Annotated in this window: 59 protein-coding genes, 1 tRNA gene and 1 rRNA gene; 32 read left to right on the top strand and 29 right to left on the bottom strand. The window is 69.6% G+C overall.

The features are described from left to right. Window positions 1–76 precede the first annotated feature (76 nt). The 4 genes from C469_RS01355 to C469_RS01340 all read left to right on the top strand — a co-directional run bounded on the left by C469_RS01355 (window position 77) and on the right by C469_RS01340 (window position 2,289). Complete coding sequence (locus C469_RS01355; protein WP_008003139.1) at window positions 77–328, top strand: AbrB/MazE/SpoVT family DNA-binding domain-containing protein; 252 nt, start codon at window positions 77–79, stop codon at window positions 326–328. Then, the gene (locus C469_RS01350; protein ID WP_008003138.1) at window positions 329–763 is read left to right on the top strand and encodes a PIN domain-containing protein; all 435 of its coding nucleotides are present in this window, start codon (window positions 329–331) and stop codon (window positions 761–763) included. A 66-nt stretch (window positions 764–829) separates the two neighbouring features. Further along, a complete protein-coding gene (locus tag C469_RS01345) occupies window positions 830–1,762 on the top strand; it encodes an RsmB/NOP family class I SAM-dependent RNA methyltransferase (RefSeq protein ID WP_008003136.1) in 933 nt (310 codons plus the stop codon). Then, the gene (locus tag C469_RS01340) at window positions 1,759–2,289 is read left to right on the top strand and encodes a DUF7122 family protein (RefSeq protein WP_008003135.1); all 531 of its coding nucleotides are present in this window, start codon (window positions 1,759–1,761) and stop codon (window positions 2,287–2,289) included. The genes C469_RS01345 and C469_RS01340 overlap by 4 nt, the downstream gene beginning before the upstream one ends. Window positions 2,290–2,851: 562 nt before the next feature. Here the strand turns inward: C469_RS01340 and C469_RS01335 are convergent. Next, the gene (locus tag C469_RS01335) at window positions 2,852–4,369 is read right to left on the bottom strand and encodes a DUF790 family protein (RefSeq protein WP_008003132.1); all 1,518 of its coding nucleotides are present in this window, start codon (window positions 4,367–4,369) and stop codon (window positions 2,852–2,854) included. 87 nt (window positions 4,370–4,456) lie between these two features. Between C469_RS01335 and C469_RS01330 the strand changes: the two genes are divergently transcribed. From C469_RS01330 to C469_RS01295, 8 genes are all read left to right on the top strand, one after another. Further along, complete coding sequence (locus C469_RS01330; protein ID WP_008003131.1) at window positions 4,457–6,220, top strand: tRNA uridine(34) 5-carboxymethylaminomethyl modification radical SAM/GNAT enzyme Elp3; 1,764 nt, start codon at window positions 4,457–4,459, stop codon at window positions 6,218–6,220. Window positions 6,221–6,542: 322 nt separating this feature from the next. Then, entirely contained in the window at window positions 6,543–7,904 is a 1,362-nt protein-coding gene (locus C469_RS01325; protein ID WP_008003129.1) for a S8 family peptidase, read from the top strand. 127 nt (window positions 7,905–8,031) lie between these two features. Next, complete coding sequence (locus C469_RS01320; protein WP_008003126.1) at window positions 8,032–8,292, top strand: AbrB/MazE/SpoVT family DNA-binding domain-containing protein; 261 nt, start codon at window positions 8,032–8,034, stop codon at window positions 8,290–8,292. A gap of 7 nt (window positions 8,293–8,299) precedes the next feature. Beyond that, window positions 8,300–8,701 (top strand): hypothetical protein, encoded by a 402-nt coding sequence (locus tag C469_RS01315; protein ID WP_008003125.1) that lies wholly within the window; start codon window positions 8,300–8,302, stop codon window positions 8,699–8,701. A gap of 63 nt (window positions 8,702–8,764) precedes the next feature. Beyond that, window positions 8,765–10,975 (top strand): ribosome rescue protein RqcH, encoded by a 2,211-nt coding sequence (gene rqcH, locus C469_RS01310; protein WP_008003124.1) that lies wholly within the window; start codon window positions 8,765–8,767, stop codon window positions 10,973–10,975. 79 nt (window positions 10,976–11,054) lie between these two features. After that, window positions 11,055–11,438, top strand: coding sequence for a DUF5820 family protein (locus C469_RS01305; RefSeq protein WP_008003122.1), 384 nt, complete (start codon window positions 11,055–11,057; stop codon window positions 11,436–11,438). Between the two features lie 149 nt (window positions 11,439–11,587). After that, a complete protein-coding gene (gene purF, locus C469_RS01300) occupies window positions 11,588–13,087 on the top strand; it encodes an amidophosphoribosyltransferase (protein ID WP_008003120.1) in 1,500 nt (499 codons plus the stop codon). Between the two features lie 111 nt (window positions 13,088–13,198). Then, window positions 13,199–13,885: a halocyanin domain-containing protein gene (locus C469_RS01295; RefSeq protein WP_008003118.1), complete on the top strand. Its 687-nt coding sequence runs from the start codon at window positions 13,199–13,201 to the stop codon at window positions 13,883–13,885. A gap of 15 nt (window positions 13,886–13,900) precedes the next feature. Here C469_RS01295 and C469_RS01290 read toward each other — a convergent pair whose 3' ends face one another. Both C469_RS01290 and C469_RS01285 read right to left on the bottom strand, forming a co-directional pair. After that, a complete protein-coding gene (locus C469_RS01290; protein WP_008003116.1) occupies window positions 13,901–14,443 on the bottom strand; it encodes a metal-dependent hydrolase in 543 nt (180 codons plus the stop codon). Window positions 14,444–14,503: 60 nt separating this feature from the next. Further along, complete coding sequence (locus tag C469_RS01285; protein ID WP_008003115.1) at window positions 14,504–15,064, bottom strand: DUF420 domain-containing protein; 561 nt, start codon at window positions 15,062–15,064, stop codon at window positions 14,504–14,506. A gap of 173 nt (window positions 15,065–15,237) precedes the next feature. Between C469_RS01285 and C469_RS01280 the strand changes: the two genes are divergently transcribed. Together C469_RS01280 and gatE are read left to right on the top strand one after the other, a co-directional pair. Continuing rightward, window positions 15,238–15,322 (top strand) — tRNA-Leu (locus tag C469_RS01280). A 528-nt stretch (window positions 15,323–15,850) separates the two neighbouring features. Then, window positions 15,851–17,734 carry a Glu-tRNA(Gln) amidotransferase subunit GatE gene (gatE, locus tag C469_RS01275; protein WP_008003114.1) on the top strand — a complete coding sequence of 628 codons (1,884 nt, stop codon included), beginning with the start codon at window positions 15,851–15,853 and terminating at the stop codon, window positions 17,732–17,734. A gap of 503 nt (window positions 17,735–18,237) precedes the next feature. On the opposite strand, the gene C469_RS01270 is transcribed toward gatE, so the two are convergent. Continuing rightward, window positions 18,238–18,720 (bottom strand): Lrp/AsnC family transcriptional regulator, encoded by a 483-nt coding sequence (locus tag C469_RS01270; RefSeq protein ID WP_008003113.1) that lies wholly within the window; start codon window positions 18,718–18,720, stop codon window positions 18,238–18,240. A gap of 182 nt (window positions 18,721–18,902) precedes the next feature. Between C469_RS01270 and C469_RS01265 the strand changes: the two genes are divergently transcribed. Then, window positions 18,903–19,844, top strand: a complete 942-nt coding sequence (locus tag C469_RS01265; protein ID WP_008003112.1) for a DMT family transporter — start codon at window positions 18,903–18,905, stop codon at window positions 19,842–19,844. A 49-nt stretch (window positions 19,845–19,893) separates the two neighbouring features. Here the strand turns inward: C469_RS01265 and C469_RS01260 are convergent, their stop codons facing one another. Beyond that, on the bottom strand, window positions 19,894–20,457 hold the full coding sequence (locus C469_RS01260) for a hypothetical protein (protein ID WP_008003111.1): 564 nt from the start codon (window positions 20,455–20,457) through the stop codon (window positions 19,894–19,896). A 187-nt stretch (window positions 20,458–20,644) separates the two neighbouring features. Beyond that, a complete protein-coding gene (locus C469_RS01255) occupies window positions 20,645–20,995 on the bottom strand; it encodes a 2Fe-2S iron-sulfur cluster-binding protein (protein WP_008003110.1) in 351 nt (116 codons plus the stop codon). Between the two features lie 179 nt (window positions 20,996–21,174). Here C469_RS01255 and C469_RS01250 point away from each other — a divergent pair, with 179 nt between their 5' ends. Continuing rightward, the gene (locus C469_RS01250; protein ID WP_008003109.1) at window positions 21,175–22,170 is read left to right on the top strand and encodes a biotin--[acetyl-CoA-carboxylase] ligase; all 996 of its coding nucleotides are present in this window, start codon (window positions 21,175–21,177) and stop codon (window positions 22,168–22,170) included. A 49-nt stretch (window positions 22,171–22,219) separates the two neighbouring features. Here C469_RS01250 and C469_RS01245 read toward each other — a convergent pair whose 3' ends face one another. Continuing rightward, window positions 22,220–22,780, bottom strand: coding sequence for a universal stress protein (locus tag C469_RS01245; RefSeq protein WP_008003108.1), 561 nt, complete (start codon window positions 22,778–22,780; stop codon window positions 22,220–22,222). 126 nt (window positions 22,781–22,906) lie between these two features. Between C469_RS01245 and C469_RS01240 the strand changes: the two genes are divergently transcribed. Together C469_RS01240 and C469_RS01235 are read left to right on the top strand one after the other, a co-directional pair. Further along, the gene (locus C469_RS01240) at window positions 22,907–23,164 is read left to right on the top strand and encodes a DUF5789 family protein (protein WP_008003107.1); all 258 of its coding nucleotides are present in this window, start codon (window positions 22,907–22,909) and stop codon (window positions 23,162–23,164) included. 100 nt (window positions 23,165–23,264) lie between these two features. Then, entirely contained in the window at window positions 23,265–24,467 is a 1,203-nt protein-coding gene (locus C469_RS01235; protein WP_008003106.1) for a redox-regulated ATPase YchF, read from the top strand. Window positions 24,468–24,518: 51 nt separating this feature from the next. On the opposite strand, the gene C469_RS01230 is transcribed toward C469_RS01235, so the two are convergent. Then, on the bottom strand, window positions 24,519–26,414 hold the full coding sequence (locus tag C469_RS01230; RefSeq protein ID WP_008003105.1) for an aldehyde ferredoxin oxidoreductase family protein: 1,896 nt from the start codon (window positions 26,412–26,414) through the stop codon (window positions 24,519–24,521). Between the two features lie 114 nt (window positions 26,415–26,528). Between C469_RS01230 and yqeC the strand changes: the two genes are divergently transcribed. From yqeC to ptsP, 3 genes are read left to right on the top strand one after another with little or no spacing between them, the layout of a single operon-like run. Beyond that, on the top strand, window positions 26,529–27,272 hold the full coding sequence (gene yqeC / locus C469_RS01225; protein WP_008003103.1) for a selenium cofactor biosynthesis protein YqeC: 744 nt from the start codon (window positions 26,529–26,531) through the stop codon (window positions 27,270–27,272). 55 nt (window positions 27,273–27,327) lie between these two features. Beyond that, on the top strand, window positions 27,328–27,624 hold the full coding sequence (locus C469_RS01220) for an HPr family phosphocarrier protein (protein WP_008003101.1): 297 nt from the start codon (window positions 27,328–27,330) through the stop codon (window positions 27,622–27,624). Further along, the gene (gene ptsP, locus C469_RS01215; protein ID WP_008003099.1) at window positions 27,621–29,348 is read left to right on the top strand and encodes a phosphoenolpyruvate--protein phosphotransferase; all 1,728 of its coding nucleotides are present in this window, start codon (window positions 27,621–27,623) and stop codon (window positions 29,346–29,348) included. Before C469_RS01220 ends, ptsP begins: the two co-directional genes overlap by 4 nt. Before the next feature lie 12 nt (window positions 29,349–29,360). Here ptsP and dhaM read toward each other — a convergent pair whose 3' ends face one another. The 6 genes from dhaM to C469_RS01185 form a co-directional block, all read right to left on the bottom strand. Continuing rightward, window positions 29,361–29,741 (bottom strand): dihydroxyacetone kinase phosphoryl donor subunit DhaM, encoded by a 381-nt coding sequence (gene dhaM, locus C469_RS01210; protein WP_008003097.1) that lies wholly within the window; start codon window positions 29,739–29,741, stop codon window positions 29,361–29,363. Beyond that, complete coding sequence (dhaL, locus tag C469_RS01205; protein WP_008003095.1) at window positions 29,741–30,463, bottom strand: dihydroxyacetone kinase subunit DhaL; 723 nt, start codon at window positions 30,461–30,463, stop codon at window positions 29,741–29,743. Before dhaL ends, dhaM begins: the two co-directional genes overlap by 1 nt. Beyond that, window positions 30,460–31,458, bottom strand: a complete 999-nt coding sequence (dhaK, locus tag C469_RS01200; protein ID WP_008003092.1) for a dihydroxyacetone kinase subunit DhaK — start codon at window positions 31,456–31,458, stop codon at window positions 30,460–30,462. The genes dhaL and dhaK overlap by 4 nt, the downstream gene beginning before the upstream one ends. A gap of 102 nt (window positions 31,459–31,560) precedes the next feature. Further along, entirely contained in the window at window positions 31,561–32,160 is a 600-nt protein-coding gene (locus C469_RS01195; RefSeq protein ID WP_008003090.1) for a DUF7109 family protein, read from the bottom strand. Window positions 32,161–32,163: 3 nt separating this feature from the next. Beyond that, window positions 32,164–33,357: a hypothetical protein gene (locus C469_RS01190; RefSeq protein ID WP_008003088.1), complete on the bottom strand. Its 1,194-nt coding sequence runs from the start codon at window positions 33,355–33,357 to the stop codon at window positions 32,164–32,166. 105 nt (window positions 33,358–33,462) lie between these two features. Continuing rightward, window positions 33,463–34,647, bottom strand: a complete 1,185-nt coding sequence (locus tag C469_RS01185) for an MFS transporter (protein WP_008003087.1) — start codon at window positions 34,645–34,647, stop codon at window positions 33,463–33,465. A 100-nt stretch (window positions 34,648–34,747) separates the two neighbouring features. Here C469_RS01185 and C469_RS17105 point away from each other — a divergent pair, with 100 nt between their 5' ends. Further along, complete coding sequence (locus C469_RS17105) at window positions 34,748–34,918, top strand: HVO_0758 family zinc finger protein (protein WP_008003086.1); 171 nt, start codon at window positions 34,748–34,750, stop codon at window positions 34,916–34,918. A 174-nt stretch (window positions 34,919–35,092) separates the two neighbouring features. Here the strand turns inward: C469_RS17105 and C469_RS01180 are convergent, their stop codons facing one another. The 11 genes from C469_RS01180 to C469_RS01135 form a co-directional block, all read right to left on the bottom strand. Continuing rightward, window positions 35,093–36,448 (bottom strand): hypothetical protein, encoded by a 1,356-nt coding sequence (locus tag C469_RS01180; RefSeq protein ID WP_008003085.1) that lies wholly within the window; start codon window positions 36,446–36,448, stop codon window positions 35,093–35,095. Next, window positions 36,445–37,236, bottom strand: coding sequence for a hypothetical protein (locus C469_RS01175; RefSeq protein ID WP_008003084.1), 792 nt, complete (start codon window positions 37,234–37,236; stop codon window positions 36,445–36,447). Before C469_RS01175 ends, C469_RS01180 begins: the two co-directional genes overlap by 4 nt. 60 nt (window positions 37,237–37,296) lie before the next feature. Beyond that, window positions 37,297–38,415, bottom strand: coding sequence for an aldo/keto reductase (locus C469_RS01170; protein WP_008003083.1), 1,119 nt, complete (start codon window positions 38,413–38,415; stop codon window positions 37,297–37,299). Between the two features lie 106 nt (window positions 38,416–38,521). Next, window positions 38,522–39,190, bottom strand: a complete 669-nt coding sequence (locus C469_RS01165; RefSeq protein ID WP_008003082.1) for a helix-turn-helix domain-containing protein — start codon at window positions 39,188–39,190, stop codon at window positions 38,522–38,524. 275 nt (window positions 39,191–39,465) lie between these two features. Further along, window positions 39,466–39,780: a DUF7130 family rubredoxin-like protein gene (locus C469_RS01160; protein ID WP_008003081.1), complete on the bottom strand. Its 315-nt coding sequence runs from the start codon at window positions 39,778–39,780 to the stop codon at window positions 39,466–39,468. 31 nt (window positions 39,781–39,811) lie between these two features. After that, complete coding sequence (locus C469_RS01155) at window positions 39,812–40,012, bottom strand: hypothetical protein (RefSeq protein WP_008003080.1); 201 nt, start codon at window positions 40,010–40,012, stop codon at window positions 39,812–39,814. 129 nt (window positions 40,013–40,141) lie between these two features. Continuing rightward, window positions 40,142–40,681 carry a metal-dependent hydrolase gene (locus tag C469_RS01150; protein ID WP_008003079.1) on the bottom strand — a complete coding sequence of 180 codons (540 nt, stop codon included), beginning with the start codon at window positions 40,679–40,681 and terminating at the stop codon, window positions 40,142–40,144. A 109-nt stretch (window positions 40,682–40,790) separates the two neighbouring features. After that, window positions 40,791–41,387 (bottom strand): 20S proteasome A and B subunits, encoded by a 597-nt coding sequence (locus C469_RS01145; protein WP_008003078.1) that lies wholly within the window; start codon window positions 41,385–41,387, stop codon window positions 40,791–40,793. Between the two features lie 245 nt (window positions 41,388–41,632). After that, window positions 41,633–42,646 (bottom strand): hypothetical protein, encoded by a 1,014-nt coding sequence (locus C469_RS01140; protein ID WP_008003076.1) that lies wholly within the window; start codon window positions 42,644–42,646, stop codon window positions 41,633–41,635. Then, a complete protein-coding gene (locus C469_RS16985) occupies window positions 42,643–42,807 on the bottom strand; it encodes a hypothetical protein (protein WP_008003075.1) in 165 nt (54 codons plus the stop codon). The genes C469_RS01140 and C469_RS16985 overlap by 4 nt, the downstream gene beginning before the upstream one ends. An 82-nt stretch (window positions 42,808–42,889) precedes the next feature. Then, the gene (locus C469_RS01135) at window positions 42,890–44,164 is read right to left on the bottom strand and encodes an AI-2E family transporter (RefSeq protein WP_049910893.1); all 1,275 of its coding nucleotides are present in this window, start codon (window positions 44,162–44,164) and stop codon (window positions 42,890–42,892) included. Between the two features lie 478 nt (window positions 44,165–44,642). On the opposite strand from C469_RS01135, the gene C469_RS01120 reads away from it, so the two are divergent. From C469_RS01120 to C469_RS01085, 9 genes are all read left to right on the top strand, one after another. After that, window positions 44,643–44,885, top strand: a complete 243-nt coding sequence (locus C469_RS01120; protein WP_008003073.1) for a hypothetical protein — start codon at window positions 44,643–44,645, stop codon at window positions 44,883–44,885. A 114-nt stretch (window positions 44,886–44,999) separates the two neighbouring features. Beyond that, complete coding sequence (locus tag C469_RS01115; RefSeq protein WP_008003072.1) at window positions 45,000–45,749, top strand: GNAT family N-acetyltransferase; 750 nt, start codon at window positions 45,000–45,002, stop codon at window positions 45,747–45,749. Between the two features lie 62 nt (window positions 45,750–45,811). Continuing rightward, window positions 45,812–46,132, top strand: a complete 321-nt coding sequence (locus tag C469_RS01110) for a DUF5789 family protein (protein ID WP_008003071.1) — start codon at window positions 45,812–45,814, stop codon at window positions 46,130–46,132. A gap of 85 nt (window positions 46,133–46,217) precedes the next feature. Next, complete coding sequence (locus tag C469_RS01105) at window positions 46,218–47,195, top strand: hypothetical protein (protein WP_049910890.1); 978 nt, start codon at window positions 46,218–46,220, stop codon at window positions 47,193–47,195. Between the two features lie 123 nt (window positions 47,196–47,318). Next, entirely contained in the window at window positions 47,319–48,128 is an 810-nt protein-coding gene (gene dacZ / locus C469_RS01100) for a diadenylate cyclase DacZ (protein WP_008003069.1), read from the top strand. A 5-nt stretch (window positions 48,129–48,133) separates the two neighbouring features. After that, a complete protein-coding gene (locus C469_RS01095) occupies window positions 48,134–48,922 on the top strand; it encodes a mechanosensitive ion channel family protein (protein ID WP_008003068.1) in 789 nt (262 codons plus the stop codon). A gap of 431 nt (window positions 48,923–49,353) precedes the next feature. Then, on the top strand, window positions 49,354–49,752 hold the full coding sequence (locus C469_RS17430) for a hypothetical protein (protein WP_241429970.1): 399 nt from the start codon (window positions 49,354–49,356) through the stop codon (window positions 49,750–49,752). Beyond that, the gene (locus C469_RS17425) at window positions 49,749–50,024 is read left to right on the top strand and encodes an ATP-binding protein (RefSeq protein ID WP_241429969.1); all 276 of its coding nucleotides are present in this window, start codon (window positions 49,749–49,751) and stop codon (window positions 50,022–50,024) included. The genes C469_RS17430 and C469_RS17425 overlap by 4 nt, the downstream gene beginning before the upstream one ends. Before the next feature lie 142 nt (window positions 50,025–50,166). Further along, window positions 50,167–50,835: a GNAT family N-acetyltransferase gene (locus tag C469_RS01085; protein ID WP_008003067.1), complete on the top strand. Its 669-nt coding sequence runs from the start codon at window positions 50,167–50,169 to the stop codon at window positions 50,833–50,835. Window positions 50,836–51,033: 198 nt separating this feature from the next. Here C469_RS01085 and C469_RS01080 read toward each other — a convergent pair whose 3' ends face one another. Together C469_RS01080 and C469_RS01075 are read right to left on the bottom strand one after the other, a co-directional pair. Then, window positions 51,034–52,629, bottom strand: a complete 1,596-nt coding sequence (locus C469_RS01080) for a sensor histidine kinase (protein WP_008003065.1) — start codon at window positions 52,627–52,629, stop codon at window positions 51,034–51,036. An 81-nt stretch (window positions 52,630–52,710) separates the two neighbouring features. Next, on the bottom strand, window positions 52,711–53,598 hold the full coding sequence (locus tag C469_RS01075) for a DMT family transporter (RefSeq protein WP_008003063.1): 888 nt from the start codon (window positions 53,596–53,598) through the stop codon (window positions 52,711–52,713). Window positions 53,599–53,750: 152 nt separating this feature from the next. On the opposite strand from C469_RS01075, the gene C469_RS01070 reads away from it, so the two are divergent. Further along, window positions 53,751–54,059: a hypothetical protein gene (locus C469_RS01070; protein ID WP_008003061.1), complete on the top strand. Its 309-nt coding sequence runs from the start codon at window positions 53,751–53,753 to the stop codon at window positions 54,057–54,059. Between the two features lie 39 nt (window positions 54,060–54,098). On the opposite strand, the gene C469_RS01065 is transcribed toward C469_RS01070, so the two are convergent. Then, on the bottom strand, window positions 54,099–54,971 hold the full coding sequence (locus tag C469_RS01065) for a DUF7504 family protein (RefSeq protein ID WP_241429968.1): 873 nt from the start codon (window positions 54,969–54,971) through the stop codon (window positions 54,099–54,101). A gap of 179 nt (window positions 54,972–55,150) precedes the next feature. Continuing rightward, window positions 55,151–55,280: ribosomal RNA gene (gene rrf, locus C469_RS01060) — 5S ribosomal RNA — on the bottom strand. Window positions 55,281–55,469 lie beyond the last annotated feature (189 nt).

Here is a 55,469-nt window from a genome sequence, read left to right as displayed (position 1 = left end):
TCGTCTGTCCCTCAACGAATCCGGCTAGTGTATCGACACACTACATTTTTCAACGGCCGAACCCGTATCCGAGGGCATGAGCACCGATCGAGTCGACGCCGAAAGCAAGGTGTCGGGCAACCAAGCGAACATTCCCGCTCGGATCCGCCGCGAACTCGACATCGACGACGGCGATCAGCTCCGGTGGCACCTCGAAGACGACGGGACCGTTCGCGTCCGAGTCGTCCAGCAGCGATCGGGGACCTTCAGCGACTTCGACGGGTACGACGGGGCGGAGGCGACCGACGTGACCGCGGATCACGACGCGTGGGGAGTCGACACCGAGTGAATGCCCCGCGCACTCGTCGACACGACGGTCCTCTTTGCAGCGGCCTATCGGCCCGATAGCGCTCACGGCGCCGCACTCCCGATCCTCCGCGGGACCGATGACGGATCGCTGCCGGAGGCGGTGATCCTCGATTACGTGCTCGCGGAGACGCTCAACGGCCTCACGACGCACGCTGGCCATGACGCGGCCGTGGACCTCCTCGATCGGATCGAGGAGAACGCCCGGTTCCACGTCGACTCGCTCACGACGGACGCGCTCGCTGCCGCGAAAGCCCTCTTTAGGCGGCACGAGCCGCTCTCGTTCGTCGATGCCTGTATCGTCGCGTACATGCAGACGGAGGGGCTCGGCTACCTCTACGCCTTCGACAACGATTTCGATGCGGTCGCGGACGTCTACCGGCTCGATACGGCAGTGGATCCGTACGATCCGCAGTGAGGCCAGAACGGTGTCCGCCCGCCCCCGTCCCGAAACCGACTAACCGCCCGGCGCGCAAGGGGCGCCATGAATCCGTTAGAGCGGTACGAGCCGCTCGTCGACGACGCGGCGGCGTTCCGCGCGGCCTGCGACAGACCGCTGCCGTCGGTCGTCCGCGTGAACGAGACCGCTGCCTCGCCGGCCCGCGTCCGCGAGGCGTTCGACGAGGAGGGCGTGGCCTACGATCCCGTCGGCTGGCACGACGGCCTCTTTCGGCTCCCCGACGGCAACCCCGGCGGGAACTGGCCGTACGTCCACGGCTGGACGCACGGGCAGGAGGAGGTGTCGGTGCTTCCGGGGCTCGCGCTCGACCCGCAACCGGGCGAGCGCGTCTGGGACGCCTGCGCGGCGCCCGGCAGCAAGACGACCCAGATCGCCGACGCGATGGACGACGAGGGGACGGTCGTCGCCAACGACAACAACCTCGGGCGGCTCTCCGCGCTCCGGCACAACGCCGAGCGGCTCGGGATCACGAACGCGATCGTCACGAACCAGGACGCGCGCAACTTCTCGACGAAGCCGCTCGCGTTCGACGAGTTCGACCGCGCCCTCGTCGACGCCCCCTGCTCCTGTGAGGGCACCTGCCGCAAGAACCCGGACGTCGTCGACCAGTGGACGCTCGATCACGTCCACGCCGTCGCCGGGATTCAAAAGGGGATCCTGGCGCGCGCGGTGCAGGCGACCCGCCCCGGCGGGACCGTCGTCTACTCCACCTGCACGTTCGCGCCCGAGGAGAACGAGGCGGTGCTCGATCACGTCCTCGGCGAGGAGGACTGCGAGATCGTCGAGTTCGACCTCCCGCTCGACACGGTCCCCGGCGTCACCGAGTGGGACGGCGAGACCTACGACGAGTCGGTGACGCGCGCGCACCGCGTCTACCCGCACCACAACGACACGGGCGGGTTCTTCTGCGCGAAGCTTCGGGTCGGCGGGGACGAGAACACGGAGGTCGGAGCGTGACCGACGCCAACTCCACCAACGACGGCCAGCGGTTCGACCGCCTCCCCGAGACCCCCGCCGACCGCGAGGTCGAGGGGCGTGCGAGCCGTCGGGAGGTGCTCGACTGGTGGGAGGAGCGGTTCGGGATCGACCCGAGCGTCTTCGAGGGGTACAGCTTCTGGGAGAAGGGCGCGGGGAAGGTGTGGATCTTCAACGGCGAGGCGACCGACCCCAGCGCGGTGGAGGCGATCGGGATGACCTTCCTCCGGACGCGACAGGAGCACTGGAAGCCGACGAGCCGTGCGGTCACCCGGTTCGGGGGTCTCGCGACGAAGAACGTCATCGAACTCGACCCCGAGCAAGCCGTGGCCTTCGTGGCCGGCGACGACCAGGACCTCCCCGCGTGGGACGGCGACTGGGGGTACCTGATCGCGACCCACGAGGTCGCCGGCGAGCAGGCGCCGATCGGCGTAGGGCTGTACCTCTACGACGAGCTGCGCTCGGTGGTTCCGAAGGGGAGCCGGGCGGACCTGCCGGTCGTGGAGTAGCGGGAATACGCCGACGAACTGCTCGCTCCCTTATAAGTGGTTGGTGCCCGATCAGCGGTGAACACCTCCAAAGCCCCAGCCGCTCGTTTATAACCGATTGAGACTGGAACGACGGTGAACACCTCCAAAGCCCCAGCCGCGAGGACTCGCGTGACTCGCTGCGCTCCTCGTCACTCGCTGCGCTCGTTCCTGCGGTGCTTGCGTCGTCAGGCTTCGTCCTCGCGGCTGCCCCTTTGAGTCCCACCCACACCGCGACCGCAGCCTCACGCCTCCCCAGCCTCGTCGCTCGCTTCGTCGCCGGCGCTGCGCGCCGGCTGCATGAGGGACCGGAGGTCCCTCTCTGCTCGNAGCCTCACGCCTCCCCAGCCTCGTCGCTCGCTTCGTCGCCGGCGCTGCGCGCCGGCTGCATGAGGGACCGGAGGTCCCTCTCTGCTCGCTCCTCCCTCGCGCGTGCGACTCGCGCCCTGCGGGCGCTCATCGGCACGCGCCACAGCCTCGTTCGAGTTTAAATGTCACGTCGCTACCGGCGGTCCGCGCTACCAGTCCCTCGCGCCTCTTGCGCCTACTCTCCCTTCTCCCGCAGCGTCCCGCCGCCGAGCCCCTCCCACGCGACCCGGAACCCGAGCCGCGAGAGCGCGGCGCTCGCGTCGTCGATCCCGCGCTCGTCGAGGACCTCCTCGGCCGCCGAGAGCGACATCCCGGCTTCCAGTTCCTCGCCCGCCGCCTCCAGTACCGCGGGCCGCACGAGCGTCCGCCCCATCAGTTCGTGCTCCGGGAACGACTTGTCCTCGATCGCCTCGACGCTCACGCCGTGCGCGTCGGCGAGGTCGTCGAGCCCGATCGCGTCGGCGTCGGGCGACAGCGACTCGGGGAGGTCGGCGGCCGCGTCGGCGACGAACTCGGCCTCGTACTCGCGGAGCACGTCGACGATCTCCTTCACCCGGACGGTCCCCGAGTAGCTCACCACGCGGTGGTCGCGCGCGGCGATCTCCTCGCCCACGCCGAGGCTCTCGTCGACGGCGACCAACAGGTCCACGTCCTCCACGTCCGCGAGCTGGGAGAGCTTCTTCGCGACGTACTCGGGGGTCCAGAATCCCATCACCTCGAAAAAGAGGCGGAAGTCGGCGTGGTCGTAGTCGAACGCGAAGTCGGGGATCATCACCCGGTTGCCGGTTTCGAGCGGTTCCGGCTCGCGGACGAGGGTCCAGTCGAGGTCGAGCCCGCGGAAGCGCCCGGCGAAGTCGGCCTCGACGCCGCTGTCGAAGTCGGGCTCCGCGACCGGCTCGACGCCCGGGACCGCCACGTCGCCGTCGGAGAGGCGCATTGTGCGCTCGCGGCCGCGGTCGTCGATCGTCGCCGACAGCTCCCACTCCGCGGACTCCGCGACGGTCCGGAGCAGTCTGGCGAAGGCGGTCCCGTAGCGCCGGGTGCGAGAGAATAAGCTGTCGGGACCGGTGACCACCAGCTCGCGACCCTCGGGGGTCTTCTCCAGCTCGTACATCAGCCGCAGCCGCTTGACCGCCGAGACGAGCCGCTTCGGGTCGTTCGATCGCACCCTGACCTCGGTGGCGTCGAAGAGGGCCGTCTGGGCCAGGGAGAGGTCGTACTGTTCGAGGAGCGAGTCGGGGTCCCACCGCACGTCGGCGTCGACGAGGACCTCGTTGACGTCGCGGTCGGCGTACAGCGACGACTCCACGTCACCGGGGTCGATCCCGAGCGCGTCGGCGGCGCGGTCGATCGCGGCCTCGCGCTCGGTCTCGCTCGCGACGCCCACCGCCTCCGCGGCCTCGAACGCGGCCCGCCGGACGCGACGCGGCGGGACCGGCGCGCGCGTCTCGAACTCGCACTCGCGTTCGACGAGCGCGGCGAGCCCGCGGACGAGCTTGAAGTCGCCGCCGGAGTCGGCGGCGTCGGCCTCCAGCGCCGCCAGCGCGTCGTCGAGGTCGCCGCGCCGCTCCCCGACGTGGGACTCGAACGTCCCGAGTACCCGCGCCGCGAGCGGGCGGTGTTCGCGTGTCGCGAAGCGGGGGCGGTAGCCGCCGCCGGCCCGCGAGACGCGCAGGAGGTCCTTGCGTAACACGGCGACGGCTACGCGAGCGCCGACCTAAAACCGGCCGGTTCTCCCGGTGCGACACGCTTAACTCCGAAACCCGTCGATCGGAAGGTAATGAGTACCGACGCGGCGAGTGACGCGGACGCCGGAAGCGAGGGCGGCGATTCCGGGGGGGAGTCCGGCGGTGAGGCGACCGGCTCCGACGCCGAGTCCGAGGCGTTCGTCCGCACCTGCGAACACCTCGTCGACCGGATCCTCGCGGGCGAGATCGACCGCGACGACTTAGAGTCCGCCAAGCTCGACGCCTGCTCGGAGTTCGGCTCGCCGAAGGTGCCAAAGAACACCGAGATACTCGATCACGCGCCCTCGGAGGCCCGCGACGACGTGATCGAGGTGGTCCAGCGGAAGCCGGTCCGGACCGCCTCCGGCGTCTCCCCGGTCGCGATCATGACCTCGCCGAAGCTCTGCCCGCACGGCAAGTGCCTCTACTGTCCCGGCGGGCCGGCCTCGGAGTTCTCCTCGGCGCAGTCGTACACGGGCCACGAGCCCGCCGCGGCCCGGGGCGAGCAGAACGACTACGACCCGTACGGACAGGTCACCCTCCGGCTCGAACAGCTCCGGAAGATCGGCCACCCGGTCGACAAGGCCGAGCTCATCCTGATGGGAGGCACGATGACCGCGCGCTCGCACGACTACCAGGAGTGGTTCGTGAAGCGCGCGCTGCAGGCGATGAACGACTACGACCTCGACAAAGAGCCCGAGCCCGCCGAGGGCGAGTCGTTCGCGCCCGACCCCGAGGCGACCGAGTTCGAGTACCTCGAGGACGTGATCGCCGAGAACGAGACCAACGAGATCCGCAACATCGGGACGACCTTCGAGACGAAGCCCGACTGGTGCGACCCCGAGCAGATCGACCGCATGCTCGATCTGGGCGGCACCAAAGTCGAGGTCGGCGTCCAGACCACCTACGAGCGGATCAACCGCGAGATGCACCGCGGGCACGGCAACGAGGCGAGCCGAAACGCCAACCGCCGGCTCCGCGACGCCGCGTTCAAGGTCGGCTTCCACATGATGCCGGGCCAGCCGGGGATGACGCGGGAGATGTGCGTCGAGGACTTCCGCCAGCTGTTCGAGAACCCCGACTGGCGGCCGGACTACCTGAAGATATATCCGACGCTCGTCGTCGAGGGGACCCGGGTGTACGACCGATGGCGCCAGGACTCCTTCGAGCCGCTCTCGAACGAGGAGGCGGCCGACGTGGTCGCCGAGGCGATGGATCAGATCCCGAAGTACACGCGGCTTCAGCGCGTCCAGCGCGACATCCCTGCCGACTTCATCGAAGGCGGCGTCTGGAAGTCGAACCTCCGGCAGCTCGCCGATCAGCGAGCCGAGGAGAAGGGGATCGTCCAGCGCGACATCCGCGCGCGCGAGGTGGGCCACAACGACGCCGACCCGGACCCGGACGACGTCGAACTCGACGTGACCACCTACGAGGCCGGCGGCGGGACGGAGCACTTCATCTCCTTCGAAGACCCCGTCAGAGACCTGCTCGTCGGCTTCTGCCGTCTGCGGTTCCCCTCGTTCGCGCCCGATCAGCCCGGCGCGCCCGGTACCGAGAACGACGCGATCCGCCGCGAGCTCGAGGACGCCGCGCTGGTCCGCGAACTCCACGTGTACGGCAGCGAGGTCGCCATCGGCGGCGACGGCGACTGGCAGCATCAGGGGTACGGGACGAAGCTCCTCGAACGCGCGGAGGAGATGGCCCGCGACGCCGGCTACCGCAAGCTGGCGATCATCTCCGGCATCGGCGCCCGCGAGTACTACCGGAACAAGCTCGGGTACCACCAGGACGGGCCGTACGTGTCGAAGCGGATCTGAGCGGGAGCGCTCGGACGACGGTCACGAACACTCCGTCACGAACACCCCGTCACGAACGCCCCGCCGCGACCGGTTTTCTGACTGTCGTGATCGGGTCGACCGGTCACCCCGATCTCGACTGGCACTGTCGTTGATCGGGAGCCGGAATCGCGTTGCGGCTGTAAACATAATGGTAGTTCTATTGAATTTCAGTAAGACTTTTCAATTGATTATCCATGTCTATTGACACCATCTCACATCGTAGATGGCGACCATGAACTTCGACAGACGATCCCTCCTAAAGGGCATCGGTGCGGCAGGCGTAGTTACGACGTTCCCGGGGGTGGCATCCGCCGACGGCGGCGAGACCCCCGCAGCGGATCGGTTCCTCATCGACTTACGAGCGGTCGACCGGAGCGACGTGCCGGACGAGGTGGAAATCGTCCACGACGTCTCCGAGATCGACCTGTTGGCGGCACGGGGTGATCCCGAGGTGGTACCGGGCGTCGACTCGACGACCCCGGATGTCACAGTCTATCAAGATAACGCGGGCTCCGTCCCGGAGAACGCGGGCCCGGCGGCGGAGGTCGATAAGGAGTCCGACGGCAGTGGCAGTCCCGCGTGGGACGACGGGCTGTCCAACAACGAACTCCAGTGGGACAAGCGCGCCCAGCGGGTGGGCGACCTCTCCGATCGACCGGGTAACCGGAAAACGGTCCACGACACGACCACGGGTGAGGGCGCTCGCGTCGCCGTGATCGACAGCGGCGTGTCGGACGCCCACCCCGATCTCGCGGACGCGGTGAACGAGGACCTCTCCGAGAACTTCACGACCGACGAGTACGACTTCCGCCCGAACGGGGCGGGCGACCACGGCACGCACGTCGCTGGGACCGTCGCCGGGACGAACGCGAACGGCGACGGCGTGCTCGGCACCGCGCCGGACGCGGAAGTCGTGTCCCTCCGGGTCTTCTCCGGCGTAGAGGGCGCGAGCGGCGACGTCATCGCGGCAGTCGTCGCGGCCGCAAACAAGGGCTGTGACGCTGCGAACCTGAGTCTGGGCTACCCGGTCCCCTTCGTCGATCCCGAGGAGTACCCGTTCCTGTTGGATCTCAAGGAGGCCTACGAACGCGCTGCCGCGTACGCCCGGGATCAGGACATGCTCGTGGTCAACTCCGCGGGCAACGACGGTCTCGACATGGACGCAGAGGGTACTCTGAGCCTCCCGACGGAGGCGGAAGGCGTCTTCGGCGTCTCCGCGACCGGCCCCATCGGCTTCCTTTGGGACGACCGGAAGCAACGCGAGGACCTCGCGCTGAAACGGCTCACGGATCCGACCTCTTCGCCCGCTAATTACACGAACTACGGGAGCGCGGTCGATGTCAGCGCAGCAGGCGGAGACTATGACCCCGAAGCGATAGACGGAGAAGCCGAGTGGTTCTACGACCTCGTGCTCTCCACGATCGTAACCCCGGACGGCGACGGCGGTGTCGAGCCGGGGTACGGGTGGAAGGCCGGCACCTCGATGGCGGCGCCGCAGGTGTCAGGCGCCGTCGCGCTGATTCGGTCGCTGCAGCCCGACACGAGCGTCGCGGAAGTCGAGTCGCTGATCCGAGAGACCGCGTCCGAGGACGAACCCGGCGGCGAGGCGTACCACGGTGCCGGCCACCTCGATCTGCGTCGACTGGTGAAGGCGGCGCGGTAGGACCAAACAGTTTCGGCCGCGTTCGCGAGGCCCGCGCCGCGGTCCGTTCCCACAGCGACACGGCTTTTTCCGGGGCGACTGTCTCTTCCCCCACAACACTAACGTATTACGAGAGGTATTACCGCGTATGAGCGAGTCAACACGGATCACGGAGAAGGGACAGGCGACGATCCCGAAATCTCTCCGAGAGAAGTACGACTTAGCGCCCGGCGACGAGGTGATCTGGATGGACACTGACGAGGGAATCGTCGTCAAAAAGCGCACGCGTACCGGTGGGCGGGGGATGCTCGTTCCCGACGACGCGTCCCGAGAGGAGCGGGAAGCGGTCGCCGAGGAGCTGGCGCAGCGCGTCCGCGATCGTCGCGACCGCAACTACGAGGAGGCGTGACGTGCCGATGTACACCGCCGACGCGGTATCGCTTCTCTCCTACCTCGTCGACGCGCTCCCACGAGCGGCAGACCGGATCTTCGCTGAAGCGGAGGCCGGGGAAACGATCGTTCAGGCTCCGAGTACGGCGATCGCGGAGGTGTTGTACGCGGTCTCTCGCGACAAGGACGTTCGAGGCGTCACCCTCACAGGGACGCCGGACGACGCTCGCCAGGCGCTGGTCGGTAACGGACCGATCACGGTCGCATCGGTGGACGACGCCGAACTGGCAGAGTACGCTCAGATAGTCGACGAATTGAGTATTCACGACGCTCTGATCGTCGCCAGTCATCGGGTGCGGGAGACCGACGCGATCATCACGAGTGACGGCGTCATTGCTGACGCCGGTTATGAGACTGTCTGGAGCTGAGATCGGTCTCGCAGCAACGGGCGAACGACACGCCTTTTTCCGGGCCGGTCGTCTCCGTGGAGTATGGACCAGAAGCGGGAGCTGTCGAGCATCGACCTCGGCGCGCTCGTCACCGAGCTCAATCGGTACGAGGGCGCGAAGGTCGACAAGGCGTACCTCTACGACGACGACCTGCTCCGGCTGAAGCTCCGCGACTTCGACCGCGGCCGCGTCGAGCTCATGATCGAGGTGGGCGATATCAAGCGCGCCCACGTCGCGGACGCCGAACACGTCGCGGACGCGCCCGGCCGGCCGCCGAACTTCGCGAAGATGCTCCGCAATCGGATGTCGGGCGCCGACTTCGCGGGCGTCGAGCAGTACGAGTTCGACCGGATCCTCACCTTCGAGTTCGAGCGCGAGGACGAGAACACGACGCTCGTCGCCGAGCTGTTCGGGCAGGGGAACGTCGCCGCGCTGGACGAGACCGGCGAGGTCGTGGGGGCGCTCCAGACGGTCCGGCTCAAGTCCCGGACGGTCGCGCCCGGCGCGCAGTACGAGTACCCCGCCTCGCGGCTCAACCCCCTCGACGTGAGCCTCGGCGGATTCAAACGACACATGCGCGAGTCCGACAGCGACGTGGTGCGGACCCTCGCCACGCAGCTCAACCTCGGCGGGCTCTACGCCGAGGAGGTGTGCACCCGCGCGGGCGTCGAGAAGACGCTCCCCGTCGACGAGGCCACCGACGACCAGCTCCGCGCGCTCCACGAGGCGCTCTCTCGGATCGGCGAGCGGCTCCGCTCGGGCGACATCGACCCGCGCGTCTACGAGGAGGACCTCGACGGCGCCGGGAGCGAGGACGCCGACGGAGACGGCGACCCCCGCGTCGTCGACGTGACGCCCTTCCCGCTCTCGGAGCACGAGGGGCTCCCGAGCGTCGGCTTCGACTCGTTTAACGCCGCCGTCGACGAGTACTTCTACCGGCTCGAACGCGAGGACGGCGACGCGGGCGAGGCCCCCGCCGACGCCAGCCCGTCCCGGCCGGAGTTCGAGGAGGAGATCGCCAAACAGGAGCGGATCATCGAACAACAGCGGGGGGCGATCGAGGGGTTCGAGGAGCAGGCCGAGGCGGAGCGCGAGCGCGCGGAGCTGCTGTACGCCCGGTACGACCTCGTCGACGAGGTGCTCTCGACGGTGCGCGAGGCCCGCGAGAACGAAGTGCCGTGGGACGAGATCGCGGAGACCCTCGAGGCGGGCGCCGAGCGCGGGATCCCGGCCGCGGAGGCCGTCGCCGACGTCGACGGCGGCGAGGGGACCGTGACGGTCGAACTCGATCGCGAGGGCGGCGAGGACGGCGAGAGCGGCGACTCGGTCCGCGTCGAGCTCGACGCGAGTACCGGCGTCGAGGTCAACGCCGACCGGCTGTATCAGGAGGCGAAGCGCATCGAGGGGAAAAAGGAGGGCGCGATGGAGGCGATCGAGTCGACTCGGCGAGAGCTCGAGGCGGTCGAGGAGCGGAAAGCCGAGTGGGAGGCGATGGAGGCGGCCGACGACGGCGACGGAGACGGCGGCGACAGCGAGGACGAAGACGACGAAGAGGAGTACGAGACCGACTGGCTCTCGCGCTCGTCGATCCCGATCCGGAGCCCGGACGACTGGTACGACCGCTTCCGGTGGTTCCACACCTCGACGGGCTACCTCGTCATCGGCGGGCGCAACGCCGACCAGAACGAGGAGCTGGTGAAAAAGTACATGGGCAAACACGACCGGTTCTTCCACACGCAGGCGCACGGGGGGCCGGTGACCCTGTTGAAGGCCGCGGGTCCCTCGGAGTCGGCCGATCCGGTCGACTTCTCCGAGGAGACGCTGCGGGAGGCCGCGCAGTTCGCCGTCTCCTACTCGTCGGACTGGAAGGACGGGCGCGGCGCGGGCGACGCGTACATGGTCGAACCCGATCAGGTGTCGAAGACGCCCGAGAGCGGCGAGTACATCGAGAAGGGGAGCTTCGTGATCCGGGGCGACCGCACCTACTTCGAGGACGTTCCCTGTCGGATCGCCGTCGGCGTCCAGTGCGAGCCCGTCACGCAGGCCATCGGCGGGCCGCCCTCGGCGGTCGTCGACCGCGCGGCGACGAGCGTCACGCTGGAGCCGGGAATGTACGCGCAAAACGACGCCGCGATGATGGTGTACCGCGAACTGAAGGGGCGCTTCGCCGACCAGACGTTCGTTCGGAAGGTGGCGAGCGCCGACCAGCTGCAGGAGTTCATTCCGGCGGGCGGCTCCGACATCGTCGGGTGAGGGAGGCCGCGGAGCCGCGAAGCTCTCCCTCCTTCGCCCGGAGCGCGATCCTTTCAAGCCTCCGCCCCCGATTGCGCCCATGAGCTTCGAGGCGCTGCCGGACGGGTGGCGGGTGTGGAACGAGGAGCCGAGCGGCCGCGCGATCCTCGTCTACCGCCCGGACGTCTTCGGCGGCGACGACCTCCCCGCCGCGTGTCTCCCGACGATCTACCTGACGAACGGCGCGCGTAACGCCCGCCCCGGGGCGGGCCAGTACGCGACCGACGAGTGGCACGTCGTCCTCTTCTTAGAGCCCGAGATCGAGGCGGTGTCGGAGACGCGCGAGAGCCGCGAGGCGGGCGCGGCCGCCGCCGTCGACGTCGCGGAGCGGTTCGCCGCCGGCGACGTGGACTACCGGGGCGCCTATCAGGTGCCGCGAGAGGCGTACTTCGAGCGGTTGGACGAGTTCGTCGGCGGAGACTGAGAGAGTCGCCACGGGAGAGCTGAGGTCGCCGTCGAGTCGGGGGAATCGCCCGCCCCCGATCCACAGGTGTGCATACTTCTGGGGTTTAAACGGGCCATTGTGCCACGAACACGAGGGTTTTTATCGACTCACGCCCCACCGACGTGTATATGCAAGCCGGTGGGGACAACACCGTCGACGAGCCGCGAGAGAAGTGCGGCGTCGTCGGCGTCTCGCTCGCTGACCGCGAGGCCGCGCGCCCGCTGTACTACGCGCTCTACGCGCTCCAACACCGGGGACAGGAGTCCGCCGGGATCGTCACGCACGACGGGTTCCAACAGCACAGCCACGTCGAGCGCGGACTCGTCGGCGACGCGTTCGAGGAGGACGATCTGGCGTCGCTGTCGGGCGGCACCGGCATCGGGCACGTCCGGTACCCGACCGCCGGCAGCCTCGACAAGAGCTGCGCACAGCCGTTCTCGGTCTCGTTCAAGTCCGGGTCGCTCGGGCTCTCGCACAACGGGAACCTCGTGAACGCCGACGAGGTGCGCGAGGAGCTCGCGGCGGCGGGCCACGCGTTCACCTCCGACGGCGACACCGAGGTGATCGCCCACGACCTCGCGCGCAACCTCCTCGAGGAGGACCTCGTGCGCGCCGTCAAACACACGATGAACCGCATCCACGGCTCCTACTCGCTGGCGATCGCCCACGACGACACGGTCCTCGGCGTGCGCGACCCCCTCGGGAACCGCCCGCTCTGTCTCGGGAAGATCGACGGCGGCTACGTGCTCGCCAGCGAGTCGGCCGCGATCGACACCCTGGACGGGGAGCTGATCCGCGACGTGCGACCCGGCGAACTGGTCGTCTTGGACCCCGACGGGACCGGCTACGACACGTATCAGCTCGTCGAGCGCGAGTCGACAGCCCACTGCTTCTTCGAACACGTCTACTTCGCCCGCCCCGACTCCGTGATCGACGAGAACCTCGTGTACGAGGTGCGGCGCAAGCTCGGCGGGAAGCTCTGGGAGGAGTCCGGCGTCGAGTCGGACGTGGTGATGCCCGTTCCGGACTCAGGCCGAGCGTTCGCCTCGGGCTACGCAGACGCGGCCGGCGAGACGACCGCGGAGGGGGAGCCCCGTCCGGAGGGCGACGCCGGCATCGAGTTCGCCGAGGGGCTGATGAAGAACCGCTACGTCGGTCGGACGTTCATCATGCCGACGCAGGACGAGCGGGAGCGCGCGGTCCGGCTGAAGCTCAACCCGATCCGATCGACCGTCGAGGGCAAATCGGTCACCATCATCGACGACTCCATCGTCCGGGGGACCACCTCGACTCAGCTCGTCGAGCTCGTCCGCGAGGCGGGCGCCGAGGAGGTCCACCTGCGGATCGGCGCGCCGGCCATCGTCGCGCCCTGCTACTTCGGGATCGACATGGCGACGCGGGACGAGCTGATCGCCGCCGACGCCTCGACGGAGGAGATCCGAGCGGAGGTCGGCGCCGACTCGCTGTCGTACCTCTCGATCGACGCCGTCGCCGACGCGCTCTCCGAGAGCCGCGCCGACCTCTGTCTGGGATGTGTCACCGGGAAGTACCCGTTCGACGTGGACGGCGAGGAGACGGACCGCGACGTCGAGGGGGCCGCACCCGACGCGGCTCCGGCGGACGACTGAACGGTCGACGGCCGACTCTCGGCACCGCTCTCGGCTCGGCGCACGCGGCGCGCCCGTTCCGCGGCGTCGCGTATCGGGACCTTAAATACGCGCACCGCAGGAGATAGGGGTATGACATCCGACGCCGACGAGACGACGATGAGTCGCCGCGGACTGTTCAGGGTCGGCGCAGCGGGCGCCGCCGCCGCAACCGGCCTCGCAGCCGGCTCCGGCGGGGCAGCGGCCCAGTACGACGGCTGGCTGGACGACGTCGACAACTACGACGGCACTCACGACTACACCGGGCAGGACGAAGTCACGGTCGAGGTCGGCGCGGTCGACGGCCTCAAGTTCGGGCCGGCGGCGATCCTGATCGACTCCGGGACGACGGTCGTCTGGGAGTGGACCGGCGAGGGAGGCGGCCACAACGTCGTCGCCGAGGACGAGACGTTCGACAGCGGGGACGCGGTCAGCGAGGAGGGGGCCACCTTCGAGTACACCTTCGACGACGCGTCCGACGGCGACACGTTCAATTACGCCTGTGAACCCCACGAGACCGTCGGGATGAAGGGCGCGGTCGCGGTCGGGTCGGTCGACGACGACCTCGTGACGCCCGGCGGGGACGGGGACGACGGCGGAAGCGGCAACGAGACCGACGGGGGGAACACCACCGACGACGGGAACGCGTCCGACGGCGGGTCCGGGGCCCCCGACCTCTCCGCCGACGACATCGGGGCGCTCGCGCTCGCGCTCGGCTTCGCCGGGGCGCTACTGGTGCCGCTGTTCTACGCGGCCCACAAGATGGCGAGCGAGGAGTAGCGGAGGCGTCGGAGGTCACCGATCGCCTTCTCGACCGTCTCTTCGACCGCCTTTTTTACCGTCTCTTCGATCGGCGGCGGACTGCGACCGCAACACGACGACGACGGCCGCCAGCCACAGCCCCAGTTCGACGTAGAACGACGGGCTTCCGGCGTAGAACCGTGCAAACTCGCCCGGCGGAATCGCGAGCGGGTCGGACCGCGTGAGGGCCGGCCAAGCGAGGAACAGCGCGTCGCTCGCTCGCCCGTTCGCGACGACGTGGAACGCGTCGAGCGCGAGGTGTGACCCCCAGCCGACCGTGACCGCGAGTCCGCGTCGGTACCGCACGGCGAGGGCGACTGCGAGGGGAACGAGCAGCAGGGAGTGGCCGACCGAGTGGTAGGTGTCGACGACGCCGAGCGTGCCGAGCGGCTTGTCGACGACGTCCGGGAGCGCGGCCCCGACGACCAGCCACCACGCCGAGAGCGTCGGGGTGCTTGGGAGGCGTCGCCGGACCCGCTGGTGGCCCGCCAGCCGGCCCACTCCGACGGCGACGAGGAGGTGGGTCGGGAACAGCACGCCGGTTCGTACGGTCGGCGGCGGCTTCAACGTTCGTCGCTCGACTCGAGGGCGGTCGCCTCAGAACGCGTGGTACAGCATGAGGTAGACGCCGATCCCCATCGTGAACGAGATCAGCCAGAGCACCGCGGCGACGAAGCCGACCTGCGCGTGACGCGTGTGGTACAGCTCCTCGTACGGGCGGGTGGCGGCGAGCAGCAGCGCGTAGAAGACGAAGGGGATACACGCGATCGCGAGCAGGATGTGGACCGCGAGGAACGGGAGGTAGACGTAGCTGTAGACGGCTTCCGGGCCGGGAAACTCGACGGTCCCGACGAGGATCAGGCGGTAGAGGTAGCTGACGAGGAACGCGGTGAACAGCCCGAACGACGTGAGCATGAGCGCCTTGTGACGGCCGACGTTCCCCCGTGAGATCGCCCGCCACCCCAGGAGGATGGTGACGATCGCGGTCGCTGAGATCGCGGCGTTGAGGTGCGGGAGCGCGGCGAGGACCGCGTCGCTCGCGCGCGGGAGCACGCCGCCCGGGATCGCGCCGCCGACGGCGCCGAAGACGAGCGCGAGCGCGGTGACGGACAGGAGAGCGGTCAGCAACGGGACGTTCTCGCGGGCCCACTCGGACATGGGCGATCGGACGGGCGCCACTCCCAAACGCGTGCCGGTTTCGGCGGGGCGGTTTCGGCGGTCGTTCGTCGCGTGCGTCCCCTCGATCGGTGCCACTCTCCGACACGGTCCCGCCGAATGGAAGGGCTTTTAATTGGGGGAAGGGTACGTGGAGACGCGACAGAACACCGCGAGCGTGGGTAGCCAAGCCAGGCCAACGGCGCAGCGTTGAGGGCGCTGTCCTGTAGAGGTCCGCCGGTTCAAATCCGGTCCCACGCATCGCTCGGCGGCACACCCGCCACGATGCACGGTGTTGTCTCTACGACAGCACCCACGCATAATTCCTTTCGAACGCTACGCGCTGAGTGATGACTACGATCGGAACGCTGTGGTCGTGAACACCTCCAAAGCCTCAGCTGCTCGTTTATAAATCGGTGATCACGGATCGGTGGAGGCCACCTCCAAAGCCTCAGTCGCGAGGGCAGCGCACGCTCGCTGCGCGCTTCAGTCGCTCACTTCGTTCGCTCCTTCCAGTGCTTACGTCGCCTGCGCTGCCCTCGCGACTGCCCCTTTGAGTCCCACCCCGCGCAGCACCGCACCTCACGCCTCCCCAGCCTCGTCGGTCGCCCGGAGCGAAGCGGAGGGCGACCGACTCCCTCGCACGCGCTCCTCGCGGTCGCTTCCAGCGACCGCTCGGAGGCGCGCGCCACCGCAGCTGTACTTTATAACCCACGTCGCCGGTTCCAGTTCCGCATCGCTCGCGCGAACTGCCACCCTTTTAGTCGCGCGCCGTCGAAGTGAGGCGTAATGAGTACGGACGCGACCCCCGAGTATGACTACGAGGAGCTGGGGCTCGTCGCCGGGCTGGAGATCCACCAGCAGCTCGACACGGCGACGAAGCTGTTCTGCGACTCCCCGACCGTCGAACGCGACCCCGAGGAGTCCGAGCGGTCGATCGCCCGCCGGCTCCACCCGACGAAGAGCGAACTCGGCGAACTCGACGACGCCGCCGTGGAGGAGAGCCGCGTCGACCGCGAGTTCACCTACCTCGCGTACGACACCACCTGCCTCGTCGAGGAGGACGACGAGCCGCCCCGCCGCGTCGACGACGAGGCGCTCGCCGTGGCCCTGCAGATCGCCGACCTGCTCGACATCTCGGTCGTCGACCAGGCCCACGTCATGCGCAAACTCGTCATCGACGGCTCGAACACCTCCGGGTTCCAGCGCTCGATCCTGCTCGGCCAGGCGGGCGAGATCGAGACGAGCGAGGGGACGGTGTCGGTCGCGGACCTCATGCTCGAAGAGGAGTCGGCCAAGCGCGTCGAGGAGACCGACGACGGCGTCGTCTACTCGCTCGACCGGCTCGGCGTCCCCCTCGTCGAGATCGGGACGGGCCCGGACATCCGGAGCCCCGAGGGCGCCCGCGAGGCCGCCGCGCGCATCGGGATGCTGCTCCGCTCGACCGGCGCGGTCAAGCGCGGGCTCGGGACGATCCGACAGGACGTGAACGTCTCCATCGCCGACGGCGCCCGCGTCGAGGTGAAGGGCGTGCAGGACCTCCAGGGGATCGAGGACATCGTCCGCGGCGAGGTCGGCCGGCAGGCCGAGCTGCTCGACGTCCGCGAGGAGCTCCGCGAGCGCGACGCGAGGGTGGGCGACGTCTCGGACGTGACCGACACCTTCGCCGACACCGAGTCGGGGGTCATCCGCGGCGCGCTCGACGCGGGCGGGAAGGTCACCGCGGTCCCCCTCTTCGGCTTCGACGGCCTCGTCGGGCGCGAGATCCAGCCGGACCGCCGGCTCGGCACCGAGCTCTCGGACCACGCGAAGCGCCACGGCGCGGGCGGCATCTTCCACACCGACGAGCTCCCGGCCTACGGTGTCACGGACGAGGAGGTCGACGCCCTCCGCGACGCGGTCGGCGCGGGCGAGGGGGACGCGGTCGCCATCGTCGCCGCCGACCCCGAGACGGCGGACCTCGCGATCGAGGCGGCCGCCGAGCGCGCGGAGACGGCCATCGAGGGCGTCCCCGAGGAGACCCGCGGCGCGAACGACGACGGGACGACGCGCTACCTCCGACCCCTGCCGGGCGCCGCGCGGATGTACCCCGAGACGGACGTGCCGCCGGTCGAGCCCGACCCCTCCGACGTGGAGCGGCCGGAGCTCCTCGACGAGAAGGCCGAGCGGTACACCGAGCAGTTCGGGCTCGACGCCGGCCTCGCCGAGCAGGTCGCGTTCGGCCAGCGGTTCCCCCTGTTCGAGACCGCGGTCGACCGCGGCGTCGACCCGACCTTCGCCGCGTCGACGCTGGAGTCGACGACGACGGAGATCCGCCGGGAGGGGGCGCCCGTCGGGAATCTCACCGACGACCACTTCCTCGCGCTCTTCGACCTCGTCGAGGACGGCGACCTCGCGAAGGAGGGCGTTCCGGAGGTGCTGACGACGCTCGCCGAGCGTCCCGAGCTGTCGGCGGCCGAGGCCGTCGAGGAGGCCGGGCTGTCGGGCGTGAGCGAAGAGGAGGTCCGGGAGGCGGTGGTCGAAGTCGTCGAGCGCAACGCAGACCAGATCGAGGCCGAGGGGATGGGCGCGTTCTCCGGGCTGATGGGCGAGGCGATGGGCGCGCTCCGCGGGAAGGCCGACGGCGAGGTCGTCTCCGACGTGCTCCGCGAGGAGATCGGCAAGCGGTCGTAGACGTTGCGGTGTGATGGGGTTGTTTATAAGTGATTGCTGAGGTTGGGTCGGACGTATTGCGCGTTTCTGTGGTTTGTTTATAAGCGATCGCTGCTGGAGTCGTGGTGAATCGTTCTCAGTCTCCAGCCGTTCGCTCATAAGTACCTGACAGCGCTCTAGCGGTGAACATCTCCAAAGCCCCAGCCGTGAGGACTCGCGCGACTCGCTGTGCGCTTCAGTCGCTCACTTCGTTCGTTCCTTCCAGTGCTTGCGTCGTCGTGCTTCGTCCTCACGGCTGCCCCTTTGAGCCCCACCCCCGCGACCGCACAGCACCGCACCTCACGCCTCCCCAGCCTCGCCGCTCACGCCCTCCGGGCGTTCGCGGCGTCCCTCGCGCGTGCACCTCGCGCCCTTCGGGCGCTCGGTGGCACGCGCCACCGCACCGCACATTTGTTTATTAGTGATCGTCGCAACTCCATTTCTGCTTAAAAATGCCGCCGTTACCCCGGCGAGACCGCTGTTCCTCAGTCCGTCAGCTCCTCGATCAGCGTGTCGAGGTCGTACGTCGCCGGCGCGCGCGGCTCGTCTCGGAGGGTGGCGATCGTGAACGTCGAGTTCGTGCGCTCGACCTGCGGGATCGCCTCGAAGTCGCTGATGAGGCGCTCGACCGTGTCCGACGACGAGAGCCGCGCGAGAACGACGAAGTCGGTCTCGCCCATCGTGAAGAACGCCTCCGTCACGCCCTCGACCGCGAGCAGCGCGTCCGCGAACTCCTCGTAGGGCCCCTCGTAGTCCGCGAGCACCTCGACGATGACGGTGACGCCGAGCCCGAGCGCCTCGTGGTCGAGGTCGTACAGGTCGTTCTCGATCACGCCGTCCTCCCGGAGGTTGTTCAGCCGGTAGTGGATCGTCGACACCGGAATGTTGGTCTCCTCGTGGAGCCGCTCGGGACTCCCGGTGCCGAGGTCCGAGATCGCCTTCAACAGCCGCACGTCGCGCTCGTCCATACCTCCCGTTTGCGTGATTGTCTGTTATATATTACGACCGATATAGTTGAAGTCAAGTACAACATTGGCGCTCCTTTCGAGACGAAATCGGATCATATTCGTATGCGTGATTGTTCATTCCAGATATCGGCCGATCCGAGAGAATAGTTTAACTATCTCAGTCAATTTCGAACAGATAGCCAATGAATCTGCGGAACCTCATTTCCACTCCCGAATCGATCGTCGCCGCGTTCGTCCTCCTCGCGACGCTGTGGGGCACCTCCTTCGTCGCCATCGAGGCCGGGCTGCACTACTTCCCGCCGCTCCTGTTCGCCGGCGTGCGCTACGCCGTCGCCGGCGCGGTCGTGTTGGCCTTCGCCGTGGTCGCGGCCGGGAGAGCGGTCCCCCGCGGTCGCGACGAGTGGCTCGGCGTCGCCGTCGCCGGCGCCTTCGTGATCGCGGCGTACCACGGGCTGCTGTACGTCGCCGAGATCCACATCACCGGGGCGGTCGCCGCGGTGATCGTGAGCCTCTCCCCGGTGTTGACGGCCACGCTCGCGGCGCTGCTCCTCCCGAACGAGCGGCTCGGCCCCTACGAGATCGGCGGGTTCGCGCTCGGGATCCTCGGCGTGATCGTGATCGCCGACCCGATGGAGGCGGGGCTCGGCAGCTCCGCGCTCCTCGGCGTCGCGCTCGCGTTCGCCGGCGCGGTCGCCTTCTCGCTGGGTGCCGTCCTGCTCCGCCCGCTCCGCACCGACCTCCCGATCGCCGCGCTGCAGGGGTGGGCGATGGTCTCCGGCGCCGGGATGCTGTTCGTCGGGGCCGCCCTGCTCGGCGAGTCGCCCGCGGCGATCGTCTGGAACGCCACCTCGATCGCGTCGCTCTCGTACCTCACGCTGCTGTCGGGGGTCGTCGCGTTCCTGATCTACTTCGCGCTGCTCGACGAGGTCGGACCGACGCAGCTCCACCTCGTCGGCTACGCGGAACCGGTCGTCGCCGCGGTCGGGAGCTGGGTCCTGCTCGGCAGCCTGATCGAGGCGGAGGCGCTCCTCGGCTTCGTCGCGATCCTCGCCGGCTTCCTCGTGCTCGAACGCCACGAGATCGCCGCCTACGTCGGCGTCGAAGACGTGCTGCGGACGCGCTGACCACCGACCGTTTCGTTCCGCCTGCTTCGCCTGCTTCGCCTGCTTCGCCTTACCCGCCGATGTCCTCGGTCAGCCCCGCCCGGAGGTCCCGTCCGAAGTAGTGACCGAGCAGCGCTAACGCGAGCCCCGCGCCGCCGCCGACCGCGACGAGCGGCAGCCCCCACTGCGAGAGGTAGTCGATCCCGATCGGGAGGAAGCCGACGCCGAGGACGCTCGTCACCGCGCTCGTCGCGCCCGCCGCGGCCCCGGCGATCCCCGTCTCGACGTACCGACGAGTCGAGACGACGAGGCCGAGCAGGAACGCGGCGAGGAACACGCCGCCCGCCGTCCCGATCGTTCCGCCGATGAGCGGGATCAGACCGCCGACGAACACCCCGACGGCGACCGTGACGAGCGCGAGCGCGAAGGCCTTCGCCGAGAACCACCGGCCGGAGACGCCGATTCTGCCGGCCTCCCCGGCCCGGGAACTCCCCGCGCTCGGTTCGGGGGTCGCGGCGCCGCCCGTCTCGGCGTCGGGCTCCCCCTCGCCGCCCGCGAGGTCGTCGTCGAGGAGGTCGTCGAGGTCGTCCATCGGGTCGCCGTCGGACGCCTCACGCTCCTTGGAGGGTTGCATACCCGAGAATTCGCCCGTGAGGTCTTGTGTCTTGTGGCGAGACCGTCTCGGACCTCTCTGCGTTTCCTTCCCCCTCGTCGAGTCCGCCGCCGACAGCGTGCGACTCGGTAACGCTCGCCGTTTCACCGGAAACCCGGTGTCTCCGGTCCGGATCCGGACGGCTCCGACCGCCGAGCCGGAGGCGCGCTCACTCCTCGCTCTCGGGTCGCGCCCGCGAGCCCCACACCAGCTTGTCGACCAGCTCGACGGTCATCGGACCGTCGACGGTCACCTGACAGGAGAGGCGCGGGTAGCCGAACCGGTCCGCCAGTCGGTCGTGCCAGTGCTCGGGCGCGGGTCCCTCGCGGATCCGGACGCCGCAGGTGGCACAGAGCCCCCGACCGCCGCAGTTGAGCCGGCGCGTCGCGGCGGCGTACGGCGACAGCCCCGCCTCCAGGAGGGCCCGGCGCAGGTTCCGTCCGGGTTCGACGGCGAGCTCGGTCCGGTCGTCGCCGTCGAGGACGGTCAGGGGAACGGTTTCGGGGCCGGAACCGGTCATTCGGCCGGAATTCGCGCTCCACACGGATAGGCCTGTGCTCGGTCCGACCGGTCGGGCGAGAGCCGGGGTCCGGAGTCGGGCGGGAACCGGGGCTCCGAGTCGGGCGGGAACCGGGGCTCCGAGTCGGGCGGGAACCGGGACCCGGAACGGCTTTGCACGCTCGCGCCGACCCCGTCGACATGGACACGCGTCGCGCGCTGCTCGACGCCCTCGGCGACGGTCCCGTCTCCGGTCCCGCGCTCGCCGACGACCTCGGCGTGTCGCGGGCGGCGGTCTGGAAGGCGGTCGAGTCGCTCCGCGAGGAGGGGTTCGCCGTCGAGTCGACCTCGGAGGGGTACGTCGCCCCCGCCGATCCCGCCTACTGCGCGGCCGGGATCGAGTTCGGGCTCGACGCGCCCTACGCGGTCGAGTACCACGACCGGATCGCGTCGACGAACGAGCGGGCCCGCGAACTGGCGAGCGACGGGGCCGACGGCGTCGCGGTCGTCGCCGACGAGCAGACGGGCAGCCGGGGGCGACTCGACCGCGAGTGGGTCGCGCCGAGCGGCGGCGTCTGGCTCTCGCTCGCGGTCCGGCCCGACGCGCCGCCGGCCCGCGCCCCGCTCTTCACCCTCGCCGCCGCGGTCGCGACGGCCGACGCCTGTCGAGAGGCGGGCGTCGACGCCCACATCAAGTGGCCGAACGACGTGCTCGTGGGGGAGTCGGAGAGCGGAGACGACGGCGAGGGCGACGGCGACGCCGACCCGGGCGGTCGCGGCGGCCGCAAGGTCGCGGGGATCCTCACGGAGATGGAGGGCGAGGCCGACCGGATCTCGTGGATCGTCCCGGGGATCGGCGTCAACGCCAACGTCGACGCCGAGGCGCTCCCGGCGGGCGCGACCTCCCTGTGCGAGGAGCTCGGCGAGCCCGTCGACAGGCGTCGGTTCGCAGCGACCCTCATCGAGCGCTTCGCGGCGCTGGCGGGGACCGCCGACCGGATGGACCGGATCCTGCCGGCGTGGCGCGAGCGCGCGAGCACCCTCGGCCGTCGGGTTCGCGTCGACACCCCGAACGGCCCGGTGACGGGCACCGCGGTCGACGTGGAGCCGCCGGGCGCGCTCGTGATCGAGACGGACGAAGGAGTCAGACGGGTCCACGCCGGCGACTGCGAGCACCTGCGCGACGCCGACGGCTGATCGGCGTGCGGATCGGACCGCAGGGGACCGCGAAACCGACGGCTCCCGACTAGCTCCGTCCGGTCGCTTCCGGGTCTCCGTCAGCCGGCGAGTCGCTTTCGGCCGGCGAGTCGCTTTCGACCGGACTCTCACTCTCGACCGAGCTCCCGTCGGGCGTTCCCTCCGGTATCTCGCCGTCCAGCCGCACCGTCAGCACGGGGACGCTCGACCCGCGGACCACCTTCTCGGCGACGCTCCCGAGGAGGAGGCGGTCGATCCCGCCGCGGCCGTGCGTGCCCATCACGATCAGGTCGCAGCCGTTGCCCTCGGCGTACCGGATGATCTCCTTGCTCGGCGAGCCCTCCGCGACCGCGGTCTCGACGTCGAGGTCGGTGGCGGCCGCGAGGGACTCGACCTCCTCGGCCGCCTTCTTCGCGTCCTCTCGCAGGAGGTCGCCGACCCCGTCCCACGAGCTCTCCATCGGCATCCCCGCGTAGCTCGCCGTGTCGACCACGTACAGCCCGTGGACCGCAGCGCCGTGGACCGAGGCGAGGTCGAGGGCGTGCGCGACCGCCCGCCTCCCCTCGGCGGAGCCGTCGGTCGGGACGAGGATCCGATCGTATAGAGTCATACGTTCACATGCAACACGCCCCCGCCGGCACATAACTCTTTGCGCGTTTTGCCGGTTCTCGGCGGACGGCGGACGCGAAACCTCGACGAAGCGCGCGTTTAAGCCCCTTCGCGCCGATACACACTCATGACATCCGAAGTTCACCTTTCGCGCGTCGAAGACGAGTTCCGCGGCCACTCCTACCCGGCCGCCCGCGAGGACCTCGTCGAGTCCTGCGCCGGCACGACCGTGCTGTTCGCCGACGGCGACGCCGACCTCGGCGACCTCGTCGCCGACATCGACCAGAAGCGGTTCGAGAGCCCCGAGGACGCCTTCGCCGCGCTTCAGAACGTGCTCCCGATCGAGGCGCTCGGGGAGCCGGGGCAGTCCGACGGCGACGCCTGACTCGGGTCCGGTCGCGGGCCGCGTCGGCCCCCGCGTCACCCGTACGCACGCCACGGCGCGTCTCGCATCGCTTTTTACCGTGGATCGCGCACTGGTGGTAATGAGTTACCGGATCGGCCTCGTCGGCAAGCCCTCCGTGGGGAAGTCGACGTTTTTCAACGCCGCGACCATGAACGACGTGCCCGAGGGCGCGTACCCGTTCACCACGATCGACCCGACCGTCGGCGAGGCGTACGTCCGCGTCGACTGCGCCGCCCCCGAGTTCGACGAGACCTGCACGCCGAGCGTCGGCGTCTGCCGCGAGGGCACCCGCTTCGTTCCCGTCAAACTCGTCGACGTCGCCGGCCTCGTCCCCGGCGCCCACGAGGGACGCGGCCTCGGGAACCAGTTCCTCACCGACCTCAACGAGACCGACGTGTTGATCCACGTCGTCGACTTCTCCGGCAAGACCGACATCGAGGGCGAGACGACCGAGGGCCACGACCCCCGCGAGGACATCGACTTCCTAGAGGAGGAGCTCGACGCGTGGTACCTCGACGTGTTGGAGAAGGGCCTCGAGAAGTTCGAGACGCGCTATCACGGCGCCGACGCCGCCATCGAGGCGGAGCTCGCCGACCAGATGTCCGCGTTCGGCATCGACAAGGACCGGATGAAGCGGGTGATCCTCGCCGAGGGGCTCGAACTCGACCCCGAGACGTGGGACGAGACGGACAGAACCGAGCTCGCCCGGGAGATCCGCAAGCGCACGAAGCCGATGGTCGTCGCCGCCAACAAGATGGACACCCCCGAGGCGCAGGCGAACTGGGAGGAGATCACCGCCGACCCCGACTACGACCACCTCTCTTTCGTCCCCGCGAGCGCCCACGCCGAAAAAGCGCTTAAAAACGCGAACGAGGCCGGCGTCGTCGACTACACGCCGGGCGAGTGCGATTTCGAAATCGTCGGCGACGTCTCCGGCGAGCAGGAGGCGGGCTTAGCGCAGATCGGCGAGTTCGTCGCCGAGTACGACGGCACCGGCGTACAGGGCGCGCTCGAGGAGGCCGTCTTCGACGTGCTCGGCTGTATCGCCGTCTTCCCCGGCTCCGCCAACGGGAGCAAAGACGAGAAGGGCGTCTTCCGCGACTGCTTCATCCTCCCCGAGGGGTCGACGACTGAGGACTTCGCGTTCCACATCCACTCGGACATCGGCGAGGGGCTCCTCCACGGCACCGACTGCCGGAGCGGGCGACAGGTGGGGACCGACCACGAGCTCGACCACCGCGACGTGATCGAGCTGATCTCGACGAAGCAGGCGGCGCCGTAGGTCGGCGACCGTTTTTTTTTTAATGGTCAGCCGCCGTCCGCTTTTCGTCGTTCAGTCGCCGCCGCCGTCAGCGGCGCCGAAGTCCGGCACCGTTTCCGCCGACCCGACCGGCGTCGCCGCGTCGGGGAGGTCCGCGAGCCCGAGCCGGTCGAGCAGGGCGGTCGCGGGTCGCCCCTCGCGGTCCCAGCCGCGGTGCGCGTAGTACCGGTCGAGGAGGTCCTCGAAGGCGCGGGGGTCGAGGCCGTCGTCGGGCGCGTCATCCGTTTCTCCCGCCCCGTCGGTCCCGCGCGTCAGCGCGTCCGGGAGCCCGTCGTCGCCGCGGTCGAACCCCTCTCGGAGGTTGAACAGGCGCGTGAGCGTCCACACCCGCTCGCCGAGGAGCCGGAGGTCGTCCGGGTCGCGCTCGTCGCCGAGCGCGGCGAGCCACTCGGCGGCCGCCGCCGGCCCGAAGCTCTCGGCGAGGAAGTCGTCGCCGACGAGACACCACAGCGCGGCCCGCCGGTCCTGCTCGTCGGCGACGACGGCAGCGCGCTCGGCGGGGCCCCACCCCGGGTCGGTCACCGCCTCGGTCTCGACCGGTCGCGCGCGCCGGTGGCAGCCGCCGCGGTCGCCGGTCGCGAACGCCAGCGCCATCGTCGCCGCGCCGCGCGGGTCGTAGGAGGCGAGCTCCATCCCCTTCACGGTCGGCACGAGGTCGGCCCCGCCGAACCGCTCGGCGGCGGCCGCCACGCCGTCCGCGAGCGCGTCGGCGAGGGGGGTCGACCGGGCCGCGATCTCCTCGATGAGTGCCCGCGCGGCGGCCTCGTCGCCGAAGGCGAGCCCGCGGTCGACGCCGTGATCGGCGGGGTCGATCAGCCCCGCGTCGCTCGCGCGGACCGCCCACGCGACCGCGTTGCCGGCGGAGATCACGTCGATCCCGAGGCGGTCGCAGACGCCGCCGAGAGCCGCGACCGCGTCGAAGTCGTCGATACCGAGCCCCGCGCCGAGCGCGATCGGGGTGCCGCCGCGGGGGACGGTCGCGTCGGGGGCGTCCGGGGAGTCGTCGGCGTCAGCGTCGCCGTCCGAGCGCTCCCCCTCGCCCGTCGGCACCCGAAACCCGCCCGGAACCGAGTCGTCAGGGCGCTCGCGACCGGTCGCGCGCTCGCTCGCGGAGTCGACCCCCAGGGCGTCGGCGCCGTCGAAGCGGCGGGCCTGCCAGCCCCGGGTCGGGAGCACGCCCGTCTCGTCGCCGAACGCGACGGTCTCTAGGGTGTCGCCCGCGGCGAGCCAGCGCCCGGCGTCGCTGTCGGCGAACGCCGCCTCGGCGCGCTCGCGGAGCGCCCGGAGCGCGTCGGGGACCTCCGGCGCCGGGTCGCGGGCGACGACCGCCTTGAGCCCCTTCGCGCCCATCACGGCGCCCGCGCCGCCCCGCCCGGCGTGGTGGTCGCCGCCGTCGGAGGCGATCGTCGCGTACCGGACTCCCGACTCGCCCGCCGGGCCGACGCAGGCGACGGCGGCGTCCGGGAACCTGGCGTCGGTCTCGGCCGCGTCGAGCCCTCGAAGGTCTCCCGCGGGTTCGATCGTCGCCTCGCCGCCGGCGAGCGAGAGGGCGACGGGGTCGTCGGCCGCGCCCTCGATCACGAGCCCGAGGTGGTCGCCGAGCGAGCCGGCGAGCCGGGCCGCGAACGACCCGCCCCCGTAGGAGTCGAGGAACGCGCCGGTGAGCGGGGACTTCGTCACCGCCGCGTAGCGCGGCTCGCCGGGGAGGTAGCCGGTCAGGGGACCGACGAGGAACGCGAGCCGGTTCGCCGGCGACGCCGGGTCGACGCCCGGCTCCATCTCGTAGAGGTACCGCGCGCCGAGCCCCTTCCCGCCGACGTAGCGCGCGAGCCACTCCGCGGGGACCGGCTCGCTGCGCACGCGCTCCGCCGAGAGGTCGACACGGAGCATCCGGTCGGGAACGGTCATCGTGAGCCACCTCGCGGGCGAACGGGATTAAACCACACGCCGGGGTAATCACCCTCGGTCGAACCACACCCCCGACCGACGGCTTTTCGCCCCCGGGGGACCACGACTCCGGACATGGACGACGTGGTCGACGCCCTCGACGCGGCCGCGGGAACGACCTGTCTCGTCGGCGCCGGCGGGAAGAAGACCACCCTCTACGCGCTCGCCGACCGGCTCGAGCGGGCGGTCCTCACCGCGACGGTCCGGATCCCGATCTTCGACCGGGAGGTCGCGGACGTCCGCGTGACCGAGGACCCGGTCGCCGCCCTCGCGGAGCCGGCGAACGCGGCGGCCGAGGACGCCTTCCCGCTCGGCCTGGTCCCGGAGCGCGAGCGCGACGACCGGTACCGCGGGTACGACCCGGCCGTCGTCGACGAGATCGGCGCCGCCCACGGCGGGCCGGTCCTCGTGAAGGCCGACGGGGCGCGGACGCGCCTTTTTAAGGCCCCGAACGAGCGCGAGCCGCAGCTCCCGGCGAGCGCGGACCGCGTGGTTCCGGTGGCGAGCGTCGGCGCAGTCGGCGAGCCGCTGACCGGCGAGACGGTTCACCGTCCCGAGCGTGTGACCGCGATCACCGACGCCGAACTCGGCGACGAGATCACCCCCGAACTGGTCGGTCGCGTGCTCGCGCACGAGCGGGGCGGTTTAAAAGACGTTCCGCCGGACGCGACCGCGATCCCGCTTATAAATGCCGTCGACGACGCCGACGACGAGGGGGTCGGGCGGGAGATCGCGCGAGTCGTCCGCGAGCGCGCGGACGTGCCGCGGGTCGTCCTCGCGCGGATGATCGAGGGAGAGGTCGTCGCCGTCGTCGAGTGAGCCCGGCCGCCTCACCGAACCTACTTATAAGGCCACGCCGCGCCTATCCGGATCCATGGAACGTACCGTGACGGTGGTGCCGGAGGCGGGCCTGCACGCGCGGCCGGCCTCGAAGCTGGTGCAGACGGCGAACCGGTTCGACGCCGACGTGTCGATCGGTCGCGCGGACGACGGTGACGACGGGCTCGTCCGCGCCGACAGCATGCTTTCGGTGAGCGGACTGAACGTCGCCCACGGCGAGTCGGTCCGGATCGTTGCCGAGGGCGCGGAGGCGGCCGACGCGCTCGACGCGGTCTGCGACCTCCTGACGAGCGCGGTCGAAGAGGACGGCGACGGTGAGGCTCCGCCGTGAAGACGCTCACCGGCGTCGGAAGCACGCCGCTGTCGGGCGTCGGGACGGCGCGCTGGTACCGCCCCGAAGCCGGCCTGACGCTCCCCGAGCGACCCGACCCGTCCGCCGTCGACCCCGACGCCGAGCTGGCGCGGTTCGCTGACGCCCGCGACGCGGCCCGCGAGGCGATCCGGGACGCCCGCGACCGGGCGGCCGAGCGCGTCGGCGAGGAGGAGGCGGCGGTGTTCGAGGCCCACGAGCAGTTCCTCGACGACCCGGAGCTCGTCGGCGACATCGAGGCGGCCGTCGAGGACGGGACGCCGGCCGAACACGCCGTGCGCGACCGGTTCGCGGCCGCGATCGATCAGTTCGAGGCGCTCGACGGTCCCATGGCCGAGCGCGCGGACGACCTGCGCGACGTGCGGGACCGGCTGCTCCGCGTCCTCCTCGACGTCGATTCGCTCGTCGACGTGAGGGATCTCCCGGACGGCACCGTGCTGCTGGCCGAGCGGCTCACCCCGAGCGACACCGCGGAGCTGGACCCGGACGCGGTCGCCGGGATCGCCACCGTCGCCGGCGGCCGGACCGCGCACGCGGCGATCATCGCGCGGTCGCTGTCGATCCCGGCGGTCGTCGGGGTCGGGGAGTCGCTTCGCGACATCGAGGACGGGACCGAACTCCTCGTCGACGGCGAGGGCGGGCGGGTGGTCGCCGACCCCGACGCGGAGACGCGCGCGGCGGCCGAGGGCGAGGCGACGTCGGCGGTCACCGAGCGCGTCTCGACCGCCGACGGCCGGCCGGTCGAAGTGGCCGCGAACGTCGGGAGCGAGGCGGAGCTCGGCCCCGCGTCCGAGCGCGGCGCCGACGGGATCGGGCTGTTCCGGACGGAGTTCCTCTTCCTCGACCGCGAGGCGCCGCCGAGCGAGGACGAGCAGTACGAGGCCGTGACGGCCGCGCTGGCGGCGTTCCCGGACGACCGGGTCGTCGTCAGGACGCTCGACGTGGGGGGCGACAAGCGGGTGCCGTACCTCGACCTGCCGGACGAGGCGAACCCGTTTCTCGGCCGACGGGGGATCCGGCTCTCGCTCGACGAGCACTGCGACCTGTTCGAGACGCAACTGCGGGCGCTGCTGCGCGCGGCCGCGAGCGATGGCGACGCGGACGGCGCAGACGACGCTGACGACGCGGACGGCGAGGGGCTCGCGGTGATGTTCCCGCTCGTCTCGCAGATCGAGGAGGTCGAGGCCGCGGTCTCGGCGGTCGAGTCGGTCGCCGCCGACCTCGACGCGGAGGGCGTCGACCACGCGGTCCCGGAACTGGGCGCGATGGTCGAGACGCCGGCCGCGGTCTTCCTCGCGGACCGGCTCGCAGACCGGCTCGACTTCCTGAGTATCGGGACGAACGACCTCGCCCAGTACGTGATGGCGGCCGACCGCGAGAACGACGGCGTCGCCGCGTACCACGACCCGCTCCACCCGGCGGTGTTACGCGCGATCGACCGCACGGCGTCGGCCGCAGAGGAGACCGACGCGTGGGTCGGGATGTGCGGCGAGATGGCCGGCGACCCGGCGTTCACGGAGCTGCTCGTCGGGCTCGGGCTCGACGAGCTCAGCATGAGCGCGGTGACCGTCCCGGCGGTGAAAGAGCGGGTCCGGGAGGTCGACTCGGCGGACGCGCGCGACCTCGCCGAGCGGGCGCTCGCGTGCGAGACGCGCGCCGAGGTGCGGGAGCTGCTCGACGGGTAGCGTTCCGACGCTCTACAGCTTCTCCATCCCGCGCGCCGCCTCCGCCTGCTCGCGGACCGAGTCCAGCGTGGCGGACGGGTCGGTGGCGGCGACGGCCGCGTTGACCGCGCCCTCCAGCACGGGCGCGTCCGCGATGACTGCCTCCGCGTCGCTCAGCTCGACCGCCACGTCGGCGTTCATCACCGCGCTGCCGAGGTCGACGAGGACGACGACGCCCTCGCCGTCGTCCGCGGCGTCGATGGCGTCGCCGATGGCGTCCGGGACGGTACCGATCCCCCCCTGTCCGTCGCCGCCGACGGGCTCGATGCGGGTGTCGCCGGCCATCTCGGCGGCGACCTCGACGATCCCCTCGGCGGCCCGCTCGCTGTGGGAGACGACGGCGAGGCCGACCATCAGTCGTCCTCCGCCGCCGCGCTGTCGTCCTCGGCCGCCTCGTCCGGGATCGTCGGCGAGGTCGCGTCGACGTCGGGAATCTCCGCGTCGAGGGCGTCGGCGGCGACCGCGAGCAGCTCCTCGAGGATGTACAGCGCGCTCGTCGCGCCGGGGTCCTGATGGCCGACGGACCGCCAGCCGAGGTAGGAGGCGCGGCCCTTTTTCGCCCGGATCGGGACGGTGAACGCGACGCCGCGCTCGGCCGCGTCGACCGCCTTCGCCAGCGCCTCGAGCGGCGGGAGCTCGTCCGTCTCGACCGACTTCTTGAACGTGTGGACCGCCGGGGTGAGCGCGTCGACCACCGTCTGGTCGCCCACCCGGGCGTCGCCGCGGTCCTCGACCTTCTCTAAGTAGGTCTCGGCGAACGCGACCGCGCTCTCGGCGTCGATCCCGTCGTCGAGCTCGGCGCTCGCGAACACGAGCGAGCCGCCGAACAGCGGACCGGAGGCCCCGCCGACCTCGGCCATGAGCGTCTTCCCGACCGTCTTGCAGACGGTCTGGGGGTCGGGGTCGTCGAGGTCGCGGGCGGCCTCGGCGGCGGCGGCCCAGCCGCGGGCCATGTTGCCGCCGTGGTCCGCGTCGCCGATGGCGGAGTCGAGCTCGGTGAGGTGCGCGCGCTCGTCCTCGATGCGCTCCGCGACCGCCTCGACGGCGTCGACGACGGCGGCGCCGTCGCCCGTCATTTCGTCGTCAGCGCCGGGGTGTCGGCCGGCGCGCCGAGCAGCTCCTTCAGCTCGTCGTCGACGGCGCAGACGGTGATAGACGCGCCCATCATGTCGAGCGAGGTCATGTAGTCGCCGACCCACGCGTCCCACGTCTCGAGGTCGTGTTCCCCGAGCAGCTCCTGGAGCCGGCGGTTGACGACGAACAGCTCCATCTGCGGGGTCCCGCCCATCCCGTTGACGACCGTGAGCACCTCCTGTCCGGGATCCAGATCGAGGTCGTCGAGGACCGCCTCGGTCAGCGCGTCGGTGATCTCGTCGGCGCTCATCATCTCCGTGCGCTCGGTGCCGGGCTCGCCGTGGATCCCGATCCCGAGTTCGATCTCGTCGTCGCCCAGGTCGAAGGTGGGCTCGCCTTTCTCGGGGGTGACACAGGAGGTGAGCGCGGTGCCCATCGTCCCCACGTTGTCGATCACCTTCTCGGCGACGCGCGTGACCTCCGAGAGGTCGGCTCCCTGCGCGGCCTTCGCGCCGGCGGCCTTGTGGACGAGGATCGTCCCGCAGACGCCTCGTCGCCCGGACGTGTACAGCGAGTCCTCGACGGCCACGTCGTCGTTGACCACGACGCTCTCGACCTCGACGCCCTCCATCTCGGCGAGCTCGATGGCGGTCTCGAAGTTCATCACGTCGCCCTCGTAGTTCTTGATGATCGCGAGCACGCCGTCGCCCGCGTCGCAGGCGTCGATGAGCGCCTCGAACTCGTCGGCGGTCGGCGAGGAGAACACGTCGCCGGCGGCCGCCCCGTCGAGCATTCCGTCGCCGACGTAGCCCGCGTGGGTCGGCTCGTGACCGCTCCCGCCGCCCGTCACGAGCGCGACCTTCCCCTCGACCGGCGCGTCGTCGCGCACGACCACCTGCGTGTCCGGGAGCCGTCGGAGCCGGTCCGGATACGCCGCGGTCATCCCGTCCAGCATCTCGTCGACGACGTCGTCCGGGTCGTTGATCAGCTTCTTCATAATCACCGTCACAGACACTCGCTGCGCCATTAAAGATATGCCCCGAGGGTCCGGCGGTCGCCGGCGGCGTGGGTCGGATTCGGTCCGATCTGGCGCTGAGGGTCAGCCGTCAAGCTCGTCCACGATCCGCTCGCGTATCGCCCCGGCGTCGACGGGCGCCCACGCCTCGATGTCGTAGGTCACGTCGGCGAGGACCTCCAGCCGGTCCGCGTCGCCCGCCCCGATCGCGGCCACCGCGTCTTCCGACAAACGCTCCAACACCGCCTCGGAGAGCGTCTCCCGGTCCACGCCGCGGTCGGGCACGTCGAGGATGTGCGGGAGGTCCTCGGCGTCCGCCGGCAGCGAGGGGAAGGCGGCGGGGCCGACCGCGAGCGCGACCGCGTCGGCGTCGGCTCCGTCCGCGGGGTCCGCCACCACGTCCGGCGCGCTCCCCGCCACCGCGTCCGACGCGCTCCCCGCTCCCGCCTCCGAGAGCGCCGCGGGCGGCGCGGGGACGAGCGCGTACTCCGCGACCGCGACGTCGATGGCGGCGGCGATGGCCTCGTCGTCGACCTCGGCGCGCTGTTTATAAGCGAGCTCCGAGAGCGCCCGCGACAGCTCCTCGCGGGTGAGCCACTCGAACAGGTCGACGACGCCGGCGAGGTCGTCGCGGGCGGCGACGCTGGGGGCACCGCCCTCGGGTCCGCTAGGTCCGTCTCCCATCGATCAGTCCTCCCCCGGCGCGGCGTCGGCGCTCGGGTCCGCTGGCCGCGGGCGGTCGGCCGTCCGTACCTCCCGGTCCGTTCCCCTCGATCCCGTGTCACGCGCCGCCGCGAGGTCCGCCCGCGCCGCGTCGGCGACCTCCGCGGGCGTGACCGGCGCGTCGCGCCACGCCGGCAGGCGGGTGTCCGGACCCGGCTCGCCGAGGGCGTCGGCGTACGTCGCGACCTGCTCGCGCTCGGCCGCGCGGTCGTAGTCGAGGCCGTTGAACGCGGCGTCGGTCTCGTAGCCCCGGACCAGCCCGTCGGCCGCCTCCCGGTAGCGATCGGCGAGCGCGTCGTACCGGACCTCGACGCCGGCACCCTCGACCGCGCGGAGGGTCGCCTCGCCGACCGCCTGGCTCATGTCGGCGAGCCCGGTCGGACCGTCGACGGAGCGGTGGTCGTGTTCGTACCGTCCCAGATCGACCTGGGCGCTCCCCGCGAAGCCGGCGTGCGCGAACGCCTCGCCGAGCGTCCCGACCTCCAGCCCCCAGCCGCGCTGGACGCGGAGTCTGGAGACGAGGTCGGTCGTCGCCGCGAACTCCCCGGCGAGCGCGTAGCGGAACGCGTCGAGGTACTCCAGGACGCCGGGCTCGCGGCGCTCGGTCGCGTCGACGAGCGCGCGGACTAACGGCCGGAAGAACAGCCGGAACAGCCGCCCGTACAGCGAGCCGTCCTCGACGCGGGCGTAGTACCCCTTCGAGAACTCGTGGCCGCGCGCGAGCGGGAACAGCAGCCGACTGACGAAGGCGGGCGAGTACGTCTTCGTGTCGGCGTCGTGGACGACGACGAACTCCTCTCCCAAGGCGCGGCCGAGCCCGAGCCACACGTCTCGGCCCTTCCCGCGGCTCCCGTCGAGCCCGCGGTCGGCGAGCAGCTCCGTGAGCCGCGGCCCGCCGCACCACAGGGTCTCCACCTCCACGTCGAACCCGTCGAGCCAGTCGGCGAACGGGCCGACGCGCTCGGCGGAGGCGCGGAGGGGCACGACGACGCGGGCGGGGTCGACCGCCTCCAGCGCCGTCAGGACTCGGTCGGCCGCGAGCGTCCCGTACTCGCGCTCCGTCATCGGCACGACGACCGCCGCCCGGCCGGTCGGAGCGTCCGGCCGGTGGTCGGTCAACGCGTGCAGCGTGGTCACGCGCTCTTGGACGTACTCCATCTATCAGTTACACGGGCGCAAGCCCCTAAATAGGTGCGATACCCGTGCTCCCGTGCCGGTCCGGGTCGACGGGGGGCCGCCGAACGACCCGCGGGAAGCGCCCGGTCAGGCCGCGCGCTCCGCGCCCGCGGCGCCGCCGGGGATCCGACCGAGCCGCTCCAGCACCGCGTAGGCGACGACGACGAGCGCGAGCCCGCCGGCGAGCGAGAGGAACACCGCGTCGTAGCCGGCGCCGGCCTCGATCGCCTCGCCGACGACCCACGAGCCGGCCGCCTGCGTCGTCATCATCCCGGCCGAGAAGACGGCGTACGCCGACGCCCGGGACCCGTCCGGCAGCGACGCGAGCAGGTAGGTGTCGCCGGCGGGGAACAGCATGTGGATGGCGAAGCCGACGACGACGCTGGCGGCGACGACCGCGGCCAGTCCGGAGGAGACGACCACGAAAACGACGCCGACGAGGAACGTCGTGACGATCCCGAGCAGGTACGGGACGTGCGGGAGCCGGTCGGCGAGGTCGCCGGAGATCACGAAGGCGGGGACGCCCGCGGCGAAGATCACCGTCAACAGGTTCCGCGCCGTCGCGGGCGGGAGCCCCTTGTCGATCATGTACAGCTCGTAGAAGTTGAACAGCCCCTGCCAGACGAAGCTCGTGAGCCCCATGAGCACGACGCCGGCGACGATCAGCTTCCACTCCGAGAGCGCGCCCGCGACGAAGTCGGTGTCGCTCGCGCCGGCGTCCGGGAGGTCCGTCCGGCGAGCGAAGGCGACGAAGACGGCGGTGGAGGCGGCGGCGGTGAGCGCGAGCCCGTAGAAGGCGAGCCGCCAGTCGTACCAGAGCGCGACCGTGACGACCGGCGCGGCGGCGACGGCGGCGAGCTGGCTCGCCATCCCGTGGACCCCCACCACGCGTCCGACGCGGGTGGGGAACAGCTCCGAGATGAGCGGGTTGGCGGCGACGAAGTAGACGCCGGAGGCCAAGCCGATCGCGAACGCGGCCGTCATCAGCGTCGAGACGCCCGGTGCCAGCGCGACCCCGAGCGCACCGAGCGTCAGCATCGCCCCGGAGACGAGGACCACGAACTGGCGTGAGAAGCGCGTCAGCGCCCAGCCGGCCGGGAGGCGCGGGGCCGCCGAGCCGAGCCACGCGAGCGTGACGATGAGCCCCGCCGTCCCCTCGCCGATCGCGAACTCGGCGATGAACTCCCCCACGAGGGGTGCGAACACGACCCGCGCGAAGTTGACGAGGAAGACGATCGCACACAGCGATCCGAACAGCCGACTCCGTGACACGGGCGACGTACTCGACGGCGGGAGACAAGGGTTGCGAAAGCGACGCGTCCGACCGGCGTCGTACGGGGTTTTTATACCGTCACGCGATCAACCTCGAGTCATGAAATCGACGCGGAAGGGGCTTCGCGACGGCGACCTGTTCAAGGACACGTACGAGCGGCTGAACTGCGCCGACTGCGAGAAGGTCCTGAAGAAGAAGAACGACCCGGACGAGGTGTTCTCCGTCCGCGTCTGCCCCGAGTGCGAGGCCACGTTCAAGGAGCTTCGCTGACGGCTCCCCGTCTCCCGTCGCACCGTCGTCGAGACCGAACGCCACCGCGTCCCCGCCTCTCAGCCCTCTCTTTTAATCGTCCGCCCGCCGCTCGTTGCTCGCTTCCCGCGCGTTCGTTGCGTGCTCGCTGTTCCGCTTCGCGCGCGCTCGTTGTCCGCTTCCCGCGCGTTCCAGCTACGCGTCCGGCGACTCGAACGCCTCGCCCACCGACGCGAGCACCGGGTCCGTCTCGCGGGCGACCAGTCCGATCCACCGGTACGCGGCGAAGGCCCCGGCGACCGTTCGCGCGTCGGGATCGCTCTCCGCGAGCGCGGCGTCGCGCTCCGCGAACAGGGGTCGGAACCGCCCCCCGAGCCAGCGCGCCAGCGGATTGGCGCTCGTGACGAGTCCCGCCACCGACCGGATCGCGGCGTCGCGTTCCGCCTCGACCGCGGCGGCGTCCGCCGGGAACAGCGTCTCTCCGTCCTCGATCCGCGCGGCGAGCGCGGCGAGCGCGCGCAGTCGGACCCGAGCGAGCGCCGTTCGGGTGAGCGCCGTCGCCGGGTGGTCCGGGATCCAGTCGTCGATCGGAACGGGATCGAACCGGAGGTCCTCGAAGGTCCGGTAGTTCGCGCGCGAGAGGAGCGAGACGCTGGGGGCGTCGCGCGCGACCGGCCGGCTATCGAGGAACGCGTCCGTCCCGGGACTTCCCCTGAGTCGGTCGCCGTCGCTCCCGTGAAGCTCCCGGAGCCGGTCGCCGACCTCGCTCCCGACCCGCTCGGCCGCCTCGCGGAGCGGCCCGTCGACCGTCCGCGGAGCGGCGAGCGACGCCCGATACCGGTCGCGGAGGTGCCGGCCGACCTCGACGCGCGACTGCACTCGCTCGACATCGCCGACGGTCTCTCCGGCTCGGAGGGGGTCCGCGCTCTCGGCGACGCCCGCTGGCCCGCCGACGAGGTCGCGGCGCAGCGCAACGTCGAGCCAGCGCTCGATCGGGCCGTACACGGCCGCTCCGACGAGAGGGTCCGACGCGCCTCCGGGGAGAGTCTCCAGCGTCTCGGCGGCCCGGTTCCGGACGGCCCCCACGCCGTCGGTCACCCCTCGCGGGTCGCCCTCGGCCGTCACGCCGGCCCACGTGCCGACTGCGGTCGCGGCGTGGCCCCGCGCGGTCGCGAAGCGCTCCGCCCGCCGGAGCGGCGGGAGCGACTCCTCGGGCGCCGGGAGCGCGTCGCGAGCGGCGGCGCGTCCCTCCGCGATCTGCTCGCGGAGCGCCCCGTTCGGGAGCGTCTCCGCCGTCAGCGGCTCGGGAATCGGGTCGAGCAGCCGGTCGACTCGGTCGGCGAAGGCCGCCGAGACCCCGCTCCCGATCGACACGGGGACGAGCCGCGGGCGGTCGGGGACGGGCGCTTCGGTCGCCCGCGACATCCCGGCCGTGTCGAGCGACGGCGGGTCGTCCCAGAACCCCCGGTCGCGTCCGCCGTCGAGACAGCCGCCGAGCGCGAGCGCGCCGGCGGCCGCCAGCGCGCCGCGGCGGGTGAGCCGGCGCGTCACGAGCCGTCACCTCCGGCCCCGTCGGCCGCCTCTCCGCCGCCTCCGCTCTCGCCGAGCGCCGTGTCGTTGCCGGACACGGTCGCGTTCGCGTCGATCCGGTCGTACCGCGTCTCGACGGCGCGGCAGGGGGAGCGCCCGCTCGACCCCGATCGGGTGAGCCGCGAGTCGAGCGCGGCGGGAAGTCGGAAGAGGAGCCCGACCGCGTCGCGCGCGTCAGCCTCGCAGGCCGCGTCGGGCGGCCGGAGCTCGCGGCAGTACTCGTACTCGACGTCGCCCGGCCGCCACGAGACCGACCGGATCCGGAACCGGTAACACGACTCGACGCCGGCGCGGGCGACGAACACCGTCTCCGCCTCGTAGTCGGTGTCGTCGAGGAACGACCGGACCCGAGAGCGGTCCTCCTCGGCGACGCCCGAAGCGACCGTCAGTTCGGCCGCCCGGTCGGCCGTCGTCACGAGTTCGCGCCCGATCGGAGCGGGATCGGCGTCGCCCCCACTCGCGTCGCTCCCGTCACCGCCGTCGCTCCCGTCGCCACCGGCGCTCCCGTCGCCGCCGCCGGCCTCGACGGCGCCGGCCTCGACGGCGCGGTCGACGACGGCCGCCTCGCCGCCGGGGTTTCGCACCTTCAGCACGGTCGGGTCGTCGTCTGTACCCGTGGTCGATCCGTCCGTCGATTCGGCCGCCGGACTCGAGTCGCCGTCGCCGCGCGTCTCGGTGCCGAGACAGCCGCCGAGCGCGAGCGCACCGAGCGACGCGCTCCGAAGGAGGGCCCGCCGCGTGGGGGACATGCGTCCGGCTTCGGGCGGTCCCGACAAACGTCTTTTGCCGGTGTCGCCGCCGGCCGGTACTCACTCGAATACCGCGTCGAACGCGGACGCGCCGAGGGGGTCAAAGGTTCCGGCGGCGACGTTCTCGCGGAGGTGATCGAGGTCGCTCGTGCCGACGAGCGAGGCCGTGACGCCCGGCGCGCTCCGCGCGAAGTTGAGCGCGCGCTGGGCCGGCGTCTCGCCCGCGAGCGTCGCGTCGACCTCGGCCGGGATCGCGCCCTCGACGGCGAGGTCGCCCTGCCCGATGCTCGCGCTCGTCACCACGGAGAGCCCGGCCTCGTGGGCGAGCTCCAGCGCGGAGACCGGCTCCGCGTCGCCGGCGGGGTCGCCGCCGGGAGGCCGCTGGTTCCGCCGCGTGAAGGCGTCCGCCATCGCGACGTTGAAGGGGAGCTGGACCGCCTCGAACCCGTGGTCGTCGTCGGGGCCGACCGCCTCGCCCGCGGCCTCGGCCCGCGAGAGCACCTCCGCGAGCGAGAGGTATCGCTCGTCGCCCTCGGCGACGCGGAACGCGTCCCACGTCGCGACGCCGTACGCTCCGAGGTCGCCCGCGGCGCGCCGGCGCTCCAGGAGCTCGAAGGCGGCCTCCAGCCGGTCGTACACCGCCTCGCGGGAGCGCGTCGCCAGCTGCGTCTCGGGGTTGTGGACGTAGTAGCAGTCGACCGCGTCGAGCCCGAGCCGGTCGAGCGAGGTGTCGAGCGACCACGCCAGGTAGTCCGGGGCGATCGCGTGGGCCCCGCCCGCGAGGTCGTCGGGCGCGACGATCCCCGGCTCGACGAAGCGCTCGCGGACGAACGCGGCGGGGTCCTCGGGACGCTCGCCGTCGAACGGGAGGAAGCCGCCCTTCGTCGCCACCACGACCGCGTCGCGGTCGATCGGGGAGTCCCGGAGCGCCTCGCCGACGACGCGCTCGGCGCGCCCGCACCGGTAGTTGACGGCGGTGTCGACGTGGTTCACGCCGGAACGGAGCGCGAGGGCGATCGCCTCGCGGGAGGCGTCGTCGACGGCGGCGGTGGGCTCGCCGAGGTAGGTTCCGATCCCGACGCTGGAGGCCACTCCCGGCCCGAACCGCCGGAAGTAGGTGCGCCCGAAGGCGTCGCCGAACTCGTCGCGGTAGCCCCAGAGGGCCTCGCGGGTCGCCATATGCGCACCGGTAGTCGGCTCGCGGGTAAAAGTCGCGCGGGAGGTCGGCCCGCGGATAACAGTCGCGCGGGAGGTCGGCCCGCGGGCACCGACGTTCCTCGCGGTGTCACCTGACGACGTCGGCCGGTTGATCGTCGATCATCAACGTGTCCCGAATGAGGGCGTCGATACCGCGTCGCAACCGCTCGGAGAGCGCCTGATGGGAGATCCCCAGGTCCGCGGCGACGTCGACGAGCTCGACCCCCCGCGGGACCGCGTAGAACCCCTGCTTCCAGGCGGCCGTCAGCGCCTCGAACTGCGCGTCGGTGAGTCCGTAGCGGCCCGCCGGTTGGCCGCTCATCTCGCGGATCGCGAGCATCTCCAGATCGATGTCGTGCTCCGTACAGTGGGCCATCGTTTCCCTCACGCCGTCGTGAGTCGGGAACATGAGACGAACGATCCAGCGCCCGTCGCTCGTCGTCGCCGTCAGGATCGTCGCCTGATTCGTCACGAGCGTCTCGAGCAGGCCCTGGACGTTGTTGATCCACTTCATCCGATACAACCGCCGATCGGCGTGCTCGGAGAGCAACTCGACCTCCTCCGTCGTGGGATCGGCCGCGAGGACCGTATCGAGGTAGTCGTGATCGGCCGCGCTCGCCCAGATAAGGGGCATCACGCTGGTCTCGCACGTCTCGACCACCCCCTCGACCTCGAAGCTCGCCTTCGGAACCGACGACAGCGTCTCAGAGAGAACGAACTTTTCGTGGGGCAGAGCGGCTGACAGTAACGTGACCATGACGGTCGCTCACTTCCCTGACCCACATATTAAAATAAGAGTATAGTTCACAATTAAATCACGTTATCCGTGTACTAATCTGACCAGTACGAGAACCGGGGAGTCGTCTCGGAGACCGTCCCCGCGGGTTCCGTGATTCCTCGGGATTCGTCGCACGGGGCGACGCCGCGGTCCGATCGCGGCGTGGGTCAGTCCGATCGCGGCGTGGCACGGTCCGCTCGCGATCCCGTCAGCGACCGTGTCGTACTCCCGTCGCCGAGCGCGTCGTCCCCCCGTCAGTCCTCTTCGATAGCGGCGATCGCTTCCTCGGGCGCGCCGCACGACGGACACCGGTCCGGCATCCCGCCCTCGAGGTCGCCCATCTCGCCGCACTCTCCGCACCGCCACATGAGGTACCCCTCACCGAACTCCTGTCCCGGAATGGTCTCCGCGTGGTCCCCGCCGGTCGACCCGCTCTCTCCGGTCGCGACCTCGAACCCGTCGGCGGTGTACCCGCTGACCCGTCCGAGCACCCGCCCGTCCTCGCCGTACACCGTCTCGCCGGGGGCGACGGCCTCGCCGCCCGGGTCCGACCGCGTTCCCTCGCTCATGCTCGGCACCTCCGCGGACCGGACGCCGACCTCATCGCAGCCTCCGGTAGAGTCGGCCGAGGACGGAGGCGACCACGCCCAGTCCCGGCACCCATATCGACGCGACGGCCGCGCCGAGCAAGAGGACCCCCATCCGGACGTCCCGGCGGGCGAACGCCGCAGCGGCGTCGAGCAGGGTCGATGCGATTCCCAGTCTCTGTAGCGTTCGTTTGCCGAGTATCGATCGTATCACACTGTAGGTACCGAGTCGACGTACAATAGCGGCGGGCCTGCACTCGCAAGTGCTTTGGCGCGGACGCACCCCGTGAGCAGGCCGATTTGGACCGGGCGCGGCCCCCCGGGCGGCGCGTCGTCGGGCCACTCACTCCGACGGGGACCGACCGCCGACGTACGCGTACAGCACGACGTTGACGAGGACGCCGGCGGCGAGAAGTCCCCAGTTGACGACCGGGTTGTTGTACCAGACGAGGTCGACGCCGATGGACCCGTGGTAGAGCGGCCAGAGCGGTTCGATGGAGTCGGCGATGTCCGGCGCCGAGAGCATGTCCGCGAAGACGTGGGCGAGTCCGGGGATCCAGACCGCCAGGAAGCCGAACCGGACGCTTCGGGCCGCCGCCTCCGGGGAGAGCCAGTCCGTGTCGCCGACGACCGCCTCGACGAGTTTCCCGACGACGGGGCCGAGAATCGCGGCGAAGAGCGTCACCGCGAGTATCGTGTGAAACACCCCGTGGTGTTTGATCGTCGGGAACACCCCTTCGAGGACGAGGTCGACGTCGGGCAACATCCCGAAGGGAACGGCCGCGACGAGGAACGTCACAGCCGTTCTCCGAGAGTCGAGGAGGAACCACGCCGGCGCGAGCCAGAGCAGCGCCATCCCCAGGTGGCCGGTCACGTCTACCATACGATCGATGTCTCCGGGGCGGTCGACCCGCGTCGTTCGGAGCGCGGCGCGGACGGGCCGTCGAGGGGGTCCGGAGCGACACCGATCCGGCTCGCGGAACGGCTGTCCGTCACGGTTTCGCCTCCGACTCGAAGCGGCGCACGCCCCGCTCGGTCCGGTCGGCGCTGCCGAGGGACCAGACATCGAGCTCGCCACCGGTGTCGACGTCCCGTTCTATCGCCGTCTCCAGCGCGTTCCGCGCTACCGCGGCGGGGTCGTCCGTCGCCTCCCCCGGGGTGGACGCCTCCGGGGCGAGCGCCTCCGGCAGTCCGAGGACGATCCGGCTCCCGGTACCGAGGGCGACCTCGTCGCTGTCGAGCACGCGACCGTCGGCGGCGACGTGCCGGAGCCCCGCGGCCCCGCCGTCAGCGCGCGCGGCGACGACGGCGTCGACGCCCGCCCTCCGCGTCACTCGGGCCGCGAGACGAGCCGCGGCGTCGACGTCGAGGGAATCGTCTCGCTCCGGCCCGCGCTCTCGAAGCGCGGTCTCGAACCGCTGTCTGAACTGCTGGACCGCTCCCGACTCCCCGCCCACGCCGACCCCGACGCCCCCGAGATCGAACACGCGTCGGAACTGATGCGACGACACCGCCTCGCCGTCGACGATCCGGGTGTCGCCGGCGATAGCTACCCCCGTCGACGTCTCGACCGCGACAACGATACTCACCGTTGAGTGTGCTACTCTTAGTCGGATAACGCCGCTGCCTGCGTGTGCGGGGAGCGACCGGGGGCGCCGTCCCCGTGGACGCGTCGCTCACGGTTATTTAAATATCGAATTGTCATCACCGGTCTACACCATCCACTCCCGCGATCGATCGTCACTGTGTCTGTACTGAGCGATCGCGGGTGACACGGCAACGAGAGGAGGTTCAACAGCGCCGGTCTCGGCAACGCCGGTCGCGGCCCGCACCGTCACAGAGAGAACGGCCCCGCTCCGGCGGTCCGTTGGGCGACCGTCGTGAGCCGGAGCATGTACGCGGTCAACACGAGGAAGGGGGCCAGCGCGACCGTGAAGACGGTGGCGACGAAACTCATCAGCGGTGGGAGACCGAACACCCACGCGTTGGGCAGGAGCTCCGCGTTGATCGCGAGGATGGCCGACGCGGTGACGAGGATCGACGGCAGCGAGACGACGAGGAGCGTCCGGGACAGCTGGGACACCTCTCGGGTGTAGTAGAGCGTTTTGAAGTACTCCTTCCCGGTCGCGAACAGTCGGAACGCCTGGACGAGCTCGTCGAGCTGCTCGCCGAACGTCTCCGGCAGTTCGTTTCCGTGGGAGCTCCGCAGCGTCCGTGAGCGGTCCATGAACGTCCCGTAGTCCGCCTCCAGCCCGAGCCAGAGGATACCGAACTCCGTGCGAGAGGCGCTGTCGACGTGGTCAGCGAGCGGTTCGACCGTTTCGATGACCTGGTCGACGTACTCCGTGATGTCCCCGGTTAGCTCCTCGTCGCTCCCCGTGGCGACCTCGTCGAGGGCGACCGCGCGGTCGTGAATGACCGACGCCATGAGGTTGAGGAACGAGGTCGGATCGGTGGGGCTCTCGCCGCTCTCCGTCAGTCGGCCGATGTCCTGTCGGAACTGCATCACTCCCTGGATGCGATTTCCCTGCGTCTCCACAGACGTGATGTCGTGGGAGAGGACGGTCGAGTTGATCGAGACCACGATCGACACAAGCAGGATGATACCGCTCAACAGCGAGCTCAGGATCGTCTGGACTGCGGGCGTCTCCGTGAGGACCCGCTGCATCTCGAAGGGCCAGACCCATCCGATGAGCATGAGCGCCGAGAACATCACCGTCAGCAGCGCGCCGGTGACCGCGAGCCGGTTGGCCTCCAGCACGATCCACCGGATCACGTGGACCCGGCCGTTTCTCCGCGGGACCGGGAACCAGTCGCGGAGGCCCCAGTAGCGGTCGACGACGCTCATGAGCGCTTCGCGGTGAACCCGACGACCGCGCCCGCTAGAGCGGTAACCACCGCCTCTCGAAAGCCGTCCGTGTTCGTCGTCGCGCGCGCCCCGACGCGGATTCCTGTCGCGCCGACGAGCGGACCCGCGAGGAACGCGCTCGGCGCATCGACGACTGCCATGGGGGCTACGCGGCTCTGAAAGACATAAGACCGCGGCTTGCTGGTGCAAACCGATTTATAAATGCAGTCCGCTCTTGCGGTCTCAGCTCTCGTTCGGGTCCGGGTCGCGGTCGGATTCGGGCTCCGGAGCTGACTCGGACCCCGGCGTGAGATCGGAATCGGGCTCGGACTCGTCGCCCTGGAACTCGTCTCGCTCGGCTCTCGCCTCCTCCGGGTCCGTCCCGATGTGCTCCGCGACGGTCGCCTCGGGCCGGAGCGGCTCCCCGCTGAGCAGCTCCGGCAGAACGATCCGGACCGCCTCGAGGACGAGGACGAACAGGATCGGCATGAGGAAGAACCCGTACCACCCGAACAGGATCGGTCCGAGCAGGTAGGCGAACAGCAGCGCGATCGGGTCGATCCGTCGTCCCGACAGGTAGGGTTGCAGAAACGACTGCGGCAGGACGTCCAAGAGGAGCACGTAGGCCACGAGCACGACCCCGACGAACACGAGACTCCCCTGGCCTTGGTCCGTGCTGACGGCTTGGAAACCGAGGGACGCGACGATGGGGATGTAGACGATTTTGCCGACGACGACGGGGATCAGGCTCGCCAGCCCGGTCAGGAATCCGGCCACGAGCACCATCGGCACTTGGAGACCGGGCGGCGCCACGAGGTTCGTCGCCGCGTACGTCGCGGTCGCCAGGATCGCCGAGGCGACGACGAACAGCAGATTACCGAAGAACACCGACTCCAGGTCGGCGTCGACCGCGATCGCGTAGGCGTACGCCGTCGAGTCTCGCCCCCCGATCAGCTCGGTCACGGTCTCAGAGACGTCGGCGTCGTTGGCGAGCAGGTAGTACGCCAGCGTCGTAGCGAGGCCGAGCAGGAACAGCCCGCCCACGACCCCTTGGAGCGCGGTCAGGGCGCTCCCCACGTTGGACCAGACCGATCCGCCCGCGTCGAGGATGGACGAGGGGTTCGACAGCAGCGACACCAGCTGCTCGCGCTGTTCCGCCGAGAGCGCATCGACGCCGGTGATTCGGGCGATGAGCGTCCCGACGTACTCCCCGCCCTCGAACTGGCGCTGGACGGCCTGGAACAGACGGAGCCCGACGGCGACGAACAGCAACAGGATCGGGACCAAGACGGACAGCGCCGTGAGTGTCGCCGCGAGCCGGCGCGAGTCCGTTACCGACCGGAGCCGGACGCAGATCGGGCGGGTGGCGTAGTAGCCGAACAGCCCCAAGACGACGATCCCCACGAACGAGCCGACGACGTACGCGACCGCCGCGCCGAGCAGGAGGACGAACACCCACCAGCCGAGGCGGCTGCGGGGCGGTAGGCGGTCTCCGAGCCCGCTCGTACCTTGGTCCATGTCACCACCCCTGTGACCGGCGTCCCGCCGGCGAGTCGGACGGCGGTTCCGGTCCGACCGCCGTCCCGGTGACGTGCGGCGACGCGAGGGACCGCTCCGCGTCGCCACACCGGACCGCCACCGGTGCCGGGCACAGTCCAATTCCGTGCCGGTTGTCGAGCCGGACAGTCACTCGGCGACGGTCGTCGTCCGGATCCATCGCACCGATCAGAGACACATCAAACATCTTAAGTATTTGAACGCCGATGTTCTTGAACCTTGTGCGAGAGGAGCTGATACCCGCTACTCGGGCCGAATCGCGGCGTCGTATCAACGGCTTGCTCTCGCAAGCCGACGAAGTGACTCTTATGGTATACTTTCGTGGCGTAACAACGAGACCGACATCGACGGTCGAGTTCCTCGGCATCTACGTCCGTATATACGCCTAGCAGGCGCAAGCAGAACGGTTAGTCTTGAGAGCGTCGTTTGCCTGATCGCTATGAACGACGCGATCACACTGACGGAGGACGACGAGGGCAAGGACGTGGTGAACGCCGACGGCGACTCGATCGGTCGCGTCACCAGCGTGGAACACGGTACGGCACACATCGACCCCGATCCGAGCTTAACGGACACGATCCGATCCAAACTGGGGTGGGGCGAGGCCGACGAGAACAACTACCAACTCGACTCCGCCAGTATCGCGTCCGTCTCCGACGACGAGATTCACCTGGATAGGTGACCTCGCCTACCGAACGTCACCGGCCCGTCTTCAGTTGAATTCCCTTTCAGTGCGAGACTTCGATGTGTCGACGTACACCACGGAATAAATGATGGTTCAAAAACATCCAATCGTATGAACGTTCGCCCCGCAGAGTCGGCCGACCGAGAACAGATCCGATCGATTGCACGCGACTCGCTGCGATCGTCGTACTCGCTCAGTCCGGACCAGATCGAGACGATACTCGGAGAGGAGTTCGACGACGCGTCGCTGGCTCGCTTGCTCGACGACGCGGAGACGACGGTGCTCGTCGTCGAAGAGCCGGTCGACGGTGCGGAGACCGTCCGCGGGTTCGTCACCGTCGAAGCCGGCACGGAGGCGACGATCCGGTGGCTCCACGTGGATCCGACCGCACGGGGCGGAGGTGCCGCCACGGCGCTGCTCGAGCGCGTCCGCGAACGGTACGCCGACAAGCCGATCGCGGCGTGTATCCTCGACGAGGCCGTCGAGGGCGGCGAGTTCCTCGAGGGGTTCGGCCTCAAACAGGGCGGACACGATCTGCTGCTGATCGGCGGCGAGGAGTTCGCGGTCACCGTGTTCACGGAGGGCCAATCGACGGAGACGTCGACCGAACCGACCGTCGCAGTCCCGGAGTCCGTCACGGTCGACGAGGCGGACCGACCCGTGGATCGCGACGAGAGCGTTCCCGGCAGTGAGGCCCCGTTCTTCACCGTGTACACTGCGGACGACGAGGAGGACAGGTACGGGTACTTCTGCTCGCAGTGCGGCGGGACGAACGTCTCCGTCGACGGCCTCGACAGGCTCGAGTGCGGCGACTGCGGCAACACGCACCTGGCCGACGAGTGGGACGACGCATATCTCTGAGCACCCCCGACCCGGCAAGCGCCGGCACAGAGGGTAAATGGCTCCGGCACCGCTTTCCGGGAATGACGACCGATCAGGACGACGGTGGACGCGAACAGGGCGTGGAGTTCGGTCCCCTCGGGGACGATCTGAAAGACCAAGAGTACCCGATCGACAAGGAATCCTTGCTGGAGCGCTACGGGGACCGCGAACTGGGACTAGGCGACGACACGACGACGCTCCAGACGGTGTTAGCGGCCCAGGGGGAAACCACCTACGAGTCGGCCGACGACGTGCGTCAGAGCATCATCGGGATGGTCAGCGACCAGGCGATCGGCCGGAAGAACTACTCGGACCGCGGCGGTAGCACGGCCGCCGAGGCGGGCCACGACGAGTCGGCGTAGGCGGCCGGTGTCGTACCATCCCGGCTGGAACGGGTCACCCTCGCCACAGCGGAGAGAGCGGTACTGATTCAACGCCTTGCCTAGTATGGATCCCGAAATTCGGACTGAGAGTTCCGTATACGAGAAAACCGCTCGGGAACGCCTGACGTCGTGGGTGCTCATCGAGGGCGATCGACGCCTCGTCGCGAGCGGTATCACCGTCGGTATCACCGGAATCGTCGGCGCGCTACTCTGGGGCGGCGTACTCGCTGTGGGATCGGACAGCGCCGTCGACTCGCTCTTTTCCAGCGGTCTCACCGCCGGCGTCATAACGCTAATTACGATCTCTCTTTCGATAAATCAACTCGTTATTTCCCGCGTGTTCGGGACCGTCGAATCGCTGACAGACCGCCTCGACGCCGCGCGTGAACTCCACGAGGAGGTCGCGACCCTCGCGGGGCGGCCGTCGAGTCCGAACGACCCGGCCGCGTTTCTCTCACTCATCGCCAAGACGCTGCACGTCCGGGTCTCAACCCTCCGTGAGATGAACGAGTCCGGCGATTGGGACCCACCGAGCCAGGTGACGAGCGCACTTCGCGACATCGGCAAGTACGGGGAAAACATCGATTCGTGTCTCGAAAACAACATTCAGGTCAACGCCGTCCTCACCATCCTCTTGGGAACTGAGTACGCCGTGAACCTCAGAGCGGTCCAACATCTACAAAACAGGTACGTCGAGTCCCTCCCGGACGCCGTTCAGGCGGAGTTTCAGGCGATCGAGACGCTGCTCGAATCGATCGCCGTCGTCCGGCAGTTCTACAAGACGATCGCCCTCCAACAGGACTTCGCGGAGCTCTCGCGGATGATCGTCTACACCGGGCTGATCGCGTTCGTCACGGCGATCGTACTGACACTCGTCTATCGGGAAAATGCCGTGATGATCCCCACCTCAACGCTTCCCGTCGTCGTCACTCTGGGTATCGGTATTGTCACCGCACCGCTGACGCTTTTCGTGTCGTACATCCTTCGCGCGGCGACAGTCGCCCGGCAAACCGTCTCGGTCGGTCCGTTTATCCCGCCGTGACGGTCGAGCCCCTCGCCTCGCGTTCGACGCGAGTGTCGGTGACCGCGGCCGTCTTCGCCGAGCGTCAGACGCACGCACGACGCCGACGCAACGACTATACGTCGTCCGAGAGACCCTGAACTAATGGGCTCGCTCACCGACCACCTGTCCGATCTCGTCGAGGACGCGGACGCGGTGCTGCTGTTCTCGCCGACCAGTTCGTTCCACGATCGGTTCGAGGACGGCGACACGGAGGTCGTCGTCGTCGCGCCAGACAACGACGTCGACGCCGAGGTGTTCGTCGAGCTCCCGCTCCCGTTCGACAACGTCAAAGACCGGATCCGGTTCGGGATCGAGGGGGCGATGGACGCCGACCTCGTCACCGAGGGCGACGAGGTCGTCTGCATCGCGTCCGTCTTCGACGGCGGGTCGGACGCCGTGGTCCGCGTCACCGTCGACGAGACGGTTCACACCGGTATCTACGGCCTGTTCGTCAACTCCCGGGCCGAGCCGAGCGTGATCCGCGACGTGTTCGAGGTCGCTATCGAGCTCGGGCAGAAGGGACAGAAGGGGAAGCCGGTGGGCGCGCTGTTCGTCGTCGGCGACGCGGGGAAGGTGATGAACAAGTCCCGCCCGCTGTCGTACAACCCCTTCGAGAAGTCGCACGTCCACGTCGGCGACCCTATCGTCAACGTCATGCTCAAGGAGTTCTCGCGGCTCGACGGCGCCTTCGTCGTCTCCGACTCCGGGAAGATCGTCTCCGCGTACCGCTACCTCGAACCCGGCGCGGAGGGCGTCGACATCCCGAAGGGGCTCGGCGCGCGCCACATGGCGGGCGGGGCGATCACCCGCGACACGAACGCGACCGCGATCGTCCTCTCCGAGTCGGACGGGCTCGTGCGGGCGTTTAAGGCGGGTGAACTCGTCTTGGAGATCGATCCGGAGGAGTACTGATCTCCATGTCCGCGGTATCGACATCCCTCTCCGAGTTCGTCGCCACGGTCCCCGACCGGTTCTGGCTCGCCCTGTTCGTGCTCCTCCTCGGCCTGATCGCGGCGTATCTCGTTGGAGCGATAAATCGGCGGCTGCTGACCCGGGCCGGCGTGCCGGAGGCGATCGAGGGGACCGCCTTCGAGCGCACCGTCCGGGAGTTCAACACGTCGACCGTGCGGATCCTGGCGCAGCTGTCCAGCTACTTCATCCTCGCCGTCGCGGTCATCGTCGCCCTCACTGTCGCCGAGCTCAACTACCTCGACCGGTTCTGGTCCTCGGTCGCCTCCTTCCTCCCGCGCCTGTTCGTCGCCGCCATCGTCATGATCGTCGGCGTCGTCGTCGGCGACAAGGCGGAGCTGCTCGTCGCCGAGCGGCTCCGCGGGATCAAGCTGCCCGAACTCGGCGTGTTGCCCCCGCTCGTGAAGTACAGCGTCGTGTACGTCGCCGCCCTCGTCGCGCTCGGGCAGGTCGGCGTGCAGACGCTCGCGCTGATCGTGTTGTTGGGGGCGTTCGCGCTCGCGGTGGTACTGTTCGCCGCGCTGGCGACGAAGGACCTCGTCGCCTCCGCGGCCGCCGGCGTCTTCCTCTTGCTCCGGCAGCCGTACGGAATCGGCGACGAGGTGCGCGTCGCCGGCGAGCGCGGGATCGTCCAAGAGGTGGACCTGTTCGTCACCCGCATCGAGGCCGACGGCGAAGAGCACGTGGTACCGAACCACTCGGTGTTCCGCGACGGGATCGTGCTGATCCGGGAGTGAGCGGCGAGACGCGACTCGCAAGGCGTGTCATTTGAAATTGCCTACTAGCCACGTTAATTATACACACATTGTTGCTACAGCCAACAGATTCATGAATGATCGAGTCTATTTAATTTATAAAAAATACTGTTCATGCGAGACTCCGAATCGGTCAGGCTCCCGCCGATCCTCAGCGATCTGCAGGTGGGAATCAACCTCCATGACCCGGAGACTACACCGCACCCTCGACCCGGTTCTCTCAGGAGGAGGCGGCCCACAGAATCCGGATCGCGACGGACGGCGACCGACAGGAGTTCGACTGGCAGATCCAGCGGGAGAACGACGAGCTGCGCTGGATCCGTGTCCACCTCAGTCCCACCACGATCGGGAGGCGGTCGTGTGTCATCTCCGAGGTGCGAGACGTCACCGAGTCTCGGGCGCGAGAGCGCCGGTTGCGACTGCTCAGCCGGGTCATCCGACACAACCTCCGAAACAAGACGAACGTGCTCATGGGGTACGCCGACCGAGTGAGGCAGGCCGTCGAAGACGAGACGCTCGAACGCGAGATCGAGACGATCCTGAACATCACGACCGAGGTCGGGGGGTTGAGCGATTCGGTCAAACAGATCGAAGAGATCGCCGAACCGACCGCGACGCAGCGCTCGCCGACCGACCTCCGGCAGGTCGTTCGCGCGCTGGTCGAGGACGCGAGGGCCGAGTATCCCGCGGCGGATATCGAGGTCGACGCGCCGGAAGAAGCGTGGGTCATCGCCGACAGCGGGATCCGGTACGCCATCGAACACGCGCTCCGGAACCGGTCGAGCACAACGACCGGGGGTCTCCGTCGGTGACCGTCTCGGTGGTCGACGTGGAAGCGAACGCTCAGGGGGCGGTCCGCATCGCCGACGACGGCCCGCCGATTCCCGAGACGGAGATCGACGTTCTCCAGGAAGACGTCGAAACCAGTAGCACGTTTCACGGGACCGGCGTCGGACTGTGGGTGATGCAGTGGGGCGTCGAATCCCTCGGCGGCGTCCTCTCGTTCGAGGAGACCGCCCCGCGCGGAAACGTCGTCTCCATCTCGCTTCCGAAGGCCACCGAGCCGCCGTCCGGCGACGAGTAGTCGCCGTCTCGAGGGGTCGCGACCCGTCGTACTCGGCGCCCTCTCGCCGCGCCACCGCTCGTCCGCAGTTGTGACTCCACCCGTTCCCACGCCGTGGGAGCACCTATCACGATATAACCCTGTGGCCGACCGAGGGTCACCTATGAGCCACGACGCCACCGCCGCCTGCGACGGCTGGGACGGCAGCGAGTGCGAGGGAACGGTCCACTGTCCGCCGCGCTGTCCGCGCTTCGTGGACAAACAGGGGGCTCGGTGGACTATCCGCTCCGCGGTCCGGGAGGACGCCGCGGCCCTCGCGGAGATGTACGAGTGTTTCGGGACGGCGGACCGCGCGCAGGGCCTCCCGCCGGTGGCCCGGAGCCGTCGAGCCGACTGGCTCGACTCGATGCTGGACGAGGGGAGCAACGTCGTCGCCGAGCGCGACGGCGAGCTGTTCGGTCACGCCATGTACACGCCGACCGACGCGGCCCGCCCCGAGCTCGCGGTCTTCGTCCACCCCGCCATGCAGGGGCGCGGCGTGGGGACGGAACTCTGCCGACACGTCATCGCCGACGCCGACGCCGGAGGGCGCGAAGGGCTCGAACTCCACGTCGAGAGCGGGAACCGGGTCGCGCGGAGCGTCTACCGGACCGTCGGCTTCGAGCTCGCCGACCGTAGGGGCGACATCCGGATGACGCTCGACCTCGACGATCCGATCGCGACCGCGGTCCGCTGGCCGCCGCTCGCCCGCGAGGGGTCGGCCGAGCCGGTCCCGCGGGAGGCGACTCCGACGGAGTTCGACGGAGTGCGGGCCGCCGGTGCCGACGACTAGCGGGGGGTCTCGTCGGTGCCTTCGAGGCGGTGACGCGTTTTTTCCGGGTCTGGTCGAGACGGATACCGCGGCGATCGATTGCGAGAGTGAGCGACGGCGTCTTTCATTTATAATGGAACGAGGCGGTGGCGCGTGCTGTCGACACGCCGCCGAGAACCGAGACACGACCGATCGAACGGCGATGAACGACTCCCCTACTCAAACGGGTCTCGTCGCCGTTCCCGTCCCGAAGGAGACCTCGAACACGGCGCCGCCGTCGTTGTGAACGTCCACCTCCCAGCCGTGGGCGTCGACGATGCGGTCGACGATCGCGAGCCCGATACCCGAGCTCCCGGCCGTCGAGAACCCGGCGTCAAAAAGAGAGTCGCGTACGTCAGGCGGAACGCCCGGCCCGTCGTCGGCGATGTACACCCCGTCACCGGTCTCGCCCGTTCGAGAACCGATCTCGATGGCGACACCCGGACCAGCGTGGTCGACGGCGTTCCGGAAGAGGTTCTCGAAGGCCTGCCGGAGTCGGGTCGGATCCGCTGACACCCGACCGAGATCGTCCGCGACCGTCAGCGTCGCGTCGGGTGCGCGGACTGTCTCCCAGGCCCCCTCTGCGACGCGGGCCACCGAAGTCAACTCGATCTCCCCGATCGCGTTCCCGCGTCTCGCCAACATGAGTAAGTTATCGATGAGCGTTTCCATCCGCGTCACCGCCCGATCCATCGGTTCGTACGTCGACGCCGGGACCGTTCCCTCGACCAGTTCCAAGTACCCCGAAAGCACGTTGAGCGGGTTCCTGAGGTCGTGTGAGACGACGGAGCTGAACTGCTCGAGTTGCTCTGTTCGACGGCGGAGTTCGAGCCGACGGTCGTTGCGCGCGATGGTGTATGCGATCAGGTCGCCGAACGTTCGATAGAGGTCGACCTCCTCGTCGGTCCACACGCGGCGCGCGTCGGCCTCGAAGGCCAACACGCCGACCAGATCCCAGTCGACGACGAGCGGAACGTGAACGGTCATCGGCGGTTCGGCCTCCGCCGCTCTCGACGCGTCGCCTTCGGCTACCGCGCCCTCGACCGACAGCGGCGGAGCCGCCGACCGAACCGCGTTTTCGAAGGTCGAAAGCCGTTCGGAGCCGGGAAATTCGTCAAACGAGCGCACCGCGGTGTCACACCCACCGGGACACCAGGCGTACGCGGGGTCGAACAGCTCCCCGCCCTCTTCTCGGAGATAACAGACTATCCGGTCGAGTTCGGCGTGCTCGCCGACGTTCTCTATGGTCCAATCGATCTTCGTGTCGACCTCATCGGAGCGCGTGCTCATCAGCGTCGATCCGGAGTCCAACAGGACTTCACGGAGTCTGGCGGCGTCGTCCGACCCGAACCGAACCCGTTCCGGTTCCACTACGTCGAGCAGCCGCTCGACGAGCGGATCGGCCTGGGACCCCGAAATCGGAGCATCCGGCGGCGGTCCGGTAACGACATCGGCGGCGCCGGCCCGGAGCGCGGTACGGAACGCCTCGGTAGTCACCGTGTCGAGAGCGACGATGACGGGAACGCTCTCCGGCGTCGCGGCGAGCCGGTCTGCGACCGACGCCTCCGCAGCGGCCCCGGTGGTCGTGACGATACCGCAAGCATCAGCCAGCGGCTGCAGTTCGACGTCGTCTGTCGCCTCAATCAGCGCGTCCGTAGCTGTCGCTCGGTAGTCCGGAGCTCCTTCCTCCCCCCACGCGGTCTCGACCGCACGTGACACGCGCGTCCGCATCTCCGGATCGTCTCCGACGTACGTCACGGCGGAACGGCGGTGCATATAGCGAGACGACGCCAACCGCATTTGAAGTTTGACCCGCAGATATCGGCTTCGAGAATGTCTCGCCGCCCCTCGATGGATTCACGTCCGGCTGGCCGTCGCAGTAAGAACGATTCCGGCGAGAACGACGGCGCCTCCGACGAGTGTGAACGTCGTCGGGGCCTCCGCGAGGAACACGAACGCGAGAATCGTCGCCCCGACCGGCTCGCCGAGCAGTGATACGGACACGACGCTCGACTCGAGATGTGCGAGCGCCCAGTTGAGCACGGTGTGACCCAACAGCCCCGGGCCAACGGCGAGGCCGACGAAGATCGCCCATTCGCTCGGCGGATACCCCGTCAACGCGTGGCCTTCCACCGAGACGATAACGAGAAGCGAGAGCGTACAGGCCCCGTATACGACCACCACGTAGGGGACCAACGCGACCCGTTGGCGGATCGACCGACCGGCAAGTACGTATCCGGCCGCCATCACCGCACCGAAAAGCGCCAACCCGTTCCCGTACAACGGTCGCGGTCCGACCAGCACGCCGCCGAGGAAGTCGCCGAGCGACATCGCCGCCATCCCGGCGATGGCGACCGCAATACCCACGCTCATTCGGAACGTCACGCGCTCGCGTAACAGGAGCCACGCTCCGAGCGCGACAAACACCGGCTGCGCCTGGACGAGCGTGACGCTCGCTGCGACGCTCGTCCAGGCGAGGCTCTCGAACCACGCCGCGAAATGCAACGCGAGTGCGATTCCCGAAAGCGTCGCGAATCCGAGGTCCCTGCGGGTGATGCCAGCGAGCTGCGTTCGATAGCGCCAGAGCGCGACCGGGGCAAGCGGCAGCGTGGTAAACAGCACTCGGTAGAACGCCGCGACGGAGCTCGGGGCGTCGCTGAGGCGGACCAGAATTGCCCCGCCGCTCACGGCGGTCACCGCGACCACGAGTCCGACCGTCAGCGAGACACGCGGATCCGTCGACATCCGTTCGACTCGTCGGTTCCAACCCCTCCGGGTTACCGGTTTCGGGACGCCCCGACGTGGAACGTAGCGACTAGATCGCACGACAGAGCCGACGGGGAGTCCGTATCGACCCGTCCGACGGGCCTTTAGAAACGGAGACCGAAAGATGGCACATGTGTGCAGACACGTTCGGGGTCGGGATTCATCTCACCGAGGAGGAGTTTCAGTTCGTCGTCGGTGTTCCGTCCGACGTCGACTCCGGCTGGACCGACCCGGAGGAGTTCCAGTCGCTCGTCGCCGAGACGGTCTGGGAGCGACTCGATCGGCAGTCCGTGTTCGAGACCGTCGCTGACAGCTTTCGAGCCGGTGAGACGGCGACACTCGGGACGGTCACGCTCGAGACCGACGGCACCGTGGTCTCGTACGATCTCGGAACTCCCGAATCCACTAGGGAAGACACCGAGGAGGGCACCGACCCGTGAGGCGATCGACACCGTGGTCAGCCGGGAAGCGCCCCGTCGTCAGTCGGCAAGCGCCCCGTCGTCCCCGCCGAGCGTAAGCGTCGCCCCGACCGCCCACAGACGCCCCGGCCTGTACGCGGTAAGATCGTACCGCGTCGGGCCGACCGTCTCGCTCCACGTGTCCAAGACACCGAGCGTGACCAGCCCCGAGAGCGCCGCCCCGAGCGTCCGCGGCGTCGTCTCCGACTCGGAAAGCGCCGCGTGGACCTGCTTCGCCTGCGGATAGTTCCGTTCGCACCGCTCGATGCCGGTCCGCGCATCCGCCCAGTGACGGCGAACGTAACCGAACGTCGTCGGGTCATCTTGTCGAAGTCTCTCGAGGACTGCGGCGACCGAGTGATCGATCCGATCGACATCGTCGACGGGATCGAACAGCGACGCGACAGACGGCGCCGTCCGCTCCGTGAACGAGCAGCCGATCACGACGCTACCCGCACACCCATCGAGCTGAGCGCGTACCCCCTCGACAAGCTCGACCACCACGTCTCGGCCCCGCTCGGCCAACAACGGTTCGATATCGTCGATAATCACGGCGAGTTCGAGCCCGCGAGCATCGCCGAGGTGGTCTGCAACCGCATCGAGGATTTGCTCGATGTCTATCGGCGCACCGAGCACGGTATACGCGAGCTGCCGGTCCGGCACGACTTGGGTCGTGGTCGCGGCACCACGCGTGCGATCGCTTGCAGAAATGATCGCCTCCCGATCCGGTGACGTACCAGCAGTCCGACGCCATCCGCGTCGCCACTCCTCGATCCCCGTTCCGAATAATACCGAAATAACCCGTTCCGGCACAGGACCGTCACGGACCGGTGGCTGTCCGCGATCAGACACGCGCACCGCGACCTCGCGGCTGGAGTGCGTCGAAACGGGCATCGTTACGTTCCCTTCATCCACAACGCGCATAAACTTATGGGGATACGACTCAATATTGAGAATTTCAGCGAGTGAAACGGGTGCACGTGCGGGTTGGCGCTCCCGCTCGCTACATATGAAAACAGCCCACGGACGCGATGTCCGTGGGCTGGTGGTGGGAGATCTCTCCCGGATGAATGGGCAGGCGGCGAACCGCGGTTCCCAGAGGATCGCTCACTCCAGTACTTCCCGGTACGCTGGTGGGCTTAACTTCNTAACTTCCGTGTTCGGAATGGGTACGGGTGTGTCCCCACCGCTCTGGCCGCCTTTATGCCGACTCTCGGTCTCGAACCGAGACTCTCTCCACACTCTGTGGTGAGAGACGCCTGTGTCGGTGGTTCCGATCTCGCGATCGGCCAACCGTGTATGCGTGCGATCCAGTTACCGCCTGAACTCATACGAACTGTGGTGTCAGTGCCGTATGACTGTGGCTTCGGTCTGTTAGTGCTCGTGGACTCA

The sequence above is a fragment of the Halorubrum lipolyticum DSM 21995 genome, from assembly GCF_000337375.1.
Taxonomy (GTDB): domain Archaea; phylum Halobacteriota; class Halobacteria; order Halobacteriales; family Haloferacaceae; genus Halorubrum; species Halorubrum lipolyticum.
The sequence above is the reverse complement of the archived record's forward strand: the minus strand, read 5'-3'. Positions and strand labels throughout refer to the sequence as shown.

Bases quoted from the DNA above. Each gene is read 5' to 3' on its own strand.
- C469_RS01355 (WP_008003139.1), top strand. From the start codon at position 77: ATGAGCACCGATCGAGTCGACGCCGAAAGCAAGGTGTCGGGCAACCAA.
- C469_RS01350 (WP_008003138.1), top strand. From the start codon at position 329: ATGCCCCGCGCACTCGTCGACACGACGGTCCTCTTTGCAGCGGCCTAT.
- C469_RS01345 (WP_008003136.1), top strand. From the start codon at position 830: ATGAATCCGTTAGAGCGGTACGAGCCGCTCGTCGACGACGCGGCGGCG.
- C469_RS01330 (WP_008003131.1), top strand. From the start codon at position 4,457: ATGAGTACCGACGCGGCGAGTGACGCGGACGCCGGAAGCGAGGGCGGC.
- C469_RS01320 (WP_008003126.1), top strand. From the start codon at position 8,032: ATGAGCGAGTCAACACGGATCACGGAGAAGGGACAGGCGACGATCCCG.
- C469_RS01315 (WP_008003125.1), top strand. From the start codon at position 8,300: ATGTACACCGCCGACGCGGTATCGCTTCTCTCCTACCTCGTCGACGCG.
- rqcH (WP_008003124.1), top strand. From the start codon at position 8,765: ATGGACCAGAAGCGGGAGCTGTCGAGCATCGACCTCGGCGCGCTCGTC.
- C469_RS01305 (WP_008003122.1), top strand. From the start codon at position 11,055: ATGAGCTTCGAGGCGCTGCCGGACGGGTGGCGGGTGTGGAACGAGGAG.
- purF (WP_008003120.1), top strand. From the start codon at position 11,588: ATGCAAGCCGGTGGGGACAACACCGTCGACGAGCCGCGAGAGAAGTGC.
- C469_RS01295 (WP_008003118.1), top strand. From the start codon at position 13,199: ATGACATCCGACGCCGACGAGACGACGATGAGTCGCCGCGGACTGTTC.
- C469_RS01285 (WP_008003115.1), bottom strand. From the start codon at position 15,064: ATGTCCGAGTGGGCCCGCGAGAACGTCCCGTTGCTGACCGCTCTCCTG.
- gatE (WP_008003114.1), top strand. From the start codon at position 15,851: ATGAGTACGGACGCGACCCCCGAGTATGACTACGAGGAGCTGGGGCTC.
- C469_RS01270 (WP_008003113.1), bottom strand. From the start codon at position 18,720: ATGGACGAGCGCGACGTGCGGCTGTTGAAGGCGATCTCGGACCTCGGC.
- C469_RS01265 (WP_008003112.1), top strand. From the start codon at position 18,903: ATGAATCTGCGGAACCTCATTTCCACTCCCGAATCGATCGTCGCCGCG.
- C469_RS01260 (WP_008003111.1), bottom strand. From the start codon at position 20,457: ATGCAACCCTCCAAGGAGCGTGAGGCGTCCGACGGCGACCCGATGGAC.
- C469_RS01255 (WP_008003110.1), bottom strand. From the start codon at position 20,995: ATGACCGGTTCCGGCCCCGAAACCGTTCCCCTGACCGTCCTCGACGGC.
- C469_RS01250 (WP_008003109.1), top strand. From the start codon at position 21,175: ATGGACACGCGTCGCGCGCTGCTCGACGCCCTCGGCGACGGTCCCGTC.
- C469_RS01245 (WP_008003108.1), bottom strand. From the start codon at position 22,780: ATGACTCTATACGATCGGATCCTCGTCCCGACCGACGGCTCCGCCGAG.
- C469_RS01240 (WP_008003107.1), top strand. From the start codon at position 22,907: ATGACATCCGAAGTTCACCTTTCGCGCGTCGAAGACGAGTTCCGCGGC.
- C469_RS01235 (WP_008003106.1), top strand. From the start codon at position 23,265: ATGAGTTACCGGATCGGCCTCGTCGGCAAGCCCTCCGTGGGGAAGTCG.
- C469_RS01230 (WP_008003105.1), bottom strand. From the start codon at position 26,414: ATGACCGTTCCCGACCGGATGCTCCGTGTCGACCTCTCGGCGGAGCGC.
- yqeC (WP_008003103.1), top strand. From the start codon at position 26,529: ATGGACGACGTGGTCGACGCCCTCGACGCGGCCGCGGGAACGACCTGT.
- C469_RS01220 (WP_008003101.1), top strand. From the start codon at position 27,328: ATGGAACGTACCGTGACGGTGGTGCCGGAGGCGGGCCTGCACGCGCGG.
- dhaM (WP_008003097.1), bottom strand. From the start codon at position 29,741: ATGGTCGGCCTCGCCGTCGTCTCCCACAGCGAGCGGGCCGCCGAGGGG.
- dhaL (WP_008003095.1), bottom strand. From the start codon at position 30,463: ATGACGGGCGACGGCGCCGCCGTCGTCGACGCCGTCGAGGCGGTCGCG.
- dhaK (WP_008003092.1), bottom strand. From the start codon at position 31,458: ATGAAGAAGCTGATCAACGACCCGGACGACGTCGTCGACGAGATGCTG.
- C469_RS01195 (WP_008003090.1), bottom strand. From the start codon at position 32,160: ATGGGAGACGGACCTAGCGGACCCGAGGGCGGTGCCCCCAGCGTCGCC.
- C469_RS01190 (WP_008003088.1), bottom strand. From the start codon at position 33,357: ATGGAGTACGTCCAAGAGCGCGTGACCACGCTGCACGCGTTGACCGAC.
- C469_RS17105 (WP_008003086.1), top strand. From the start codon at position 34,748: ATGAAATCGACGCGGAAGGGGCTTCGCGACGGCGACCTGTTCAAGGAC.
- C469_RS01175 (WP_008003084.1), bottom strand. From the start codon at position 37,236: ATGTCCCCCACGCGGCGGGCCCTCCTTCGGAGCGCGTCGCTCGGTGCG.
- C469_RS01170 (WP_008003083.1), bottom strand. From the start codon at position 38,415: ATGGCGACCCGCGAGGCCCTCTGGGGCTACCGCGACGAGTTCGGCGAC.
- C469_RS01165 (WP_008003082.1), bottom strand. From the start codon at position 39,190: ATGGTCACGTTACTGTCAGCCGCTCTGCCCCACGAAAAGTTCGTTCTC.
- C469_RS01160 (WP_008003081.1), bottom strand. From the start codon at position 39,780: ATGAGCGAGGGAACGCGGTCGGACCCGGGCGGCGAGGCCGTCGCCCCC.
- C469_RS01150 (WP_008003079.1), bottom strand. From the start codon at position 40,681: ATGGTAGACGTGACCGGCCACCTGGGGATGGCGCTGCTCTGGCTCGCG.
- C469_RS01140 (WP_008003076.1), bottom strand. From the start codon at position 42,646: ATGAGCGTCGTCGACCGCTACTGGGGCCTCCGCGACTGGTTCCCGGTC.
- C469_RS16985 (WP_008003075.1), bottom strand. From the start codon at position 42,807: ATGGCAGTCGTCGATGCGCCGAGCGCGTTCCTCGCGGGTCCGCTCGTC.
- C469_RS01135 (WP_049910893.1), bottom strand. From the start codon at position 44,164: ATGGACCAAGGTACGAGCGGGCTCGGAGACCGCCTACCGCCCCGCAGC.
- C469_RS01120 (WP_008003073.1), top strand. From the start codon at position 44,643: ATGAACGACGCGATCACACTGACGGAGGACGACGAGGGCAAGGACGTG.
- C469_RS01115 (WP_008003072.1), top strand. From the start codon at position 45,000: ATGAACGTTCGCCCCGCAGAGTCGGCCGACCGAGAACAGATCCGATCG.
- C469_RS01110 (WP_008003071.1), top strand. From the start codon at position 45,812: ATGACGACCGATCAGGACGACGGTGGACGCGAACAGGGCGTGGAGTTC.
- C469_RS01105 (WP_049910890.1), top strand. From the start codon at position 46,218: ATGGATCCCGAAATTCGGACTGAGAGTTCCGTATACGAGAAAACCGCT.
- dacZ (WP_008003069.1), top strand. From the start codon at position 47,319: ATGGGCTCGCTCACCGACCACCTGTCCGATCTCGTCGAGGACGCGGAC.
- C469_RS01095 (WP_008003068.1), top strand. From the start codon at position 48,134: ATGTCCGCGGTATCGACATCCCTCTCCGAGTTCGTCGCCACGGTCCCC.
- C469_RS01085 (WP_008003067.1), top strand. From the start codon at position 50,167: ATGAGCCACGACGCCACCGCCGCCTGCGACGGCTGGGACGGCAGCGAG.
- C469_RS01080 (WP_008003065.1), bottom strand. From the start codon at position 52,629: ATGCACCGCCGTTCCGCCGTGACGTACGTCGGAGACGATCCGGAGATG.
- C469_RS01075 (WP_008003063.1), bottom strand. From the start codon at position 53,598: ATGTCGACGGATCCGCGTGTCTCGCTGACGGTCGGACTCGTGGTCGCG.
- C469_RS01070 (WP_008003061.1), top strand. From the start codon at position 53,751: ATGTGTGCAGACACGTTCGGGGTCGGGATTCATCTCACCGAGGAGGAG.
- C469_RS01065 (WP_241429968.1), bottom strand. From the start codon at position 54,971: ATGCCCGTTTCGACGCACTCCAGCCGCGAGGTCGCGGTGCGCGTGTCT.